Annotated in this window: 66 protein-coding genes and 9 tRNA genes (1 of these 75 cut by a window edge); 4 read left to right on the top strand and 71 right to left on the bottom strand. The window is 39.7% G+C overall.

Annotated elements, in window-relative coordinates; genetic code table 11:
- The 10 genes from MOQ65_RS06545 to MOQ65_RS06500 all read right to left on the bottom strand — a co-directional run.
- A protein-coding gene (locus tag MOQ65_RS06545; protein WP_024066644.1) for a cupin domain-containing protein crosses the window boundary here: on the bottom strand, positions 1-261 show its 5' portion. 183 nt of this gene lie to the left of the window's left edge; only the first 261 of its 444 coding nucleotides appear in the window; the start codon lies at positions 259-261; the stop codon falls past the left edge of the window.
- A 66-nt stretch (positions 262-327) separates the two neighbouring features.
- Entirely contained in the window at positions 328-636 is a 309-nt protein-coding gene (locus MOQ65_RS06540) for a heavy-metal-associated domain-containing protein (protein WP_024066643.1), read from the bottom strand.
- 14 nt (positions 637-650) lie between these two features.
- Positions 651-893, bottom strand: coding sequence for a Sec-independent protein translocase subunit TatA/TatB (locus tag MOQ65_RS06535; RefSeq protein ID WP_024066642.1), 243 nt, complete (start codon positions 891-893; stop codon positions 651-653).
- Positions 894-929: 36 nt separating this feature from the next.
- Positions 930-1,685 carry a 6-phosphogluconolactonase gene (gene pgl, locus MOQ65_RS06530; RefSeq protein ID WP_060923795.1) on the bottom strand — a complete coding sequence of 252 codons (756 nt, stop codon included), beginning with the start codon at positions 1,683-1,685 and terminating at the stop codon, positions 930-932.
- Positions 1,686-1,855: 170 nt separating this feature from the next.
- Positions 1,856-2,647, bottom strand: coding sequence for a trans-2-decenoyl-ACP isomerase (gene fabM, locus MOQ65_RS06525; protein ID WP_024066640.1), 792 nt, complete (start codon positions 2,645-2,647; stop codon positions 1,856-1,858).
- Between the two features lie 131 nt (positions 2,648-2,778).
- Positions 2,779-4,314, bottom strand: a complete 1,536-nt coding sequence (locus MOQ65_RS06520; protein ID WP_156719968.1) for an ABC transporter permease/substrate-binding protein — start codon at positions 4,312-4,314, stop codon at positions 2,779-2,781.
- A gap of 27 nt (positions 4,315-4,341) precedes the next feature.
- Positions 4,342-4,539, bottom strand: coding sequence for a hypothetical protein (locus MOQ65_RS06515; RefSeq protein ID WP_156719969.1), 198 nt, complete (start codon positions 4,537-4,539; stop codon positions 4,342-4,344).
- A 64-nt stretch (positions 4,540-4,603) separates the two neighbouring features.
- Entirely contained in the window at positions 4,604-4,996 is a 393-nt protein-coding gene (gene rpsI / locus MOQ65_RS06510) for a 30S ribosomal protein S9 (protein WP_005377846.1), read from the bottom strand.
- Positions 4,997-5,016: 20 nt separating this feature from the next.
- Positions 5,017-5,457: a 50S ribosomal protein L13 gene (gene rplM / locus MOQ65_RS06505; RefSeq protein WP_005381375.1), complete on the bottom strand. Its 441-nt coding sequence runs from the start codon at positions 5,455-5,457 to the stop codon at positions 5,017-5,019.
- A gap of 157 nt (positions 5,458-5,614) precedes the next feature.
- Complete coding sequence (locus MOQ65_RS06500) at positions 5,615-5,992, bottom strand: WapI family immunity protein (protein ID WP_257846994.1); 378 nt, start codon at positions 5,990-5,992, stop codon at positions 5,615-5,617.
- A 221-nt stretch (positions 5,993-6,213) separates the two neighbouring features.
- On the opposite strand from MOQ65_RS06500, the gene MOQ65_RS06495 reads away from it, so the two are divergent.
- Positions 6,214-7,419, top strand: a complete 1,206-nt coding sequence (locus MOQ65_RS06495; protein ID WP_257846992.1) for an MFS transporter — start codon at positions 6,214-6,216, stop codon at positions 7,417-7,419.
- 97 nt (positions 7,420-7,516) lie between these two features.
- Here MOQ65_RS06495 and rpsD read toward each other — a convergent pair whose 3' ends face one another.
- Complete coding sequence (gene rpsD, locus MOQ65_RS06490; RefSeq protein ID WP_004695181.1) at positions 7,517-8,104, bottom strand: 30S ribosomal protein S4; 588 nt, start codon at positions 8,102-8,104, stop codon at positions 7,517-7,519.
- 297 nt (positions 8,105-8,401) lie between these two features.
- On the opposite strand from rpsD, the gene MOQ65_RS06485 reads away from it, so the two are divergent.
- Together MOQ65_RS06485 and MOQ65_RS06480 are read left to right on the top strand one after the other, a co-directional pair.
- Positions 8,402-9,301 carry a LysR family transcriptional regulator gene (locus MOQ65_RS06485; RefSeq protein ID WP_060923797.1) on the top strand — a complete coding sequence of 300 codons (900 nt, stop codon included), beginning with the start codon at positions 8,402-8,404 and terminating at the stop codon, positions 9,299-9,301.
- A 222-nt stretch (positions 9,302-9,523) separates the two neighbouring features.
- Positions 9,524-9,847 carry a YnfA family protein gene (locus MOQ65_RS06480; protein ID WP_119206345.1) on the top strand — a complete coding sequence of 108 codons (324 nt, stop codon included), beginning with the start codon at positions 9,524-9,526 and terminating at the stop codon, positions 9,845-9,847.
- Between the two features lie 222 nt (positions 9,848-10,069).
- Here MOQ65_RS06480 and MOQ65_RS06475 read toward each other — a convergent pair.
- From MOQ65_RS06475 to MOQ65_RS06185, 59 genes are all read right to left on the bottom strand, one after another.
- Positions 10,070-10,145, bottom strand: a tRNA-Val gene (locus MOQ65_RS06475).
- A gap of 3 nt (positions 10,146-10,148) precedes the next feature.
- Positions 10,149-10,223: transfer RNA gene (locus tag MOQ65_RS06470), tRNA-Glu, on the bottom strand.
- Positions 10,224-10,232: 9 nt separating this feature from the next.
- Positions 10,233-10,308, bottom strand: a tRNA-Asn gene (locus MOQ65_RS06465).
- Positions 10,309-10,315: 7 nt separating this feature from the next.
- Positions 10,316-10,390 (bottom strand) — tRNA-Gly (locus MOQ65_RS06460).
- 3 nt (positions 10,391-10,393) lie between these two features.
- A tRNA-Val gene (locus MOQ65_RS06455) sits at positions 10,394-10,469 on the bottom strand.
- A gap of 5 nt (positions 10,470-10,474) precedes the next feature.
- A tRNA-Glu gene (locus tag MOQ65_RS06450) sits at positions 10,475-10,549 on the bottom strand.
- 4 nt (positions 10,550-10,553) lie between these two features.
- Positions 10,554-10,629 (bottom strand) — tRNA-Lys (locus tag MOQ65_RS06445).
- Positions 10,630-10,634: 5 nt separating this feature from the next.
- Positions 10,635-10,710 (bottom strand) — tRNA-Asn (locus tag MOQ65_RS06440).
- 5 nt (positions 10,711-10,715) lie between these two features.
- A tRNA-Gly gene (locus MOQ65_RS06435) sits at positions 10,716-10,790 on the bottom strand.
- Positions 10,791-10,988: 198 nt separating this feature from the next.
- A complete protein-coding gene (locus MOQ65_RS06430; RefSeq protein WP_257846989.1) occupies positions 10,989-12,092 on the bottom strand; it encodes a nicotinate-nucleotide--dimethylbenzimidazole phosphoribosyltransferase in 1,104 nt (367 codons plus the stop codon).
- Entirely contained in the window at positions 12,089-13,126 is a 1,038-nt protein-coding gene (locus MOQ65_RS06425; protein WP_257846988.1) for a nicotinate-nucleotide--dimethylbenzimidazole phosphoribosyltransferase, read from the bottom strand. The genes MOQ65_RS06430 and MOQ65_RS06425 overlap by 4 nt, the downstream gene beginning before the upstream one ends.
- Positions 13,127-13,316: 190 nt before the next feature.
- A complete protein-coding gene (locus MOQ65_RS06420; protein WP_257846987.1) occupies positions 13,317-14,204 on the bottom strand; it encodes a prephenate dehydrogenase in 888 nt (295 codons plus the stop codon).
- A gap of 101 nt (positions 14,205-14,305) precedes the next feature.
- Positions 14,306-15,652: an MATE family efflux transporter gene (locus MOQ65_RS06415; RefSeq protein ID WP_257846985.1), complete on the bottom strand. Its 1,347-nt coding sequence runs from the start codon at positions 15,650-15,652 to the stop codon at positions 14,306-14,308.
- Between the two features lie 72 nt (positions 15,653-15,724).
- Complete coding sequence (locus MOQ65_RS06410) at positions 15,725-16,444, bottom strand: LemA family protein (protein WP_119206350.1); 720 nt, start codon at positions 16,442-16,444, stop codon at positions 15,725-15,727.
- Positions 16,437-18,287 carry an MAG1210 family protein gene (locus MOQ65_RS06405; RefSeq protein WP_257846984.1) on the bottom strand — a complete coding sequence of 617 codons (1,851 nt, stop codon included), beginning with the start codon at positions 18,285-18,287 and terminating at the stop codon, positions 16,437-16,439. The genes MOQ65_RS06410 and MOQ65_RS06405 overlap by 8 nt, the downstream gene beginning before the upstream one ends.
- A gap of 348 nt (positions 18,288-18,635) precedes the next feature.
- A complete protein-coding gene (locus tag MOQ65_RS06400; RefSeq protein WP_119208130.1) occupies positions 18,636-19,508 on the bottom strand; it encodes a 2-oxoacid:ferredoxin oxidoreductase subunit beta in 873 nt (290 codons plus the stop codon).
- A gap of 1 nt (position 19,509) precedes the next feature.
- The gene (locus MOQ65_RS06395; protein WP_156720031.1) at positions 19,510-21,261 is read right to left on the bottom strand and encodes a 2-oxoacid:acceptor oxidoreductase subunit alpha; all 1,752 of its coding nucleotides are present in this window, start codon (positions 21,259-21,261) and stop codon (positions 19,510-19,512) included.
- 270 nt (positions 21,262-21,531) lie between these two features.
- The gene (gene truA / locus MOQ65_RS06390) at positions 21,532-22,317 is read right to left on the bottom strand and encodes a tRNA pseudouridine(38-40) synthase TruA (RefSeq protein WP_156720030.1); all 786 of its coding nucleotides are present in this window, start codon (positions 22,315-22,317) and stop codon (positions 21,532-21,534) included.
- Positions 22,314-23,117, bottom strand: a complete 804-nt coding sequence (locus MOQ65_RS06385) for an energy-coupling factor transporter transmembrane component T family protein (protein WP_257846982.1) — start codon at positions 23,115-23,117, stop codon at positions 22,314-22,316. Before MOQ65_RS06385 ends, truA begins: the two co-directional genes overlap by 4 nt.
- Positions 23,107-23,967, bottom strand: a complete 861-nt coding sequence (locus MOQ65_RS06380; RefSeq protein ID WP_024064705.1) for an energy-coupling factor transporter ATPase — start codon at positions 23,965-23,967, stop codon at positions 23,107-23,109. The genes MOQ65_RS06385 and MOQ65_RS06380 overlap by 11 nt, the downstream gene beginning before the upstream one ends.
- Positions 23,967-24,914 (bottom strand): energy-coupling factor transporter ATPase, encoded by a 948-nt coding sequence (locus MOQ65_RS06375; RefSeq protein ID WP_257846981.1) that lies wholly within the window; start codon positions 24,912-24,914, stop codon positions 23,967-23,969. Before MOQ65_RS06375 ends, MOQ65_RS06380 begins: the two co-directional genes overlap by 1 nt.
- A 282-nt stretch (positions 24,915-25,196) precedes the next feature.
- Positions 25,197-25,532, bottom strand: a complete 336-nt coding sequence (gene rplQ, locus MOQ65_RS06370) for a 50S ribosomal protein L17 (protein WP_004695155.1) — start codon at positions 25,530-25,532, stop codon at positions 25,197-25,199.
- Positions 25,533-25,544: 12 nt separating this feature from the next.
- Positions 25,545-26,549 (bottom strand): DNA-directed RNA polymerase subunit alpha, encoded by a 1,005-nt coding sequence (locus MOQ65_RS06365; RefSeq protein ID WP_105084920.1) that lies wholly within the window; start codon positions 26,547-26,549, stop codon positions 25,545-25,547.
- Between the two features lie 71 nt (positions 26,550-26,620).
- Positions 26,621-27,010 carry a 30S ribosomal protein S11 gene (rpsK, locus tag MOQ65_RS06360; RefSeq protein ID WP_004695151.1) on the bottom strand — a complete coding sequence of 130 codons (390 nt, stop codon included), beginning with the start codon at positions 27,008-27,010 and terminating at the stop codon, positions 26,621-26,623.
- 19 nt (positions 27,011-27,029) lie between these two features.
- Positions 27,030-27,398 carry a 30S ribosomal protein S13 gene (gene rpsM / locus MOQ65_RS06355; protein WP_004695149.1) on the bottom strand — a complete coding sequence of 123 codons (369 nt, stop codon included), beginning with the start codon at positions 27,396-27,398 and terminating at the stop codon, positions 27,030-27,032.
- Between the two features lie 23 nt (positions 27,399-27,421).
- Positions 27,422-27,535 (bottom strand): 50S ribosomal protein L36, encoded by a 114-nt coding sequence (rpmJ, locus tag MOQ65_RS06350; RefSeq protein WP_004695148.1) that lies wholly within the window; start codon positions 27,533-27,535, stop codon positions 27,422-27,424.
- Positions 27,536-27,561: 26 nt separating this feature from the next.
- Positions 27,562-27,780 carry a translation initiation factor IF-1 gene (gene infA / locus MOQ65_RS06345; RefSeq protein WP_004695147.1) on the bottom strand — a complete coding sequence of 73 codons (219 nt, stop codon included), beginning with the start codon at positions 27,778-27,780 and terminating at the stop codon, positions 27,562-27,564.
- Positions 27,781-27,803: 23 nt separating this feature from the next.
- Complete coding sequence (gene map / locus MOQ65_RS06340; RefSeq protein WP_105084921.1) at positions 27,804-28,574, bottom strand: type I methionyl aminopeptidase; 771 nt, start codon at positions 28,572-28,574, stop codon at positions 27,804-27,806.
- A gap of 3 nt (positions 28,575-28,577) precedes the next feature.
- On the bottom strand, positions 28,578-29,141 hold the full coding sequence (locus tag MOQ65_RS06335; RefSeq protein ID WP_005385513.1) for an adenylate kinase: 564 nt from the start codon (positions 29,139-29,141) through the stop codon (positions 28,578-28,580).
- Positions 29,142-29,153: 12 nt separating this feature from the next.
- Positions 29,154-30,416, bottom strand: coding sequence for a preprotein translocase subunit SecY (secY, locus tag MOQ65_RS06330; RefSeq protein ID WP_060923781.1), 1,263 nt, complete (start codon positions 30,414-30,416; stop codon positions 29,154-29,156).
- Position 30,417: 1 nt separating this feature from the next.
- The gene (rplO, locus tag MOQ65_RS06325) at positions 30,418-30,861 is read right to left on the bottom strand and encodes a 50S ribosomal protein L15 (protein WP_257846980.1); all 444 of its coding nucleotides are present in this window, start codon (positions 30,859-30,861) and stop codon (positions 30,418-30,420) included.
- Positions 30,862-30,883: 22 nt separating this feature from the next.
- Positions 30,884-31,063, bottom strand: coding sequence for a 50S ribosomal protein L30 (gene rpmD, locus MOQ65_RS06320; RefSeq protein WP_004695138.1), 180 nt, complete (start codon positions 31,061-31,063; stop codon positions 30,884-30,886).
- Positions 31,064-31,077: 14 nt separating this feature from the next.
- Positions 31,078-31,581 (bottom strand): 30S ribosomal protein S5, encoded by a 504-nt coding sequence (gene rpsE / locus MOQ65_RS06315; protein WP_004695136.1) that lies wholly within the window; start codon positions 31,579-31,581, stop codon positions 31,078-31,080.
- An 18-nt stretch (positions 31,582-31,599) separates the two neighbouring features.
- Positions 31,600-31,980: a 50S ribosomal protein L18 gene (gene rplR, locus MOQ65_RS06310; RefSeq protein ID WP_050781715.1), complete on the bottom strand. Its 381-nt coding sequence runs from the start codon at positions 31,978-31,980 to the stop codon at positions 31,600-31,602.
- 17 nt (positions 31,981-31,997) lie between these two features.
- On the bottom strand, positions 31,998-32,543 hold the full coding sequence (gene rplF / locus MOQ65_RS06305; RefSeq protein ID WP_039968986.1) for a 50S ribosomal protein L6: 546 nt from the start codon (positions 32,541-32,543) through the stop codon (positions 31,998-32,000).
- 24 nt (positions 32,544-32,567) lie between these two features.
- Positions 32,568-32,954, bottom strand: coding sequence for a 30S ribosomal protein S8 (gene rpsH / locus MOQ65_RS06300; protein WP_004695128.1), 387 nt, complete (start codon positions 32,952-32,954; stop codon positions 32,568-32,570).
- A 27-nt stretch (positions 32,955-32,981) separates the two neighbouring features.
- Positions 32,982-33,251: a 30S ribosomal protein S14 gene (rpsN, locus tag MOQ65_RS06295; RefSeq protein WP_005377140.1), complete on the bottom strand. Its 270-nt coding sequence runs from the start codon at positions 33,249-33,251 to the stop codon at positions 32,982-32,984.
- Positions 33,252-33,267: 16 nt separating this feature from the next.
- Entirely contained in the window at positions 33,268-33,807 is a 540-nt protein-coding gene (gene rplE / locus MOQ65_RS06290; protein WP_024065152.1) for a 50S ribosomal protein L5, read from the bottom strand.
- Between the two features lie 23 nt (positions 33,808-33,830).
- Positions 33,831-34,151 carry a 50S ribosomal protein L24 gene (gene rplX, locus MOQ65_RS06285; RefSeq protein WP_004695118.1) on the bottom strand — a complete coding sequence of 107 codons (321 nt, stop codon included), beginning with the start codon at positions 34,149-34,151 and terminating at the stop codon, positions 33,831-33,833.
- A gap of 18 nt (positions 34,152-34,169) precedes the next feature.
- A complete protein-coding gene (rplN, locus tag MOQ65_RS06280; RefSeq protein WP_005376994.1) occupies positions 34,170-34,538 on the bottom strand; it encodes a 50S ribosomal protein L14 in 369 nt (122 codons plus the stop codon).
- Positions 34,539-34,562: 24 nt separating this feature from the next.
- Positions 34,563-34,823: a 30S ribosomal protein S17 gene (gene rpsQ / locus MOQ65_RS06275; RefSeq protein WP_005385504.1), complete on the bottom strand. Its 261-nt coding sequence runs from the start codon at positions 34,821-34,823 to the stop codon at positions 34,563-34,565.
- Positions 34,824-34,862: 39 nt separating this feature from the next.
- Positions 34,863-35,066, bottom strand: a complete 204-nt coding sequence (rpmC, locus tag MOQ65_RS06270) for a 50S ribosomal protein L29 (RefSeq protein WP_004695115.1) — start codon at positions 35,064-35,066, stop codon at positions 34,863-34,865.
- Entirely contained in the window at positions 35,056-35,493 is a 438-nt protein-coding gene (gene rplP / locus MOQ65_RS06265; protein WP_004695114.1) for a 50S ribosomal protein L16, read from the bottom strand. The genes rpmC and rplP overlap by 11 nt, the downstream gene beginning before the upstream one ends.
- Positions 35,493-36,158 carry a 30S ribosomal protein S3 gene (rpsC, locus tag MOQ65_RS06260; protein WP_005385501.1) on the bottom strand — a complete coding sequence of 222 codons (666 nt, stop codon included), beginning with the start codon at positions 36,156-36,158 and terminating at the stop codon, positions 35,493-35,495. The genes rplP and rpsC overlap by 1 nt, the downstream gene beginning before the upstream one ends.
- 16 nt (positions 36,159-36,174) lie before the next feature.
- On the bottom strand, positions 36,175-36,510 hold the full coding sequence (gene rplV / locus MOQ65_RS06255; RefSeq protein WP_004695112.1) for a 50S ribosomal protein L22: 336 nt from the start codon (positions 36,508-36,510) through the stop codon (positions 36,175-36,177).
- A gap of 13 nt (positions 36,511-36,523) precedes the next feature.
- Positions 36,524-36,805: a 30S ribosomal protein S19 gene (rpsS, locus tag MOQ65_RS06250; RefSeq protein ID WP_005385498.1), complete on the bottom strand. Its 282-nt coding sequence runs from the start codon at positions 36,803-36,805 to the stop codon at positions 36,524-36,526.
- Between the two features lie 23 nt (positions 36,806-36,828).
- The gene (gene rplB / locus MOQ65_RS06245) at positions 36,829-37,659 is read right to left on the bottom strand and encodes a 50S ribosomal protein L2 (protein ID WP_005385496.1); all 831 of its coding nucleotides are present in this window, start codon (positions 37,657-37,659) and stop codon (positions 36,829-36,831) included.
- A 26-nt stretch (positions 37,660-37,685) separates the two neighbouring features.
- A complete protein-coding gene (gene rplW / locus MOQ65_RS06240) occupies positions 37,686-37,970 on the bottom strand; it encodes a 50S ribosomal protein L23 (RefSeq protein ID WP_004695108.1) in 285 nt (94 codons plus the stop codon).
- Positions 37,970-38,593: a 50S ribosomal protein L4 gene (gene rplD / locus MOQ65_RS06235; protein ID WP_005377066.1), complete on the bottom strand. Its 624-nt coding sequence runs from the start codon at positions 38,591-38,593 to the stop codon at positions 37,970-37,972. The genes rplW and rplD overlap by 1 nt, the downstream gene beginning before the upstream one ends.
- Positions 38,594-38,619: 26 nt before the next feature.
- The gene (gene rplC, locus MOQ65_RS06230; protein ID WP_004695102.1) at positions 38,620-39,261 is read right to left on the bottom strand and encodes a 50S ribosomal protein L3; all 642 of its coding nucleotides are present in this window, start codon (positions 39,259-39,261) and stop codon (positions 38,620-38,622) included.
- A 12-nt stretch (positions 39,262-39,273) separates the two neighbouring features.
- Positions 39,274-39,585 (bottom strand): 30S ribosomal protein S10, encoded by a 312-nt coding sequence (gene rpsJ, locus MOQ65_RS06225; RefSeq protein WP_004695100.1) that lies wholly within the window; start codon positions 39,583-39,585, stop codon positions 39,274-39,276.
- 180 nt (positions 39,586-39,765) lie between these two features.
- On the bottom strand, positions 39,766-40,953 hold the full coding sequence (tuf, locus tag MOQ65_RS06220; protein WP_105084932.1) for an elongation factor Tu: 1,188 nt from the start codon (positions 40,951-40,953) through the stop codon (positions 39,766-39,768).
- Between the two features lie 50 nt (positions 40,954-41,003).
- On the bottom strand, positions 41,004-43,079 hold the full coding sequence (fusA, locus tag MOQ65_RS06215; RefSeq protein ID WP_005385490.1) for an elongation factor G: 2,076 nt from the start codon (positions 43,077-43,079) through the stop codon (positions 41,004-41,006).
- Between the two features lie 15 nt (positions 43,080-43,094).
- On the bottom strand, positions 43,095-43,565 hold the full coding sequence (gene rpsG, locus MOQ65_RS06210) for a 30S ribosomal protein S7 (protein WP_004693556.1): 471 nt from the start codon (positions 43,563-43,565) through the stop codon (positions 43,095-43,097).
- Between the two features lie 52 nt (positions 43,566-43,617).
- The gene (gene rpsL / locus MOQ65_RS06205) at positions 43,618-43,992 is read right to left on the bottom strand and encodes a 30S ribosomal protein S12 (protein WP_004693554.1); all 375 of its coding nucleotides are present in this window, start codon (positions 43,990-43,992) and stop codon (positions 43,618-43,620) included.
- A 76-nt stretch (positions 43,993-44,068) separates the two neighbouring features.
- A complete protein-coding gene (locus MOQ65_RS06200) occupies positions 44,069-44,314 on the bottom strand; it encodes a ribosomal L7Ae/L30e/S12e/Gadd45 family protein (protein ID WP_005385487.1) in 246 nt (81 codons plus the stop codon).
- Between the two features lie 454 nt (positions 44,315-44,768).
- Positions 44,769-48,971 carry a DNA-directed RNA polymerase subunit beta' gene (gene rpoC / locus MOQ65_RS06195; protein ID WP_178885493.1) on the bottom strand — a complete coding sequence of 1,401 codons (4,203 nt, stop codon included), beginning with the start codon at positions 48,969-48,971 and terminating at the stop codon, positions 44,769-44,771.
- Between the two features lie 29 nt (positions 48,972-49,000).
- Positions 49,001-53,155, bottom strand: coding sequence for a DNA-directed RNA polymerase subunit beta (gene rpoB / locus MOQ65_RS06190; RefSeq protein WP_257846979.1), 4,155 nt, complete (start codon positions 53,153-53,155; stop codon positions 49,001-49,003).
- Between the two features lie 331 nt (positions 53,156-53,486).
- Positions 53,487-54,902, bottom strand: coding sequence for an aspartate ammonia-lyase (locus MOQ65_RS06185; RefSeq protein ID WP_178885497.1), 1,416 nt, complete (start codon positions 54,900-54,902; stop codon positions 53,487-53,489).
- A 262-nt stretch (positions 54,903-55,164) separates the two neighbouring features.
- Here MOQ65_RS06185 and MOQ65_RS06180 point away from each other — a divergent pair, with 262 nt between their 5' ends.
- Complete coding sequence (locus MOQ65_RS06180; protein WP_257846977.1) at positions 55,165-56,781, top strand: ArnT family glycosyltransferase; 1,617 nt, start codon at positions 55,165-55,167, stop codon at positions 56,779-56,781.
- 49 nt (positions 56,782-56,830) lie between these two features.
- Here the strand turns inward: MOQ65_RS06180 and rplL are convergent, their stop codons facing one another.
- The gene (gene rplL, locus MOQ65_RS06175) at positions 56,831-57,199 is read right to left on the bottom strand and encodes a 50S ribosomal protein L7/L12 (RefSeq protein WP_005385476.1); all 369 of its coding nucleotides are present in this window, start codon (positions 57,197-57,199) and stop codon (positions 56,831-56,833) included.
- Positions 57,200-57,248: the final 49 nt, after the last annotated feature.

Raw genomic sequence — 57,248 nt, 5'->3', positions numbered from 1 at the left:
TTCTACATCATGGATTTCATCGCCTAATAAGACTTGACCCTTCCCGCGAAATATCATAACCATATGTGTATGTTCATGATATTCAAGCGTAGAATACCCACCTGGCAAGCATTCAAAATAGCGGAATTGGCATGGAATATCAAAGGCCCCATCGTATAAAACTTGACGTGTTACATCTTTAAAAGGGCTACCATCTTGTTTATATACCAAGGTATCGACGCCATCCCACTTGAAATTTTTAGCATCAAACTTGCGTATCATTTTATTACCTCTTTATGAAAAAAGGCTGCATCGAAACAGTGTTTCAATACAGCCCTATGGGTTCGATTATTTGAAGAAACGTTTCAATGTTCCTAGTAAACCATGACTATGTTCTTGTACACCATCTGCAACGCTTTCTACTTCAAAGCCTGTACGTTCAATAGCTTTTGTAATAACATCAACAGATGCTTTTGCTGGATCAAAAGAAACAGTCGCTGTTTTCTCTGGCAAATTTACCTCTGCGCTCAAAACGCCAGGTAAACCAAGGGATGCACCTTCAACAGTTTCTTTACAGTTATTGCACATCATACCAGGTACAGTAAATACCTTTGTTACAACGCCATTATCTTCACCGCAACCACAATCTTTACACATAGTGATACCTCCTATTAATCATTAGATTCTTTATGTTTATCGTCGTTTTTAGCCCCTGCTGTTACGTCGATAGTAGTCGCCTTTTTAACGGCTTCTTTCGTTTCATCAACAGCTTTTTTAGGGCCCGAAATAGCATCTTTAAATTCATTGATGCCCTTACCAATAGCTTTACCTACTTCAGGTAATTTACCAGGTCCGAAGATAACTAAAGCGATCACTAATATAACTATTAATTCAGGTGTTCCTATAGATCCCATATGTATCTCCTTTATATTTACTAAAACTTACATCTTTTAGTGTACATCATTATAGGCTGCCTTGTCCACATACCAGGTCACAGCTTCTTGTGAAAGCACAGCACCAGGCAATGTACGACCAATGCGTTTTTCCCACGTTAAATCCTCGTAATCTTCGCGTTGGTATAATACCTTTGTCAATGCAGTTCGCTTGCTTTCACCAGTCACAGTAAACCAGACAGCATCAGATTTTGCTAGGAAAGAAAATGTCATAGAAATACGTTCCCATACCTTGCCATCTTCAACGGCCACTACATCTTGATCAGCTACACGCAATGCGTGAGAGCCTGCAAATAATCCTGCCGTATGACCATCCTCGCCTAAATCAAGCAACGCTAAATCAAGACCAGATTTTTTACATGCCTTTAGGACATTGCGAACCTCTTTTTCATATTCTTCAGCCGCTTCATGTACGGTTTTAGAATCCGTATTAATTGGCAAGAAATGAGCAGCCCCCTTTGCCTTGCATAGCAAATGAGGTTTTACGCGATTGAAGTAATTATCCTCATGCGCTTGTGGTAAGAAACGCTCATCAGTCCACAAGAAGAATATCCGTTCCCAATTAAGGCGCTCAATATATTCAGGAGAGTTAAGTAATTCTAACAAACCATTTATAACAGTACCCCCAGTAATACCAACGATGCACGTTTCAGTACGGCTAATTTCATCATTAGTAAAATCAATAAAATCCTCCGCCAATGCTTGGACTACATCACTAGGACCGTCATAACATTTAATTGTATCTTGAGCCATGTAATAATGACCTCCTAAAACTATTATAATAGTACTATTATATACACTTTTGCTTTTTTATAAAAGCAAAAACCGATGTAACTCAATATATAGAGCCACATCGGTTCGAATTATATTAGTAACTGCTTATAAAATACATGATATTTCAAAGAATTACAAGAGAATAATTATTATTTTTGACCAAATTTAGGGCGACGGCGTTCTGTGAAAGCTCGTACACCTTCCTTAAAGTCTTCAGAAAGACCTAAGGAGCATTGATTTTCTACTTCAAACTTCTTGTACTCTTCCCAGCCAGATAAGAAGCTATTCCACATCATTTCTTTCATAACGCGGTAAGATTGTGCAGGACCTTTTGCTAATTTCTCTACAAGACGTCTTGTAGCAGTTTCTAGATCTTCTAATTCACAAACTTTATATACAAAGCCAAGTTCTTTACCTTTTTCAGCAGATACGGCTTCACCAGTCATAACGATATGCATAGCACGGTTCATGCCAATGGATCGAGTCAACAAGAACAAACCACCTGCATCTGGAGCAAGACCTACGTTTACGAAAGCTTGGATAAAGCGTACATTGTTAGCCGCTACAACAAAGTCTGCAGCTAACGCCATGTTGAACGCCGCACCTGCTGCAGCACCTTGAAGGCTCATGATAACAGGTTTAGGTAAGCGTTTCATAGCCATAGAAATTTGAGCTACTAGTTCAACAATTTCAAATAAAGACTCTGTATCACCATCATTTACAGCCCGTTCCATTTCTGTTAAATCGCCACCAGCAGAGAATACCTTACCTTCAGCATTGATGAGCAAAGCACGAACACTTTCATCATTATGTGCGTTATCTAAAACCTCAAGGATTTCCTTGCACATCTCGATATTAAAACCATTCGCCACTGTAGGCCGATTAAATGTCAACGTACCAATGCCGTTGTCCACTACGTATTGAATTGTATTATAAATCATATGAGTTCTCCTATATGAAAATACCTTTTCGAAAAAATTCGATTATATTTCTATTATAGGGGAATTAAATATAGATGTAAACGTAATCTTATAATCACAAAACAATACTATGTACCCTCTATCAACCCACGTTAGTATAACAAACCTTTGGTGCGTAAGTATCGCTCAGCAACATCATGAGGTTTCTGTCCTTCCGATTCCACCTCATAGTTCATATATGACATATCCTGATCCGTAATCGTATGTGTCAATTTTAGTAATACCGCTTCTAGCTCAGGATGCTTCTTTAACACATCCATTCTGACGACATTACCACAAAGATACGACGGATATAAATGTTTATCGTCCTCAAGAACAACAACAGACGCATGGCTCAACTGACCGTCAGTAGTAAATATAGGCATAGCATCTACATGTCCGCTTTCAATAGCCTGATATTTCAAACCTATATCCATATCCTTCGTATCTTTAAAGTCCATGCCGTATACTCGCTGTAATCCCGAATACCCATCTTGGCGCCCGAAGAAATCATATTCCCCACCTAAAATCAATTGTGACGAAACCCTCGCTAAGTCTGAATATGTTTTTAAATTATATTTGTTAGCAATATCCTTACGTACAGCCATTCCATATGTATTATTGAAACCATACATACCGACCCATTTAAATTGATATGTATCCTCGTAAGCGCGCTGTAATTCATCAAATAAATTTTCACTATATTGCGTGTCTCGTTTTAGTACTGCATTCCAACCGGTGCCTGTATATTCAGGATAGATATCGAATTGACCGGACTCCATGGCCGGTTGAATATTTGAGGTTCCTCCGCCTACTCCGGCTGTTACTTCAACAGTTAAATCTGTATCTTGTTCAATAAGAAGTTTCAGCATATCGCCCAAAATCAACTGTTCTGTCATCGGTTTTGTAGCTACATGAATTACATTGGATTGTTGCGACGGCCACATAAACACACCAATGCCACCAATTATCACAATTGAGGATACAATACCAATACGTTTAAAAGTACGTTTGCAATGCCCTCTATATAGTATGATTTTCTCAAAAAAGCCCAATACACCATCCATAATCAATGCTAAAAAAGCAATTAGTAAACTGCCGGCTACAGTCATAGTCGTATTATTTGTAGTAATACCTCGATAAATAGCTACACCAAGACCTCCGGCACCAATAAATGATGCTACCCCAGTAAGCGCTATAGTCATAACTAGCATATTTCGTATACCGACCATGATTACTGGAAAGGCTAAAGGCAATTCAATATATCGTAAACGTTGTACACGAGATAACCCCAGTGATGTAGCCGCTTCAATCATTTCCTTGTCAATACTGCTTAACCCAGTATATGTATTTCTCACCATCGGCAATAATGCATATATCACAAGAGCAATCACTGCCGTTGCGTTACCAATTCCTGAAAAGGGAATCAAAAATCCAAGCATGGATATGGATGGTATAGTATACAAGAAATTAATAACCATCATGGTCGGATTAACTGCTCGCCGATACTCGTTAAGTAAAATACCCGCAACTACTCCTAGAATAATAGCAATTATACTAGAAAGCAAAGCTATGCCAATATGTTCCCATAATAGACCTGAGAAAAAGCTCCAATTCTCCACTAGTAAATGATATATATTTTGTATCATACAGCCCCCTATACACAGGTAAATATATTATGAAAGAACGACTACCTTTTTACCTGCATTCTTACCAGAATCAACATCACTGAATCCATCATAGAAAATATCGCTCAAAGCATCACTGATTTCATTACCTACAATCTCTTGTTCTCGTCCAAGAGCGGATACACTATAAATACGCTTTCTTTTATCATTACTATCATCATAACAGATAATTATTAGTGTCACCATAATCCGAGCAACCAAAAACACCTGCAGACATTGTCTGCAGGTGTAATAACCTGTATTCCAAATATTAACGTTTGGAGAATTGGCTTGCTTTGCGGGCTTTTTTAAGACCGTATTTTTTACGTTCTTTCATACGTGGGTCACGAGTCAAGAAGCCAGCTTTTTTCAAAGATTGACGAAGTTCGCCATCTACGTCCAATAACGCACGGGAGATACCGTGACGAATTGCACCAGCTTGACCGGAAGGACCGCCACCAGCTACAGTTGCGATTACATCGTATTGTTCAACTGTGTTAGTCAAGTTCAAAGGTTGTTTTACGATCAATTCCAAAGTTTGGCGACCGAAATATTCATTAAGTTCACGTTTGTTAACAGTGATTTTACCTGTGCCCGGTACCAGACGAACTCTAGCAACGGAAGATTTTCTACGACCAGTGCCGTAATATTGTGCTACTGCCATTATATGTTCCTCCCTCTAGATTATCGTACGGAAATTTCTAATACTTCTGGTTTTTGAGCTGCATGTGGATGCTCAGGACCAGCGTATACGTTTAATTTACGGTATTGTTGTGCACCCAATTTATTTTTTGGAAGCATACCACGAACTGCCATTTCAACAACACGTTCAGGTTGTTTTTCAAGCATCATGGACAATTTAGTGAAACGGGAACCACCTGGGTAACCAGAGTGACGGAAGTATTCCTTTTGTTCCAATTTTTTACCAGTTACGCGAATTTTTTCTGCGTTTACAACGATCACATGGTCACCAGTGTCTACGTGTGGTGTGAAAGTTGGTTTATTTTTGCCCCGAAGAACTTTTGCAACTTCGGCAGCAAGGCGTCCTAAAGTTTTACCTTCAGCGTCAACAACATACCATTTCCGTTCGATTGTGTTCGGATTGGCCATAAATGTAGTTTTCATGCTGCATATCCTCCTAATAACGTCATAATTCTACCAAAATCAGCTTGTCCTTTGCTTCCGGGGCTAATGGAAACACGACTAAAGCTTACTCAAAATAGTATACAGATTTTATGGGTTTGTGTCAATTAAAATTTAGCAGTTATATGCTGTCATCAAATTATTTTTTTAATATAGAATTACATTGCTGTATTACCTCATTCAATACGGTCTGATCAGTATTAAGAAGAAGTTTAACCCAATTATCACGCCAACTGCCTCCTAATTGAGCGTCTACTTTTATATGTCCATATGAATTACATATAATATGGACATAATCATCCGAATCAGCATAAGTAATACGAACTTCTCCATCTAATGTTATATATATCAATTTGAGTTGACTGATTAATTCTCTAAATTCATTTACAGTATAAACAAAGGTACCACGACCGGAAAAGTCGCCACTTTTAATATATACACTAAAAGCGATACACTCTTCCCGCGGCTCAACATAAGAGATATATTTTTCTTCTAACTCAACACGTATAAAATCCATTAATCTCCTCTAAATAATAAAGTGAACAGTCCCCTTTATTATCTTTCATTAGCAGAAACCTACTTATATTACATATTACACATTACTTTATATTGTGCAGGAAATTTAAATATTTATATAGAATTATGAATGTATAACATCAAAATTGGTAAAAGTTTAATTGAGATTTTGTAAAATAATACATATTATATCAGTACATCTATTATCTAGGAGATGATAGTATGAATCTAGAAAACAAAAACTCATTTCTCTTAAATAGTGCTCTATTCTTTTCAACAATGGGAAGCACTGCAACAACACTTGGTTTTATAACATATATATTTAATACCACCCACAGTCCCTTTAATACAGGGGCATTTACGATAGCCACATTATTAGTTGGAATGTTATTAGGCCCATTTTTAGGGATACTTGTAAAAGAAAAAGGCTTGATGTGGTCTATGGTAGTTCCTGAAATAGTTTCGAGTTTCATATTATTAATTTTTGTTTTTATAGATAACCTTTATCTAATATATATCATAGCTTTTCTTATCGGTTTTAATAATAAGATCTTAGGAATTGCTAGACTTTCATTTGTACCTAATATTACAAATGATTTAGTCAAATTCAATGCACTGCTCCGATCTATTAATCGTCTTGCTTTGATAAGTGGTTCCTTATTATTTAGCGTTATAATTAATTACTCTTTAACGTTAGTATTCGTTATTGATGCAATTACTTATATTATTTCAGCCTACCTACTTTATCGTTTAAATAAAAATGTAAGAATACAGTCACACTCAACTATCTCCAAAAAAACCATTAGAGAAAGCATATATGATCGCATTCAACTTTTATTAAAAGGATATAAGTTATTATTCCTAAATAAAAAAATCAATTTTATAGTTTATTTGGGTATATTAGCCAGAATATTTTATATGTGTATACCTATTCTACTATTAATATTTATTAAAGATATCTTACATTTAACTGATAGTCAGTATGGATATACGCAAACAATCTCTAGATTGGCATCATTCATTATTTTTGGACTTCTTGCTAAATATTTTACTATTAACTTAGCAACGAGTTTTAAAAAAGTTTTGTTCCCTCTTTTTATACTATATGGAGGAAGTATTTTTTGCATAGGCTATATAGAAACAATAGAGCAACTTTATATTCTATATAGTATATCTGAAATATTATTATTTACAGCCGTTGTTTTAGTTCATGCATATATACAATCTATTTTTTCACAAGAAGAGTTAACATTGGCTAGCGGTTCTGTAAGTACAGGTTTCTCTATTGGATCAATATTATCAATAACTATATTTACAAACTTAGCAAATATATTACCGCTACATGATATATTTTTTATATGTGGAATGGGGATAATTATAAGCGCAGTTATTATAATAGGCTATACTCGATTAAACCAAGAAAGATAGATTTTATGATAATTATTTGATTTACCCTTTTATAAATGATACACACATAATATATAAAAAATCCGCAGTGCGTTGCACTGCGGATTTTTGCGCCAAATTATTTGGAGTACAATTCGACGATAAGTGTTTCGTTAACTTCGATAGGAAGTTCTTCACGTTGAGGAAGACGAGTGAATGTAGCTTTGAAGCCTTCCAAGTCTTTTTCAATGTAAGGAAGTTCGAAAGAACGAAGTTCTTGGAAGTTAGTTTTGAACATTTCGTTGTCACGAGATGCTTCGCGCAATTCGATTACATCGCCTGGTTTGCAGGAGAAGGAAGGAATGTCTACGCGACGACCGTTTACCAAGATGTGGCCATGGTTTACCATTTGACGAGCTTGACGAATGGAGTTACCGAAGCCGATGCGATATACAAGGTTATCAAGACGTTGTTCCAAAAGGATCAACATGTTTTGACCTGTAACACCTTGCATTTTTTTCGCTTTATCATAATAGCGTACGAACTGGCGTTCTAGCAAGTTATAGTAAGCTTTAACTTTTTGTTTTTCTAATAATTGTGTGCCATACTCAGACATTTTTTTCTGACGTTGGTCTTTTTTGACGCGATTCAAGGCTTTTGCGTGACCGAATACGTTCACACCAAAGCGACGACAAAGTTTGAATCGAGCCTCTCTTCTCGTTGCCATGTGATTATCACCTCATAAGATTAATATAAACTTGTACCTACACATAATGGTACTCATGTATAATATCATTTTCATTTACTTATGTCAATTAATGATAATGGTGAAAGTCATTGAAATAAGTGCATAATAGCGAACTGATATTACACTTTTTTGCGATAATATTGCTCACTATATCGATTGTGCATGCTTCATCATATTTTATAGATTTAGATGAAAAAATAATTATAGTATGCTACAATATTAGTAAGAAAGGTAATAGGTATCATTGGAGTTTTATGTCAATATTGGGGGAATACTATGAAAGAGTTACCTACAATGCAAGAGCTACAAAGTTTTATTACCTATAATAAAACAGGAAGCTTTACATTAGCTGCACAATCTATGAACATCACACAATCAGCTTTCAGCGCTCAAATGAAAAAATTAGAGCGTCTAGTTGGTGTGAAATTAATATCCCGCTCTACAAGAGGTAGCCGTTTGACACCAGAAGGTGAATTATTCCTACCAGAAGCAGAACAAGTTCTCGACACATTGGAACGTGCTATTCAATCGATCCGTTTAGCCAGCAAGGTAGAACGTCCAATCTTAAATATTGGTGTATTGCGTAGCTTAGGGGACATCCGCCTTAACGGATATGTATCCCACTTCTTCCAAAACCACCCTGAGTTCTCTGTCAGCATTTATGACATGGAAGAAGAAGAGTTGATGCTCGACTTACGCGAAAATCGTATCGACATTGCCCTCCTCTACTTACCAAATAACAAGGATATGTCAGCATATGAATCTACAGCCCTTCGCGAGGACGAATTCGTATACTATGCACCAAACATCATCGATAATATGGAAGTTGCTAGCTTGAAAGCAATTCAACAACAACCATTACTTATGTATCCACCTAAGTACTTTATGTATCGTACATTAAAAAATTATGTTGGTAACGGTCAACAAAATCTACACATTAGAGGTAGTCGCTTATCTAACCCATATACAATGATCGACTACTGTCAAAAAAATAAATCAGGCTGCATCGTAGCACGCCAAATTCTAAATTCTTTAAATATCAATGATGGCTACATACCTTTAGAAAAACCATTTAAACTACAAGTGTGCTTTGCCTTTAAGAAAAACAATTCTAAATCGGAAACAATGCATACCTTCATGGATTATGTACATAGCGAATCACCAGCTCGTTTATAAGAATGACACAAAACCCGTACACATATATGTGTACGGGTTTTTAATTTTATTATATCCTCTATTAATGTCTATATTTAACATCTTTGTCTTTTAATATCTTTGTCTTTTAACATTCTTTTCTTAACCACTAGTAACGATTCACCTTGGTCATTAAATAATTGCTCTCTACGCTAACAAGTTGTACAATAGAGAATAGATTTCAATTAATACTGTGAGGTTATTATGCTCTTATCTATTTTCTTCTTTATATTAGCCGGTTTAGCCGAAATCGGTGGCGGCTATTTAGTATGGCTCTATATGCGCGACGATAAAGGCCCTGTATATTTACTGGCTGGTGCTTTCATCCTGTTCTTATACGGTATTATCCCTACCTTCCAACCAGAAGCAAGCTTCGGTAAGGTTTATGCAGCCTACGGTGGCGTATTTATTGCCCTTTCCATCCTATGGGGTTGGCTCGTCGATGGTTTGCGACCAGACACATATGATATCATCGGCGGTCTCGTCTGCCTTGTGGGCGTTTATATCATCATGTACGCGCCGCGTTAAATACAAAGAGTACAACTGCTACAGTTGTACTCTTTTTTCTATGTCTATTTCTATGTCTACTTCTATGCCTATTTTTATGTCTATAACTAATATTTTCTAAATAAATAACTATTTTTATACAAATAGAAATAACTATTGATATATATGAATAGCTATTGTGTTATATAACAAAAAGCTGTGTTATATAACAAAAAGCGGCCATCCGAAGATAACCGCTTACGTTGGTGGACGATGACAGGATCGAACTGCCGACATCCTGCTTGTAAGGCAGGCGCTCTCCCAGCTGAGCTAATCGTCCATGTGGTGACCCGTCCGGGAATCGAACCCGGGATACCGCCGTGAAAGGGCGGTGTCTTAACCGCTTGACCAACGGGCCATATGAAATTGGCTCCTCGAGTAGGACTCGAACCTACGACCGATCGGTTAACAGCCGATTGCTCTACCAACTGAGCTATCGAGGAATATTAATGGAGCGGGAAACGAGATTCGAACTCGCGACCCCCGCCTTGGCAAGGCGGTGCTCTACCGCTGAGCTATTCCCGCATGTGGTGGACGATGACAGGATCGAACTGCCGACATCCTGCTTGTAAGGCAGGCGCTCTCCCAGCTGAGCTAATCGTCCATATGTGGTGACCCGTCCGGGAATCGAACCCGGGATACCGCCGTGAAAGGGCGGTGTCTTAACCGCTTGACCAACGGGCCAGAATGGTGACTCACCCGCGACTCGAACGCGGGACACCCTGATTAAAAGTCAGGTGCTCTGCCAACTGAGCTAGTGAGTCATAAATGGCTCCTCGAGTAGGACTCGAACCTACGACCGATCGGTTAACAGCCGATTGCTCTACCAACTGAGCTATCGAGGAATGTATGGAGCGGGAAACGAGATTCGAACTCGCGACCCCCGCCTTGGCAAGGCGGTGCTCTACCGCTGAGCTATTCCCGCATACAGAACCGATAATTAATATAACATAATCATCAATCTGTCGTCAAGAAGAATTTAAGTCTGTCCTGACTGCCCTATAATAATATCAATTTACACATATAGTGTCAATGGTTTTTCCATGAAATTCTCAGTTAATTTTACATAATTGAGCATAAAACATACAAAAAGAGGGATTTAATACTCCCTCTTTTATATAGATTACTCTTTATTCTTTTGTCTACCTTTACCGGCACCATCTTCAGCCGCTTTAACCTCAGCTTCAACGAAGGTTTTCATATCGTTTAACATATGCATAGATGCATCGATAATAGATAGACCCATTGTGGAACCCAATGCTTCATCAATTTGTAAATTGTAGTGTAAACATGGTTTTATTCCAAGGAATCGACATTGTTCCTTGTGAATTGGTTCCTCATAGGCGGCGGATGGGAATATATAGTCCTTAACTAATGGCTCAATAGTAACTGCTGCCAACACAGCTGCGCCTGTTACGGCATTATCAAATACTACTGCCATACGGTGACTTGCGGCACCTAAGATAAAACCTGTTAAGAATGCAATATCTAGTCCCCCTGCTACCTGAAGTAAGTGTAATACCGCATCACGGCGCTCACTTTCACTCAAAGCAGACCAATCATCCACAGCGATATTAAAACGATCTACAAAAGAATGAATATGAGCAGCCCGTTGTTCTACCGTAGGTCCACATTCGGTATGAACGAGAATATCGTCATAGGCACAGCCCGTAATTGTAGCCGTCGTTACGAGGGAGTCAAGGAATGCCCTTTCCCCTACATTACCAATCGCCACCACTTGTAATCCATCAGCATGTAATTTATCAGCATAGGTAAAGCCAAGCTCTAGAGCTCGCTCAAGTTCATCTCGAGAAATAACAGGTTCTACACCAAAGAAATGAGATCCTTTACGAATGACTTGTTGATCAATATATTCTAGATTACTAGTATCTTGCTCAAGACCTACATTTACAACATGTACGTCTGCATTTAACTTAAATGCCGCCCCCTGCGTAGCCGTTCTACCTTCATTGAAACGTTTGATAGCGGCGTAGCTTTCACTACCATGCTGACTATTTTGAGGACCATCTACCAAGTGGTCCGACGCCACCACAAGTACGCCATATCGTAAATGATTTGGTTGAGGATCTGCCAGAATACCTGCAAAACGCTCAGCTATTAACTCTAATGTTGCAAGGCTATAAATAGGTTTTGTTAAATTATCGATACGTAATCGGCATGCTTCCATGGATGGTGCATGTAATGGTTCAATTGTAAAAGTTCTCATGCCTTACCTCCTGTAACAGCCAAATACATATGAACGGCAAGATCTAGCATTCCCATTTGAATGGAACCACCAGAGGCCTCACCGAGACATAGCCCTAAATCAACATAGGCTTCAAGGCCTAAATTTTCTAAAGAAGATTTAGCCGCTTTTTCAGCAGATAAATGAGATGCCATTACATAATCCATCGCCTGTGGAACTAATGTTTTAGCAACCAATGCACAAGCGGATGTATTAAAACCATCAATAATAACAAGTGCATTATTCGCTGCAGCACCTAGAATAACACCTACGATACAGGTAAATTCAAAGCCGCCCACAGAGGATAAAATTCCGATTGCATCATCTTTCGGAATATTTTTATATTTTTCTAATACATCATGCACAATGCGTTGCTTTAATTTTAGACGCTCATCAGAAATATTAGTTCCTCGCCCTGTAGCTTCCTCTGCAGTGAGTCCTGCAAATTTAGCAGTCATAAGAGCACTTGCAGTAGTATTAGAAATACCCATTTCCCCTACTAAGAAAACATTAAAGCCTTCGTCGATTTTCTCTTTTACAAGACGGATACCTGTTTCAATGCCTTCAATGGCTTGTTCACGTGTCATGGCCGGTTCTTCTACAAAGTTTTTTGTGCCCATACCAAGTTTATGACTACGGAGTCCTGGTACCCAGCTCATGTCTGCATCAATGCCCATATCGATGACTTCCATTTGAGCACCACAGTAATTAGCTAAGGAATTTGCGCCCGCCCCCTTAGGAATTAGGTAGTTTTGTGTCATCCCTACAGTTGTTTCCTTTGGGTACGCACTTACGCCCATATCGGCCACGCCATGATCGGCAGAGGCAATAATCATACAAGGTTTTGGAACCGTTAACTGTTCCTGATTTGTAGCCGCACCATATTGAGCCACCACGTTCACAAGTCGCCCATATTGTTCTACAGACGAACCTGCATTCCAACTATCGATTATATGTTGTTCAATTTCATGACTGCGACCTCTAATAGCGTCACAAGTTTCTTGTAACAAACTCATGGTATCTCCTTAACTAAATAATATGTTAAATGTATATTCTTTACGAACCCTAGTATACACATTATACTGCATAAACCGCGTTGCTTCAGCTACATAAATATACGTCAAACTCAAATGAATGTTAATTACTCATTGTTAGTACTCTATGAGTGATAACCAATGCATAGCGATAGCTTATAATTATTTATCATTAGCTATTCTTTATTTGTCCTGTTAAATATGGTAATTTACCGCGGATTTCTCTTCCTCGTTCAAGATAGGATTCTAAAGCTTGACCTTCATCTTCTTGTGAAAGTATCTCTTTTACCCGTTTGATTTCGGATTCGATTTGTGAAAGACCTTCAATAACATTGTGTCTATTACCATAAATGATTTCACGCCACATAGATGGCAAACCACCGGCAACACGTGTACAATCTCTAAAGCCTCCTGCAGATAATTTCATGCGCAACTCGCCTAATTCATCACCACCGGAAACTTGAGTTAAAATAGATGCCAATAAATGTGGCATATGACTCACCATAGCTAAATACGCGTCGTGAGCATAGATATCGACAAATTCAATACGTGATCCTACAGCGCGTCCCATTTCAGCTAGTTCTTGAGCAACCTCTTCACTATATACTTCAGAGGCCTTATCCTCTAGTACAATCCAACCCATACCTTTAAATAGGTTTTTATGAGATACTTCGTAGCCACCCTTTTCAGAGCCAGCCATAGGATGAACAGACACAAAAATTGTCCCTTTCGGAATAGAATCATATACAGCTCGTACAAAGTTTTCCTTTGCACTAGATACATCAGTCACCACTTGTCCTGGTCTAAAAAGATGTGCCATTTCTGTAAATAGTCTTGCATTTGTATCTGGAGGCAATGAAAATACAACGATATCTGCATTTTCAATCAATGGTTCTACCTCAGTCCAAGCAGCTTTTACCACCCCATCCTGAATGGCCGCATCACAAACCTCTTGGCGACGAGCATACCCTACTACCTCATAATCGGTATAGGCCTTTAAAGCCTTCGCCAACGAACCACCTAATAGACCTAAGCCAATAATGCCTACTGTCTTACTCATATAAACCTACTTTCACAAATAATTAGCCTTACACTCTCTAATGTAAGGCTAACTATATCTACAAACTACTAAAAGTATATTGAAATCGTGTAAATATAAGACTATGCCTCTATGAGGCGTCTATTTTTCCACTTCCCACTATACCAGCGATATACAAATAATAAACCTCGTAAAATTTCATCTACCGCCATGGCAATCCAAATGCCTACGAGCCCCCATTCCCAGTAAATTCCAAATAGATAGGACAATGGTACAGCACATAGCCACATGCCAAAAATGCCTACGAGCATCGGTGTTCTAATATCCCCTGCTGCTTGTAAGCAGCCAACCATAACAATATTAACGGCACGACCTAACTCAAGAAAAATCTCAATCAGTAATACATTATGTGCTAACGATAGGATTTCTGGATCCGTAGTAAATATGGATAGTACAATATCACTGGTAATATAAAAGAACGTAGCCAGTCCTACACTAATGGCAATGGCTAACAACATAGAATGCCATACGCGATTTGTCACCTCAGCTTGTCGTTTAGCCCCCATCAGGTAACCCACAATAACTTGAGATGCATTTGCTAATGCTATGGTATATACATAGCAAAGCATGGCAACAACTGATACATACACCTTTGTATTAATAACAGCTAGCCCTAGGATATTGACCATTTTCATAATCGTTGTCTGAGATAACTGATAACTTAAGGTTTCACCACCAGAGGGAACACTGATATTCAGTAAAGACTTAACCGTATGCCACGGGAATGGTTTTAAAAATTTGAAGCTCACCTCTAAAGTAAGCAACTTCTTAAAGGTATAGCCAATAATTACGAGGCCTACCACCTTAGATAACCAGGTAGAAATTGATACCCCTAGTACACCAAGGCTTGGTATGGGACCATGACCAAATATTAATACATAGTTAGTTGTGATATGGATAACATTCATAACTAACGCGATATACATAGTAACACGCGTTAATGAATGGCCTCTAAATACGGCAACCAGCGCATAATACATAGCCTGAATCGGTAATCCTGCGGCCACAATGGTCGTATATATCGACGTATCACTCATCGTTTCGGGAGGTATACCTAGCCATGTAAAAATCCATTCATGACAGGTCATAAAGAATACGGCCGCAACAGATGAAAATAAGAAGTTCAACACCAAACTGACCGTACATACCTCTGATAGCTTAGACTGATTTCGAGCCCCTAAATACTGGGCAATTAAAATCGTCGTAGCGGTACTCATAACAATGATGAGCATAATAAAGATATTTAAAATTTGATTGGCATTAGCCACAGCTGCTACCGCTTGAGGAGAGTAATGGCTCATCATCACTTGGTCTATATTACCTACTAACAGCTGTAGGAATACTTCAATAAATATAGGCCAGCTCAATGTCCAGATAGACAAGCTAATCCCTTTTTCATAAGACTTCATAGTATCCCCTTATATACTAATGTCAGATTTTATAGTATGCCCTTCATATACTAACGTCCAATTGCCTATCCCTTAAAAGAAAACGCCCTTAGCTTTTTCTTTAGTTTCTTGATCAGCAATAAATGGAATTCTTGTAGTTCTACCTTCTTTGGCCGCTACAATCTTTTTAAATGGGAATTCAAAGATTTCTCTATTCCAAGTATTTACAGCATCATTATACAACGTTCTAGCTGCAGTAATTTCTTTTTGTAAGTAAGAATTTTGTTGCATTGCATCACGAATTGTATCTTGGCTTTGTAATTCTGGATAATTTTCTATAGCTACGTTGAGGGCTCTTGTAGCCTTGTTAAGTTGTGCATTCACATCACTTCTAGATGCTTCAGAAAAATTACCACTTCTATACTTAGCAATGTCTACAAGGATATCCTTATCAACTTCAATAGATTTTTCCACAAGTTTAGCCGCATTAGAAAGAATCACAACACGTTGCTCCATATAGTTATCAATTTCGGATGCAGCATTTTGAATTCTTTGTTCCATCATATTAAACTCTGAGCTAATTTGTTTTAATCGCCACCATGGATAAATCAATACAATGGCGCCAATAATAGATACTAGATACTTGTCTATAACTATGCCTAAAACGATACCGATAACACCAACTGCCATAAGGATCGTTGGAAGAAGTTTTTCAAAGCCACTAGTTTCAACAGGGATTACCTTAGCGATAACATGCACATCTCTGCCTTCAGACATAATTTCCGGATTCATTTCGTCGAGTTGGTTAGCCATTTTGGGTACCTCCAAATTCTTTGTAAATAGTATTTAATAAATCTTCGAGAGACTGATTTTGTCGATATAGTTTACCTGCCATAAAGTGATCGTATGCAAAAGACCTATCTCTATTATTGTCAGATTTTTGATACTGATCTAGACCTTTAATATGATTAAAATCCTCTCCAGCAGATTTAATTTCTGAAACCTCTATCAATTCTTGTTTTGTAACAGGAACATACTCGTCCCAGCGGACTGGAACATAATAGGTTCTACCATTACCAGCTCGTACAGGTACTTGATCTACGTGTTCGATGGCCCTATAAGAATAGGCATCTACCTTAATTACCTCAGAGTCACCTTCATTTTTATGGTGGCTAGTCTTAAGAATTGTTTTTACATTATTTCGCTGAGCCGCATCAGGAGGAACAAATAAATTAAGTCCCATTTTATTTGCTAGCATTTCTGTAATGTAATCATTGTATTTGAAATTATAAGATTTGCCATAAATATAATCATTAGAAGCCATTTGTTGATACACAGGAATCGCTAAAATTGGTAGGAATGAGAAATACATGTGATCAAAGTAACTGCAGTTGTAATTAATGAACTTCTCTTTAATCTTTTGGAATGAAAAATCATAATACTGAGATGGTGATGTATCAAAGTCCCAATTTTGAGAATTGTCAGCTTTAATCTCATTAATTTTACACTCTTTATTAAATATAAAGTCATCTCCATATGGAGAGTTTTCAAAAATATCCTTATAGTTGTTTTGTGCTAATGGCGTAAATAGTACGCGGAACTCAACCTCATTGTTGCGATCTAATGCATTAAATTGTGCATCGAACTCTTCATTGGCTAAGGCCTGAAAATTACTACCCGCCTCCAATGAGTCCTGACTCTTCTTTCTAAGACTAGCTATTCCTTTAGCTAATCGACTCTTAGCGCTACCGAAATTAAAGAATCCTTTTTCCGGTGGCTTCCTATGGAATGTTAGGTTAGGTGCTGCATGATTACCATACACTAAAGATACTTTATTGGCATAATAAGGACCAGGTTGTCTTATAACGGCCCGTAATGTTTCGTTAACATCACGAGTTTTTAGATTCCCATTAGAATCAACATACTCTTCTGTATACGTAACATTTAAGGTGCCTTCATACGTATAATCATCCATCCAGTGGATTATGCGCTTCAGAAAAACAAAAGGGTTTCCTAAAATATCACCAGACGCAATATCTAATGTAGAATGATTTACATCACCTTTTTCTAAGAATCCATAATCTTTAACGAGCTGTTCATATCGTTCAATATTAAAGTTAGAATCCATATGAATAAAAGGAATCGCCTTTTTTATAAGTTCTATAGTCATTTCACTATGAAATAGATTGTTTAAAGGGGCCATCATCTCATAGCCTTCTTGACGCATTTTAGCTAATGTAGCATCTAAATCATTAAGTTTTTCTTCAAGGCTTTTACTATTAGGCTTAATCCAATATAGGTAAAGCCCTACACATAGAACTAATATAAGTATAGAAACAATAACCGCTACAATATCAATATACTCTTGTGAAAACTGATAAATACCATAAATAATGGCACCTATACCAATAACAATATCAACCTTTTTGATAAGGCCAAATCGTTTATAGGATGTGTTTGATTGATCGCGATTTTCTGATACAACAGTATACTTATCTATTAATACTTTGTTGTTATCTATATCAATCTTTGATTGATCTACTAGTTGTTGAAAGTATTCTTCGGTTACTTGTTGGAAGGCGTCCTTTAACTCTTCCCGATAATACTTAAGTGGATCTAGTAATGCTTCATTATATTCATTCGACACGTTACTCATTCCCTCTCCTTAATGAATCGCATAGTAAATGATACTTCTATACGTTTCCATTATGCCTCATATTCTGAAATAATAGCCTCTTATACTTATAAGCGTTCAATTTTTACTTAATTATAAATATCCTAAATTATAAATTAGTATATCAATTAAGAAAACCTCCGTAAAGTAATAATACGATTCATACCACTATAAAATAACCGTATCATTCATACCACTATAAAATAACCGTATCATTCACAACACTCTAAAGTAATCATACTATTCATAATGTCATAATGTAAAAACCCCTCTTTACCAGACATTCAGTAAAGAGGGGTTCAGATTATACATAATTCAATTTAGATAAGATTATTTAAATTGATTGCAAAGGCTATCGAATAGCGCTTGATCTGGTTTTACAACATCTTCAGTTAATGGACGAGGATGTGGACCACCATTTGCTGCTGCCAGAGCTTTTTCGAAGGAAGGTTTAGTAGTATCTTGATAGATAACACCTGTTACCAATCCATCAGTTTCACCCAATGTTTTAAGTGCTACTGCACGATCTGTTGGGTCATAACCTTCTGGCAATTCTACCAAATGTTCTTTGAACCAGTCATAGCTGTTGTGTTTATTGTATGTAACACATGGGCTGAATACGTTGATAAAGGAGAAACCTTCATGATCCATTGCCTTTTGAATCAACTCTACAAGTTGTGCACGATTAATCATGTAACCTTGTGCTACGAATGTAGCACCTGCAGCAATTGCAGTTTCACAAACGGACAATGGAGATTCGAAAGCCCCACGAGGAGTTGTTTTTGTAACAAAACCGATATCGGAACGAGGGGATGCTTGACCTTTAGTCAAACCATATACATGGTTATCCATTACGACGTATGTCATATTTACATTACGTTTGAAAGCATGGATAGTGTGACCCATACCAATAGCGAACGCATCACCATCACCAGAGCAAGCGATAACTTCTAAGTCTTGGTTAGCAAGTTTAACGCCTTGTGCGTAAGGAAGCGCACGACCATGAGTTGTATGAGCTCCATATGCGTAGAAATAACCACCGATACGGCTAGAGCAACCGATACCGGAAATTACTGCTAATTTTTCTGGTGGAATATTTTTCGCTACTACAGCGTCAGTAATCGCTGCTTGAACCCCATAATGGCCACAGCCTGGACACCAGTTAGGACGAATATCGTTTCTGTAATCTTTAGCTGTTGTCATATTATAGGACCTCCTTAATCGCATTTTTCACATAACTTTTTGTGAATGGATTACCATCGTATTTCAAGCAGCTGGAAATTTTAGATTTCTTATGCATGTTGATTTTAAATAAGTTAGTCAATTGACCTGTTGCATTGTGCTCAACGATAACCACTTTTTTCGCAGCATCCATGAATGGTTGTAATTGTTTTGCTGGGAATGGTTTAATCAAGCGCAATTGCAAGTGGTTAACTTTAACACCTTCTTGATCGAATTCAGCAACAGCTTCTTCGATAGCGCCACGGCTAGAAGCCATACCTACAACGAGAACATCTGCTTCGTCGTATTTAGCGTTATTCAAGAATGGTTCGTAGTTATCAGCTACAGTTTCCAATTTGCGGAAACGTTTATCAGTTTGCGCTACGTGCATTGTAGGCGCTTCTGCTGGTTTACCTTCTTCATTATGTTCTAGACCTGTGGAAAGGAATAGACCATTTTTCATACCAGGAATTGTACGTGGAGAAATACCATCTTCAGTCAATTCAAAGCGTTTGAAGTATTTAGGTTGTTCCAATTCAGGAAGATCAGCTTCTTTCATCATTTTACCGCGGTTAATAGGTACACGGTTCAAGTCGAAGGAAGGAACGGATTGTTTATTCAAACCTTGTTGTAAATCAGGCATGAAGATAACTGGGCATTGGTACATTTCTGCCAAGTTGAAAGCTTTTTGAATTTCATAGAAGCATTCTTCGATAGATGTTGGAGAAATAACGATACCAGAGTAATCGCCATGTGCATTATAGCAAGCTGCATCAATATCAGATTGTTCAACCTTTGTAGCCATACCTGTGGATGGACCAGAACGTTGAACGTCGATAACAACCATTGGTAATTCAGCCATGGAAGCCATGGATAAGGATTCAGCCATCAAGGAAAGACCAGGGCCAGAAGTACATGTAAAGCCACGAACACCTGCGTATACGCCACCCATAGCTGTCATACATGCTGCGATTTCGTCCTCTGTTTGAACGATAGTAGCACCCAATTTATCCATATTTTTAATCATATATTCCATTACTTCAGATGCTGGAGTAATAGGATAAGATGCCATGAAACGGGAGCCCGCAGCAATAGCACCTAAAGCACATGCTTCATTACCTAATAAGAACATTTGATCTTTCTTACCAGGAGCTGGCAATGTATCGATTTCCACATCGCCCAATTTTTCCATTACAAGGCCATAACCATCGTCAAAGGCAGCTAAGTTTTTATCCACGATTTCTTGGGATTTTTTCGCAAATTTAGCAGCAATCGCATCTTTAAACATCTTAGTATCGAAACCAAGAAGTGCAACAGACATACCAAGTGCTACGATATTACGCATCAACAAGGAACCTTGTTTCATTGCAGTTTCAGAGATTGGCAAGGACAAGCAATTAACCTTTGTACCTTCAAATTTAGAGAAGTCAGGATTTACTTTGCTGTCACAGATGATGTAACCGCCCTCACGAACTTCAGAACCATGCATATCAACTGTTTCTTGATCAAGAGAAAGCAAGAAGTCTACGCCTTCACCAATAGACATAACTTGTTCTAATGCAACGCGCAATGCGAATGTAGTATGACCACCTTTGATACGAGATGCAAATAAACGTTGGCTATACAAGGAATAACCTTCTTTAGCGAGGATTGTCGCCATGATTTCGCCACAACTCTCGATACCTTCACCTTGTTGGCCGCCCATTTTCCAGATAAAATCTTTACGTTTTTGCAAGAGATTCACCCTCCTTAGGATAAAAATTACACTGCTGACAAGAGTCTACCTTACTATGTTAATGTTTTATAGTACGAACCTGTCCATATCGTCATTGTATCATGTATATATTGGGTTTACAATGTATCATTTCACATAATAATAGGTATAAATTAAGGCATTATAACTAAAAATTATAAGAAAAAAGGATACTACATGCTAAGTAGTATCCTTTTAGTATTAATAGTTATCGTTTTAAATAAATTCTAGAAGAATGCAGTCTATACAAAATTATATAGAATATTTATTCTGTAACACCTCTTGCTGACGTTCTTTCGTAAAGAATATCTCCTCTAAACATAACCCTTGGGCTGGCGCCGTTTTACCTATAACACGACGATCTTTAGCGGCCAAATAGCCCTTGATATCCTCCACCTTGCGTCTTCCAAGGCCTACATCGACGAGGAGCCCTGCAATATTGCGAACCATGTGGTATAAGAACCCATCCCCCACTACAGAAATGGTAACATGAGAGCCTTCTGCCTCTACATGAATTCCTATAATTGTTTTTACCGGATCAGCGGGCGTTGAATTCGTCCCTTTTAAGGTAGTAAAGTCATGGGTGCCTAATAATTCATTGCCTGCAGCTTGCATGAGGTCGATATTAAGAGGCTTCTTAACATGCCAATGGTATCGTTTTGTCAAAGGATTAGCAATAAGCTGATTATGAATGGTATATACATACTCTTTACCGTATATATTCCAGCGTGGCTTCCAATCGAGTGGAATTTCCAGGGCTTCAAGAACAACGATATCCTTTGGAATATGTGCAATCATAGCACGAGGAATATTTTCTACTGGTATAGATCCAGATGTTTGGAACGTACATACTTGAAACTTCGCATGTACACCTGCATCTGTTCTAGAAGCTCCATAGATTTGTATGGGTTCATTACAAATTTTAGATAATCCATATTCTAAGCAACCTTGTACGGTTAAGCCCTTATCATCAGGTTGCTTCTGATAGCCTGCCAAATCGGTGCCGTCATAAGCAACTATGATTCGTATATTTCTCATAGATCAAGCCACCATAAAACGATGAGTACAATGGTAATCAAAATAACAGCACCGACGCCAATATAATCAACATAAGTAACTTGTAGTTCCTTCATACGCGTACGGTTTACACCACCTCGATAGCAACGCGCTTCCATAGCAATAGCCAGTTCATCAGCACGTCTAAATGCACTAATGAATAAAGGAACCAACAAAGGTACCATATTTTTTGCCCGTTGAATGATAGACCCTGTTACAAAGTCTGCACCACGAGCAGATTGAGCTTTCATAATACGATCTGTTTCATCCAATAAAGTAGGAATGAAACGCAATGCAATGGTCATCATCATAGCCAATTCATGAGCAGGTACGCCAATACAACGGAATGGGTTTAGCAAATGCTCAATACCATCAGTCAAACGAATTGGTGATGTCGTATAGGTCAATAGGGAGGAGAATAAGATTAAAAAGATTAATCGTGCCGCCATTTGTAGACCCATAGCTAAGCCTTGATCTGTAATATTAATAATGCCCCATTGGAAAACTGAATTACCTGGGGTCGTAAAGATATGAATACCCATAGTAAATACGATGATAATCCAAAGTGGTTTAATAGCTGACCACATCAAGCGTAATGGCAATTTTGATAACAGCATAGCAAAGATGGTAAATGCCCCTACCAAGCCATACGCAAGAGGAGAATTTGCTAGGAAGATAGCTACCACAAAGATAGTTGTAGCAATAATCTTGGCACGAGGATCCATGCGATGCAAGAAGGAGTTTCCTGGGAAGTATTGCCCAATAGTAATGTTATTTAACATGGCTACCTCCTTCTAGAATGGCTTGTACTGCATCATCCACAGATAATACACGATTAGATACATCTAATCCTTGTTCACGCAAATATTCCATGGTTACAGACACAGGTGGTACGTCTACACCTACAGCTTGCAATGCATCTCGATGATTATTAAAGATATCCATCGGTTCTCCATCGAGAACGATACGACCTTTATCGAGTACCACGAGGCGAGATGCCATGCGAGAAATATCCTCCATGTTATGTGATACAAGGATTACAGTAATGCCCTTTTCTTTATGAAGTCGAATGATCTCTTCAAAGATTTCTTCACGACCAAATGGGTCAAGGCCTGCAGATGGCTCATCAAGGACTAGGAAATCTGGATTCATAGCCACCACACCAGCGATGGCAACACGGCGCATTTGTCCACCAGATAGATGGAATGGAGAGCGCTCCGCGTAGGTGTCGTAATCAAGACCTACAAATTTCATTGCCTCCCGTACCCGTTCATCTACTTCATCAGCACTGAGGCCTAAGTTTTTAGGGCCAAAGGCAATATCTTCGGCAATAGTTTCTTCAAATAACTGATGTTCTGGATATTGAAAAACCATGCCTACCTTATGGCGCATCTTTTTAGCTTCCTCTGTAGAAGCACTAATATCTACACCATTAACGGTAACCGTTCCTGTTGTAGGGTGTAATAAGCCATTTAAATGTTGTACAAAGGTAGATTTACCAGAGCCGGTATGACCAATGATGCCTAAAAACTCACCGTTTTCAACAGTAAGAGATACACCGTGAAGGGCTGTCTTTTCAAATGGAGTACCTACACCATAGGTATAAGTAATATTATCTAATACAATCGCCATTAGTGTGTGCCCTCCCCTCTTACTGCATTTACATCTTCATTGGTAGGAGAACTTATAGTTTTAGCCCCTACATTATGATTATCTAGTAGTTGGTCAGCTAATTTAGAATGTTTAAGCCCTACAGCTAATTCTTCATTATTGATGATACTTTTACCGATTTCATAACCTTTTTCATTTAATTTAAAAGCAATTTCAGACGCAACCGGAACATCAAGGCCAAGGCCTTTTAAAGTATCTACATGACTGAAGATTTCACGAGGAGTGCCATCATGTAATTTCACACCATTTTTCATAACTACCACACGATCAGCTGTGACAGCTTCCTCCATAAAGTGTGTAATGTACACGATAGTGATACCTTCTTCTTTATTGAGTTTATGAACTGTCTCTAATACCTCACGACGACCTTTTGGATCGAGCATAGCCGTTGGTTCGTCAAGAACGATACAATCAGGTTTCATGGCCAGTACGCCAGCAATAGCAATACGTTGCTTTTGACCACCAGACAACAAATGAGGACCATGCTCTCTATATTCAGTCATATTAACAGCCTCTAATGCTGCATCGACACGTTTTCTAATTTCAGCACTAGGAATGCCAAGATTTTCTGGACCAAAGGCAACATCTTCTTCTACGACAGCTGCCACAATTTGGTTATCCGGATTTTGGAACACCATACCTACATGTTGGCGTATATCCCAAATATGTTCTTCATCACGCGTATCATAGCCACATACATTGATATAACCTTCGCTAGGTTGTAATAACACGTTGAAATGCTTGGCTAGTGTACTTTTACCACTACCATTAGTACCGATAATACAAACAAACTCACCACGCTTGATGGATAAACTCACATCATTTAGTGCATGTACATCATTGCCATTTTCATCAGTATAAATATGACTCATATGATTGACCTCAATCATAATGTCTTTTTCATTCATGGATAACCTCATATCTTTCTAGTCAATTTCGTTTCTATAAAAGTAGAACCATTTACAAATCAATTATTCCCATATTGAGCCTACTAGCATCAATATAATATGTCCTGTTCATACACTTAGAATGAAATAGTATCTAAGGTATTCTGTAAAAGGTTAACAATAGACATTTAATATTTACGATAACTGCTAATATATTACGATATTATACTCATCGATTGTACCATAAAATTGACAATAAAAAAACGGTGCTGCAACATAAGTTACAACACCGTATGAGTTTGATTAAACTAACTCGATAATAGCCAAAGGTGCAGCGTCACCTTTGCGAAGACCAGTTTTGATTACACGAGTGTAACCACCTTGACGGTCTGCATATTTTGGAGCAATTGTATCAAACAATTTTTTTACTACGCTTTCATCCATGAGGTATGCAAGAACTTGGCGACGTGCATGAAGATCACCACGTTTAGCCAAAGTTACCATTTGATCAGCTAAAGAGCGAAGTTCTTTCGCTTTAGCTTCTGTAGTTTCAATACGCTCATATTGGAAGAAAGATGTTAACATGCTACGGAACAACGCTTTACGAGCGGAGCTGTCGCGGCCTAATTTTCTGTACATTCGTCTTCCTCCTTATTCGCCTTTTTGTTTAAGGTGAAAACCACCTGGATGATTGTTGAGTTTTTCCTCAATTTCATCGATGGATTTTTTACCTAAATTGCGAACTTTTCCTAAGTCATCAATGGTTTTGTCTAGCAAATCTGCAATTGTATTAATGCCAGCACGTTTCAAGCAGTTATACGCACGAACAGAGAGTTCCAACTCATCGATGGAAATCTTTGCTGGGCCGTCATCTACAGCTGGTTCTTCATTATCGGAACCTACTGGATCAACAACGATACCGCCTTCACCTGTGTTTACATCTACAACATCTGCAGAGTGCGCTAATTTAGTGAAGTTCCCTAAATAACCAATCATAATGGCAGCAGATTTTGCTACTGCATCAGCAGCAGTAATGGAACCATCAGTCCAAACTTCTAATGTAAGTTTGTCAAAGTCCATTTCATTGCCTACACGAACATCACTCACTTCGTATTTGGCACGAAGAATTGGAGAGAAGATGGAATCGATTGGAATACAACCGATTACATCTGTATCTTTTTTATTCTTCGTAGAAGGAACGTAACCTTTGCCACGTTCGATTACTACGTCCATTACGAGATGAGCTGTCTCATCCATTGTCGCAATCACTAGTTCAGGATTCAATACTTCTACTTCTGGTGGGAATTGCTCAGCTAAGTCAGCAGCTGTCAATACGCCGTCCTTTTGGAAGTCAAAATGAACTTCCAAAGGTAATTGAACATCTTCTTCAACTTTAATGCACAATTGCTTTAAGTTAAGGATGATATCCGTAACGTCTTCGCGAATACCAGGAATAGTAGAGAACTCATGAAGAACTCCATCAATTTTGATAGAGGTGATAGCTGCCCCATCCAAGGATGAAAGCAAAATTCTGCGTAAGCTATTACCGAGAGTGATACCATAGCCACGGTCTAATGGTTCACATACAAATTTACCATAGCGACCGCCTTCGGCGATGTCCACTTTCTCGATTTTAAGTTTCTTTTCTTCGCTCATCAGGAACATCCTCCTATACAACACACGTTCATAGTTTAATTATAGCACCGTATCAAATCGGCCGCTATAAATTATACACGACGGCGTTTTGGAGGGCGACAACCATTGTGAGGAATTGGAGTTACGTCTTTAATGGAAGTAACTTCAAGACCTGCAGCTTGTAAAGCACGGATTGCAGCTTCACGGCCGGATCCAGGACCTTTTACGAATACTTCAACAGTGCGAAGACCATGTTCCATTGCAGCTTTAGCAGCTTGTTCAGCAGCCATTTGAGCAGCGAATGGAGTGGATTTACGGGAACCACGGAAGCCCAAGCCACCAGCGGAAGCCCAAGACAACGCATTACCGTTTGTATCTGTCAAAGTTACGATAGTGTTATTGAATGTAGAACGAATATGAGCCGCACCGGATTCAATATGTTTCTTTTCTTTTCTTTTAGTTCTAACAACTTTTTTAGCCACGCTTTATCCCTCCTTTATCTTATTTCTTTTTACCAGCAATTGCTTTTCTAGGACCTTTGCGAGTACGTGCATTCGTTTTAGTACGTTGACCACGAAGTGGTAAACCCATACGATGACGTTTGCCTCGATAGGAGTTGATTTCAATTAAGCGTTTAATGTTAAGAGCTTCTTCACGACGAAGGTCACCTTCAACTTTGTAATCAGCATCTAACAATTCACGGATTTTCGCTACTTCATCTTCAGAAAGATCACGAACACGTGTGTCAGGATTGATGCCAGTTTTAGCAATGATTTCAGATGCTAAAGTTGGACCAATACCATAAATATAAGTTAAACCAATTTCCACTCGTTTATCACGAGGTAAATCTACACCGGCGATACGTGCCATCTAATCATCCACCTCCTATCAGATTATCCTTGTTTTTGTTTATGTTTTGGATTTTCGCAAATAACCATTACACGGCCTTTGCGTTTAATGATTTTACATTTTTCGCATATCTTTTTAACTGATGGTTGAACCTTCATTAGTACCTCCTTTGTGGACCCTATGCTTATTTGAAGCGATAGGTGATGCGACCACGATTTAAGTCATACGGTGTCAGTTCCATAGTAACTTTATCACCAGGAAGAATACGGATAAAATTCATACGCATTTTACCTGACACATGAGCCAATACGATATGACCATTTTCCAATTCAACTTGGAACATGGCATTCGGTAAAGCCTCAACTACCGTACCTTCCACCTCAATAACGTCTTCTTTTGACATATCTTTTCCTCCGGTTACCTGTTTTATTTAATTAACCGCGGTTCATCACGCATGGTTAATATTTCAGGGCCGTTTTCTGTAACAACCACTGTATGTTCGAAATGAGCAGCAGGTTTACCATCTACGGTAACTGCTGTCCAGTCATCCCCTAATACACGAACACGATGCGTACCTAGAGTAATCATCGGTTCGATACACAATACCATACCAGGTTTCATAAGAGGTCCTTGATCAGGACTACCATAGTTTGGTATTTGCGGATCTTCATGCATTTCGCGGCCTAAACCATGACCTACGAAGTCGCGAACGACACCGTAACCATGTTTCTCACAATACGTTTGAACAGCATGACCGATAGCACCGATACGGTTGCCAACTTTCACTTGTTCAATTCCCTTGAACAGACTTTCTTCTGTAACTTTTAACAATTTCATCACATCAGGTTTGACGTGACCGATAGGAATCGTCACAGCCGAATCGCCGTGATATCCATCAATAGCTGATACAAGATCAATACTGAGGACATCACCGTTTTTAAGCTTACGCTTAGCGCTCGGAATACCATGAACAACTTCATCATTGATAGAAGCACAGATTGTAGCAGGGAATCCATAGTACCCTTTACAACTTGGTATACCACCGTGGCTGCGAATATATTCTTCGGCAATTGTATCTAACTCAAGCGTCGTGATGCCAGGTTTAGCCTTTTCTACTAACAAGGACAACGTGTCTGCTGTAAGCTTACTTGCCTTGCGGATACATTCAATTTCATGGGGCGATTTCAAAATAATCATGGATTATTTCTCCAAAGCCTTAATGATGTCAGCAAATACTGCGTCTACATCTTGTAAACCATTAATTTCTTCATATAAACCGCTATTGCGATAGTAGTCGATTAATGGTTTAGTAGATTCTTCGTACACAGCTAGACGTTTCTGTACTGTTTCAGGGTTATCATCAGCACGATTTTCTAGAACAGCTCGTTCGCTAATACGTTTAACTAATTCCTCGGAAGGAACGTTTAAGTTAAGTACAGCGTCCAAAGAAATTCCTAATTCTTTAAGGATTGCATCCAAGGATACAGCTTGCGCTGTAGTTCTTGGGAATCCATCAAGAATAAATCCAGATTTGCAGTCATCTTTCACCAAGCGATCACGTACGATACCAACAGTTACACTGTCTGGTACCAATTGACCAGCATCGATGTATTTCTTAGCCTCAACTCCAAGAGGTGTTTCGTTCTTAATCGCAGCGCGGAACATATCACCTGTTGAAATTTGGGGAATACCGTATTTTTCAATAAGTCGAGCTGCCTGAGTGCCTTTACCAGCACCAGGAGGTCCCATTAATAGAATATACATATTGTTTCCCTCCTATTTCACAAAGCCTTTATAGTGGCGTGTTACCATGAGCGACTCAATTTGTTGCATTGTATCAAGCGCTACACCTACAACGATGAGGAGAGCCGTACCACCAAAGTATACGCCTTGGACGCCGGTAATGCTACCGAGGAAATTCGGTATAATAGCAACGACAGCTAAGAATACAGCGCCAGCCAAAGTGATCTTGGTCATCACGTTATCCACATAATCAGCAGTTGGTTTACCCGCACGAATACCTGGGATAAAACCACCGTATTTTTTCATATTATCTGCCATATCTGTAATGTTGATAGAGATTGCAGTATAGAAATACGTAAAGATAAAAATCAATAATGCATACAATGCCGTTTGTAACGGCGTACCCCATGTAAAGAGATCCGCAGCTTTATGAACATATTCATTGTCAATAAATTGCGCAATCGTCACAGGGAACATCAACACAGATGACGCAAAGATAATTGGGATTACACCTGCCTGATTAACTTTCAACGGCAAGAATGTAGAGTGACCACCGTACATTTTACGACCTACTACGCGTTTAGCATATTGAATCGGAATACGACGTTGGCCTTGTGTAACTGCAACTACGACAGCAATCATCGCAAGAGCAATTACAGCAAATAAGAATGCTTGGAACATATTAATTGTTCCGTTTTGGATATATTGATAAATAGTTTCTAAACCATCAGGTAATCGAGCTACGATACCAGCAAAGATGATCAAAGAAATACCATTACCTATACCATATGCTGTGATTTGTTCACCAATCCACATCAACAAGCATGTACCTGCTGTTAGAATGATGGCCACAACGAATACACTAAGGAAATCATTATTTACCAAAGCGTTGTTTGCTCTAAGAGCAAATGCCATGCCTGCGGCTTGTACAAAACCGAGGACTACGGTGCCATAACGAGTTACCTTCGCTATTTTCTTACGCCCGTCTTCACCATCTTTACTCCATGCTTCAAACTGAGGAACTACAGACTGAAGCAGTTGCATGATGATGGAAGCATTGATGTAAGGTGTAATACTCATCGCAAAGATAGAGAACTTACTAAGCGCACCACCAGCAAACAAGTCTAATAGACCGAATAGGTTACCAGATGTAAACAAGGATTCGATAACAGATGCATCAACACCTGGAACAGGAATGTGAATACCAGCTCTAAAGATGGCAAACATCATTAATGTGTAAAGAATCTTATTACGTAGTTCGGTAATCTTAAAGATGTTCGAGAGGCTATCTAGCACCCTAGATCACCTCTACTTTTCCGCCTGCTGCTGTAATTTTTTCTTCAGCAGATTTAGTGAAGCCATTAGCGATAACAGTTAAGTTTTTAGTTTCCAATGTACCGTTACCTAAAATACGAATGCCATCGCGTACATTTTTCAAAATGCCAGCTTCAATAAGAGCTACTGGATCAACTGTTGAACCGTCTTCAAAACGGTTCAATTGTTCTACGTTAACTTCAGCATATTGTTTAGCAAAAACGTTGTTGAAACCACGTTTTGGTAAACGACGATAAAGAGGCATTTGGCCGCCTTCAAAACCGGAGCGAACGCCACCGCCAGAACGGGAGTTTTGACCTTTTTGACCACGACCAGATGTTTTACCCAAGCCAGAACCTAAACCACGGCCTACACGAGTACGAGCTTTTTTGGAACCAGCAGCTGGTTGTAATTCATGAAGTTTCATTCAGTGCACCTCCTTATCAGTATTAAACTTCTTCAACTTTTACTAAATGTCTAACTTTGTGAAGCATACCTTCGATTTGAGGTGTTACTTCTTTTACAACTTGAGAATTAGTTTTTTTCAAGCCCAAAGCTTTAACTGTCGCGCGTTGATCTTCAGGACGACCGATTAAGCTTCTTGTTAATGTTACTTTAACTTGTGCCATTTCTTGTCTCCTTATTACGCGTTATAAATTTCTTCAACGGTTTTACCACGAAGTTCTGCAACTTCGCTAGCGCGTTTCAAATCTTTCAAACCTTCGATAGTAGCGCGAACCATATTGTTAGGGTTAGAAGAGCCCAAAGATTTAGTCAAGATGTTACGAACACCTACTAATTCCAATACGGCACGAACAGGGCCACCAGCGATAACGCCAGTACCTTCAGCAGCTGGTTTCAAGAATACGCGGCCTGCACCGAATACGCCTGTTACGCTGTGAGGGATTGTACCATTTTTAATTGCTACGTTTACAATATTTTTCTTAGCATCATCAATACCTTTGCGAATTGCTTCTGGTACTTCCGCTGCTTTACCTAAGCCAACGCCTACATAACCGTTGCCATCACCAACAACTACAAGAGCGCTGAAGGAAAAACGACGACCGCCTTTAACTACTTTGGCTACGCGGTTGATGAATACTACTCTTTCTTTAAGATCAAGACTGGTGTAGTCAATTCTCGCCATGTCTATAGTTCCTCCTTCTTAGAATTTTAAGCCTGCTTCACGAGCACCTTCTGCAAGGGCTGCTACGCGGCCGTGGTAAATGTAACCACCACGGTCAAACACTACTGTGTCAATACCTTTAGCGATAGCTTTTTTAGCAACTGCTTCACCAACAGCTTTAGCAGCAGCTACGTTACCACCATAGGATAAGTTCAAATCTTTATCTAAAGAGCTAGCAGCAACCAAAGTTGTACCTGCTACGTCATCGATAACTTGAGCATAGATGTTGCCTAAAGAACGGAATACGTTCAAACGTGGGCAAGTTGCCGTACCAGAGATGTGACGGCGAATACGAAGATGACGTTTTGCTCGAGCGATGTTTCTACTAGATTTACGAGGCAAGATATTCACTCCTTTCATTCATATAGATGATATTACTATTTACCTTTTGCACCAGCTTTACCAGCTTTACGACGAACAACTTCGCCTTCATAGCGGATACCTTTACCTTTGTAAGGTTCTGGTTTTCTCCATTTACGGATATCAGCTGCTACTGCGCCTACAACTTCTTTGTCTGCACCAGAAACAACGATTTTGTTAGGAGCTGGAACTTCAATTGTAATACCAGCTGGAGCTTCCATTTCTACTGGATGAGAGAAGCCAAGTGTAAGAGCTAATTTATTGCCTTGTTTAGCCGCTCTGTAACCAACACCGTTGATTTCAAGAGTTTTTGTGAATCCTTCAGATACGCCTGTTACCATATTAGCAACAAGAGCGCGAGTCAAACCGTGAAGGGAACGATGAGCTTTATTGTCGGAAGGACGAGCTACTGTAATTGTGTTACCTTCAACAGTGATATTCATATCTGGATGCAAATCGCGAGATAATTCACCTTTAGGACCTTTTACGTTCATATGATGGTTATCATATGTAACAGTAACGCCTGCAGGGATCTCGATAGGCATTCTACCGATACGTGACATTATTTCTACCTCCTATTGCTACTATTACCAAACGTATGCGATTACTTCGCCACCAAGACCTTCTTTACGAGCTTGTTTGTCGCTCATAACGCCTTTGGATGTGGAAATAACTGCGATACCCAAACCACCAAGTACACGAGGAAGTTCTTCCTTTTTCGCGTAAACACGTAAACCAGGTTTGGAAATACGTTTAATTCCTGTAATAACTTTTTCGTTATTGGAACCATATTTCAAAGTTACTTTTAAAGTGTTTTCTTCTTTTTCTACGTTCTTTACGAAACCTTCTTGTAAAAGGATGTCAAGAACAGCTGCTTTCATTCTAGATGCAGGAATGTTTACCGTTTCATGAAGTGCAGCATTTGCATTACGGATGCGCGTAAGCATATCCGCGATAGGATCGGTCATTACCATAATCTAAAAACCTCCTCTCGTCTAATATTACCAGCTGGCTTTTTTAACACCAGGAATTTGTCCTTTGTACGCCAATTCACGGAACGCAATACGGCTGATACCGAATTTGCGCATATAGCCGTGAGGACGACCAGTTAAGTTGCAACGGTTGTGTAAGCGTGTTGGGGATGCATTTGCTGGTAATTTGGACAAGCCTTCATAATCACCTGCTGCTTTTAACGCTGCACGTTTAGCTGCATATTTTTCAACGATTTTAGCGCGTTTCTTTTCGCGTTCAATCATAGATTTTTTAGCCATCTATATGTTCCTCCTATTATTTTTCAAAAGGCATACCGAATTGAGTCAACAATTCACGAGCTTCTTCATCTGTTTTAGCAGTTGTTACTACGATGATATCCATACCAGTAACACGTTCTACTTGATCATATTCGATCTCAGGGAAGATGAGCTGTTCTTTAAGACCCAAAGCGTAGTTACCACGGCCATCAAATGCTGTTGCGCTGATACCGCGGAAGTCACGTACACGAGGTAATGCCGCATTGATCAATTTGTCGAGGAATTCATACATGCGTTCGCCACGAAGAGTAACTTTAGTACCCAACGCCATACCTTCACGAACTTTGAAGTTCGCAATGGATTTTTTAGCTTTTGTGATTACAGGTTTTTGACCAGCGATGATAGTCAAATCATTAACTGCTGCTTCCAATGCTTTTGCATTGCCTACTGCATCACCAACGCCGATGTTGATAACGATTTTTTCCAATTTAGGGATTTCCATAACGTTGCCGTATTGGAATTTTTCTTGCAAACTCTTTTTAATTTCAGAGTTGTATTGTTCAAATAAACGAGACATTTATTTAGCTCCTCCTTTCCTGATTATTTAAGTACTGTACCAGATTTAACTGTAGCGCGAACGAATTTACCGTCTTTGCCTTCAACTTTTTTGATACGAGTAGCTGTTTTAGTTTCTGGGTCAACAACCATTACGTTAGAAACATGGATACCAGCTTCTTTAGTAACGATGCCGCCTTGTGGGTTAGCTTGAGAAGGTTTTGTGTGACGTTTTACAGTGTTAACGCCTTCAACAAATACGCGTTCTTTTTTAGGTTCAGTTGCAATTACTGTACCTTGCTTACCTTTATCTTTACCGGAGATAACAACAACTGTATCGCCTTTTTTGATTTGTAGTTTAGCCATATGCTGCGTTCCTCCTTCTTATAATACTTCTGGAGCCAAGGAAACAATTTTCATGAAGTCTTTTTCACGAAGTTCTCTTGCTACAGGTCCGAAGATACGAGTACCACGAGGGGTTTTATCTTCTTTAATAACTACTGCTGCGTTTTCATCGAAACGAATATAGGAACCGTCTTGACGGCGGATACCTTTTTTAGAACGAACAATAACAGCTTTAACTACGTCGCCTTTCTTGACAACGCCACCGGGTGATGCATCTTTTACAGAAGCAACGATTACGTCACCGATATTGCCGAATTTGCGATAAGAACCGCCCATGACTTGGATACACATAATACGTTTTGCACCAGTGTTGTCGGCAACATTCAAAATTGTTTGTTGCTGGATCATCGTCTATTCCTCCTTACATCACTCTTATTTTTGTCTTTCAAGAATTTCAACAACTCTCCAACATTTATCTTTAGAAAGTGGACGAGTTTCTACAATTTTAACTGTATCGCCAATTTGACACTCATTGTTTTCATCATGAGCTTTGAAGCGTTTAGTGCTAACCATTGGCTTGTTATATAATGCGTGAGGTACTTTACGTTCTACAGCAACAACAACAGTTTTATTCATTTTGTCGCTAACAACTTTACCTACGCGGACTTTACGTACGTTTCTTTCTTCTGCCACGATTTTAAGCCTCCTTTTCAACCTTTAACAAATCTGTTATTATGCGTTTTCAGATTTAAGTTCAACTTCACGTTGTACAGTTTTAATACGAGCGATTGTCTTCTTAACTTCACGAATGCGCATAGGATTTTCTAATTGACCTGTTGCAAGCTGAAAACGGAGGTTAAATAACTCTTCCTTAAGACCGGAAACTTTTTGTTCCATTTCGGCAGCGCTCATATTGCGAATGTCATTAACCTTCATTTACGTCACCACCCAATTCTTTACCCTTAACAACAAATTTGCATTTGATTGGAAGTTTATGGCTTGCAAGACGCATAGCTTCACGAGCTGTAGCTTCTGGCACACCGTCCATTTCAAACATTACACGACCTGGTTTAACTACTGCTACCCAGTATTCAGGAGAACCTTTACCGGAACCCATACGAGTACCAGCTGGTTTAGCTGTGATTGGTTTGTCAGGGAAAATTTTAATCCATACTTTACCACCACGTTTGATATAACGAGTCATAGCAATACGGGCAGCTTCGATTTGACGGTTAGTGATCCAAGATGGTTCGCATGCTACCAAGCCGAACTCACCATGAGACACTGTATTACCGCGCATAGCACGACCTTTCATACGGCCGCGGAATTGCTTACGATGTTTTACGCGCTTTGGAATAAGCATTACTTGCCACCTTCTTCCTTCTTAGCAGGTTGTTTTGCTTCTGGCAAAACTTCACCTTTGTAAATCCATACTTTAATGCCGATACAACCATATGTTGTATGAGCTTCAGCAGTACCGTAGTCGATGTCTGCACGAAGTGTATGCAAAGGAATAGAACCTTCACGGTAGGATTCGCTACGAGCGATTTCAGCGCCGCCAAGACGACCGCTTACCATGATTTTAATACCTTTTGCACCTAAGCGCATTGTACGACCTACAGCTTGTTTCATTGCACGACGGAAACCGATACGGCGTTCCAATTGGCCAGCAATGTTTTCTGCAACCAAGATTGCATCCATGTCTGCTTGTTTAATTTCTGCGATGTTAACGTCCACTTGTTTGTCAGTGAAACGAGTCATTGCTTTTTTGATATCTTCGATACCAGCACCACCACGACCGATAACCATACCTGGTTTTGCAGTGTGGATAGTCAATTTAATACGTTTATTTGTACGCTCGATTTCAATGCGGGAAATACCAGCAATGAAAAGGGTTTCTTTCAAGAAGTTACGAATTTTTACGTCTTCATGAAGATTAGCAGCGAAATCTTTATCTGCATACCATTTTGCGTCCCAATCTTTTACGATACCGACACGCAAACCGTGTGGATTAACTTTTTGACCCACTCTGTTTCCCTCCTTCTTAAGCTCTTTCTTTAACTACTACTGTTACATGGCTAGTGCGTTTCAAAATTTTGAAAGCTTGACCACGGGAACGAGGATGAATGCGTTTTAATGTAGGGCCTTGATCAACGAAGATCTCGGATACGTAAAGATTGTCAACATTCATATCGAAATTATGTTCAGCGTTTGCGATTGCAGAACGCATAACTTTTTCTACTACATCAGCGCCAACTTTCGGAGTGAACTTCAAGATGGCAAATGCTTCGCCGATGTTTTTACCGCGCACTAAATCTGCAACGATACGGATTTTACGAGGCGCGATTCGGATATGTCTAGCGATTGCTTTTGCTTCCATGTATTATTTCCTCCTATTTTTTGCCTGTAGATTTTTCGTCCTTACCATGACCTTTATAAGTACGTGTAGGAGCGAACTCACCTAATTTATGACCTACCATATCTTCTGTAATGAATACAGGTACATGTTTGCGACCATCATGCACAGCAATTGTGTGGCCTACAAAACTTGGGATAATAGTAGAGGCACGGGACCAGGTTTTTACAACTTTCTTTTCGTTAGTTTCGTTTAAAGCTTCAACTTTCTTAAGCAAATGATCTGCTACGAAAGGGCCTTTTTTAATAGATCTGGACACTATTTTATCTCCTTTCCTTTATCCTATTTTGTACGACGTTTAATGATTAAGCTGTTAGAAGCTTTTTTCTTGTCGCGAGTTTTAACACCATGTGCTGGTTTGCCCCAAGGTGTAACAGGATGTTTACGACCAACAGGAGATTTACCTTCACCACCACCATGTGGATGGTCACAAGGGTTCATTACAACACCACGGTTGCCAGGGCGAACGCCCATCCAACGATGACGACCAGCTTTACCAATTACAAGGTTGCTGTGGTCAGCGTTACCAACAACACCTACTGTTGCACGGCACTCTTGACGAACACGACGCATTTCACCAGATGGTAAACGAAGAATAGCATAGCCATTATCTTTACCCATCAATTGAGCAGATGTACCAGCGGAACGAACGATTTGGCCACCTTTACCGATTTTCAATTCGATATTGTGGATTTGTGTACCGTCTGGAATATTAGCCAATGGTAAGCAGTTACCAGGTTTAATATCGGACTCAGGACCGGAGAATACAACGTCACCAACTTTTAGACCGTTAGGAGCTAAAATGTAGCGTTTTTCACCATCAGCGTAGTTAAGCAAAGCGATACGAGAAGAACGGTTAGGATCATACTCGATTGTTGCTACTTTAGCTGGAATATTATCTTTAGTACGTTTGAAGTCAATAATACGATATTGACGTTTATGACCGCCACCTTGGTGACGAACTGTCATTTTACCAGTATTGTTACGACCACCTTTTTGAGAAATCTTAGCTAGCAAAGATTTTTCTGGTTTGCTTGCTGTGATTTCGTCGAAGGCGGATACTGTCATAAACCGGCGACCAGCGGAGTACGGTTTAAATGATTTAATTGCCATTAGTGGGCCTCCTTACAACTAGACTCTTAGACACCTTCAAAGAATTCAATGGATTCGCCAGCTTTCAAAGTAACGATAGCTTTTTTGTAATCGCTGCGTTTACCTTGTGTACGACCCATGCGTTTAGTTTTGCCTAAAACACGAATAGTAGCTACTTTTTCTACTTTTACATTGAAGATTTTTTCAACTGCTTGACGGATTTGCACTTTATTTGCAGTCAAAGGCACACGGAAAGTGTATTTGCCTTCTTCCATAAGCATAGTGGATTTTTCGGTAATAACCGGGCGGATTAGTACATCATGTAATTGCATTATCCAAGTACCTCCTCGATTTTTGCGACAGCACCTTTAGTAATGAAGAGCTTATCGTAATGAAGAAGATCGAAAATGTTCATACCTTCGCAAGCCAATGCTTTAACACCTTGGATATTGCGAGCGGAACGTTCAACATTTACATCACCTTCAGTGATGAACAATACTTTTGCATCACCAACATTGAAGCTATTGATAATGTTCAATACTTCTTTAGTTTTAGGAGCTGCTAATGTGATTTCTTCCAAAACGTATAATTCGCTATTATTCACTTTATCGCTAAGAGCAGATTTAACTGCTAAACGTCTAGCCTTACGAGGCATAGCTTTGTAATAGCTGCGAGGTTGTGGACCAAATGTAGTACCGCCACCAATCCAGATTGGGGAACGGCTGGAACCGGAACGTGCACGACCAGTACCTTTTTGTTTCCAAGGTTTGCGGCCACCGCCACGAACCATACCTCTAGTTTTTGTTGCATGTGTGCCGAGACGTTCGTTAGACAATTGACGAACTACGGCTTGATGCATTACGGCTTCGTTAACTTCAACGCCGAATACTGCATCGTTTAACTGTATTTCACCGACTTTAACGCCGGATTGATTATATGTTGCTACTGTAGGCATTACATAATCCTCCTTTCGACAAATGATTATTTAACAGGTTTAACCGTGTTGCGAACCATAACCAAGCTACCTTTAGCGCCTGGGATACCACCTTTAACCAATAAAAGGTTACGTTCAGCATCAACTTTCACAACGGATAAGCGTTGTACGGTAACTCTGTAACCACCCATTTGTCCAGGGAGTTTTTTACCTTTGTATACCTTACCGCCGCCACCGGAGATCATAGGACCGATGGAACCAGGTTCACGGTGAGATTTAGAACCATGAGTTTCAGGACCACGGGAGAAGTTATGGCGTTTAATTGTGCCAGCAAAACCCTTACCTTTACCTGTACCCACTACGTCCACCAATTCACCTTCTGCGAAGATATCAGCTGCCAGAGTTTGGCCTACTGTGTAGTCAGCTGCATTAGCTACGCGAACTTCGCGAAGATATTTAACTGGAGCTACGCCAGCTTTGTCGAACTGACCTTTTACAGGTTTTGTTAAATGTTTTTCTTTAATGGAACCGTAACCAATTTGTACTGCTTCGTAGCCGTCTGTTTCAACAGTCTTAACGCGCACTACAACGCTTGGGGTAGTTTCCACTACTGTTACAGGAACTAATTGGCCTTCAGCTGTGAAGACTTGAGTCATTCCTAATTTTTTACCCAAAATAGCTTTAGACATTATCGCACCTCCTTATAGTTTTATTTCAATAGATACACCAGCTGGTAAATCTAAACGAGTGATAGCATCTACTGTTTTCGAATTTGGTTCAAGAATATCGATTAAGCGTTTATGTGTACGCATTTCGAATTGTTCACGAGAATCTTTGTTTACGTGTACAGAACGAAGAATTGTGAAGATATTCTTTTCTGTTGGCAATGGAATCGGACCAGATACCATAGCGCCATTTCTTTTTGCAGTGTCTACGATCTTAGCAGCGCTTTGATCGAGAGCTTTGTGGTCGTATGCCTTAAGGCGAATACGGATTTTTTGCTGTTTAGCCATTATTAATAATTCCTCCTGTCGTCCATTTCATGAATGGGCTGCTCCATAGAAATTCTCCTCCGCAGAGGCAACCTTCTACTTCATAGTTTAAAAACACAACACTAGAGCGGCATTACTGCCGCTCTGAATGCTGCATGTATTGTGCTCAACGCATCACTACGATGAGCATAAAAGGTTAAATTAACCTTCGATTTCAGTTACAACGCCAGCGCCTACTGTATGGCCACCTTCGCGGATCGCGAAACGAAGACCTTCTTCGATAGCGATTGGAGTGATCAATTCGATATCCATTGTTACGTTATCGCCAGGCATACACATTTCTACACCTTCAGGAAGGTTTACAACACCTGTTACGTCTGTTGTACGGAAGTAGAATTGTGGACGGTAGTTGGAGAAGAATGGAGTATGACGGCCACCTTCTTCTTTAGTCAATACGTATACTTCTGCTTTGAATTTTGTGTGTGGTTTGATGGAACCTGGTTTAGCCAATACTTGACCACGTTCGATGTCTTTGCGGTCTACACCACGAAGCAATGCACCAACGTTATCACCTGCTACTGCAGAATCCAAAGTTTTACGGAACATTTCAAGACCAGTTACTACGTATTGTTCAGCTTTTTCTTTCAAACCTACAACTTCTACTGTGTCGCCTACGTTTACTTGACCACGTTCAACACGGCCAGTTGCTACTGTACCACGACCAGTGATTGTGAATACGTCTTCCACAGGCATCAAGAAAGGTTTGTCAGTATCACGAACTGGAGTTGGGATGTAGGAGTCTACAGCTGCCATCAATTCGTCGATTTTAGCTACATATTGAGCGTCGCCTTCCAAAGCTTTCAAAGCGGAACCTACAACGATAGGTACTTCGTCGCCAGGGAATTCGTAGGAAGAAAGAAGTTCACGAACTTCCATTTCTACTAATTCGATCAATTCTTCGTCGTCAACCATGTCAGCTTTGTTCAAGAATACTACGATTGCAGGAACACCAACTTGGCGAGCCAACAAGATGTGTTCGCGAGTTTGAGGCATAGGGCCGTCAGCTGCGGAACATACCAAGATAGCGCCGTCCATTTGAGCCGCACCAGTGATCATGTTTTTAACATAGTCAGCATGGCCTGGGCAGTCAACGTGTGCATAGTGACGGTTTTCAGTTTCGTATTCAACGTGTGCAGTGTTAATTGTGATACCACGTTCACGTTCTTCTGGAGCTTTATCGATCATGCTGTAATCTTGGAAATCAGCTTGGCCTTTTTCAGCCAATACTTTAGTGATTGCAGCAGTCAAAGTAGTTTTACCATGGTCAACGTGACCGATTGTACCGATGTTAACATGCGGTTTCGTACGTTCAAATTTTTCTTTAGCCATTTTAAATTATCCTCCGAGGAAAATAGTAATTCTATTAATCTAATGTAAGATTAACCGTTTTTCTTTGCTTGAATTTCTTCAGCAATTTTCTTAGGAACTTCTTCGTAATGATCGAATGTCATGGAGTAGTTACCGCGACCTTGAGTTTTGGAACGAAGGTCAGTTGCGTAACCGAACATTTCGCTCAATGGAACATATGCTTTGATATGTTGGTTACCATTACGAGCTTCCATGCCGTCCATGCGACCACGACGGGAGTTCAAGTCACCGATAACGTCGCCCATGTATTCTTCAGGAACGTCTACTTCTACAGACATATATGGTTCAAGCAATGCAGGGTCTGCTTTGCGAGCACCTTCTTTAAAGCCCATGGAACCAGCGATTTTGAAGGCCATTTCGTTGGAGTCAACGTCATGGTAGGAGCCGTCAAATACGATAACTTTGATGTCAACCATTGGATAACCAGCGATAACACCGGATTCCATAGCTTCTTTAACACCATTTTCTACAGGTCCGATGTATTCACGAGGAATTGCACCACCTACGACCTTATTTTCAAATTCGAAGCCAGCACCTGGTTCTTGAGGAATTAATTCCAACCAGCAGTGACCATATTGACCACGACCACCAGATTGACGAACGAATTTACCTTCAGATTTAACAGCTTTACGGATAGTTTCGCGATAAGCTACTTGAGGTTTACCTACGTTACATTCTACTTTGAATTCACGGTTCATACGGTCAACGATGATATCCAAGTGAAGTTCGCCCATACCGGAGATAATAGTTTGACCTGTTTCTTCATCAGTACGAACTTTGAAAGTAGGATCTTCTTCTGCCAAACGAGCAAGAGCTGTACCCATTTTTTCTTGGTCAGCTTTTGTTTTAGGTTCAACAGCAACGGAGATAACTGGTTCAGGGAATTCCATGGATTCAAGAATTACAGGATTCTTTTCATCACAAAGAGTATCACCAGTAGTAGTATCTTTCAAGCCTACAGCTGCAGCGATGTCGCCAGCGTAAACCATGTCGATTTCTTTACGAGTGTTAGCGTGCATTTGAAGAATACGGCCGATACGTTCTTTCTTACCTTTTGTGGAGTTGAAAACGTAGGAACCGGATTCCAATGTACCGGAGTACACACGGAAGAACGCTAATTTACCAACATAAGGGTCAGCCATGATTTTGAATGCCAATGCGGAGAATGGTTCATCATCGGAAGAAGGACGAGTAGTTTCTTCTTCAGTACCAGGAACGACACCTTTAATAGCTGGAATGTCGATAGGAGCTGGCATGTAATCTACAACAGCGTCCAATAACATTTGTACACCTTTGTTTTTGTAGGAAGAACCACAAAGAACTGGGAACAATTGGTTAGCAATAACTGCTTTACGCAATGCTGTTTTCAATTCTTCAATGGAGATTTCTTCACCTTCCAAATATTTCATCATAATATCGTCATCAGTTTCAGCGATAGCATCGATCATCATTTCGCGACGAGCTTCAGCTACTTCTTGATATTCTGCTGGGATATCAGTGATTTCATATTCTTTACCGTCATCGGATTTGTAAATTTCCGCTTTCATAGTCATCAAATCGATGATGCCTTCGAAAGTATCTTCAGCGCCGATTGGCACTTGAATAGCTACGGAATTTGCACCCAAACGGGATTTCATCATATCAACTACGTTGAAGAAGTCAGCACCTACAGTATCCATCTTATTTACATAAGCGATACGAGGTACGCCGTAGTTAGAAGCTTGACGCCATACTGTTTCGGATTGTGGTTCAACGCCGCCTTTAGCACTGAACACCGCAACAGAACCGTCAAGTACACGTAGAGAACGTTCTACTTCTACAGTAAAGTCAACGTGACCAGGAGTATCGATGATGTTGATACGATGATCTTTCCAGTGACATGTTGTCGCAGCAGAAGTGATTGTGATACCACGTTCTTGTTCTTGCGCCATCCAGTCCATCGTAGCAGCACCTTCATGTACTTCGCCGATTTTGTGAACAATACCTGTATAGTAGAGGATACGTTCTGTAGTTGTTGTTTTACCAGCATCGATGTGAGCCATGATACCGATATTACGAGTTTTTGCTAGGGAAAACTCTCTTGCCACAGTTGTCACCTCTTATTACCAACGATAATGAGCAAATGCTTTATTAGCTTCTGCCATTTTATGAGTATCTTCTTTTTTCTTGATTGCAGCGCCTGCATTGTTGAAAGCGTCCATCAATTCGCCTGCTAATCGTTCTTTCATAGTGCGTTCACCACGAAGACGAGCATAGTTTACAACCCAGCGAATACCGAGTGTTTGACGGCGATCAGCACGAACTTCAACTGGCACTTGGTAGTTCGCACCACCGATACGGCGAGCACGTACTTCAAGTACAGGCATAACATTTTTCAATGCTTGATCAAAAACTTCCATTGGGTCTTGACCCATTTTGGAACGAATAATTTCGAATGCATCATATACGATAGTTTCAGCAATGCCTTTTTTGCCATCGTACATAACTTTGTTAATGAAACGTGTTACTAATTTGCTGTTGTACACCGGATCTGGAAGTACATCACGTTTCGGAACAGGGCCTTTTCTTGGCATGTTCAATTCCTCCTTTATAATGATGTGTGTTAATTTCGTTTAATGGCTAAAATTATTTTTTAGCTTTTTTCGCGCCGTATTTGGAACGACTTTGCATACGATTTTGTACGCCAGCTGTATCCAATGCACCACGAACGATGTGATAACGCACACCTGGAAGGTCTTTTACACGACCGCCTCTGATAAGTACAACACTGTGTTCTTGTAAATTGTGACCAATGCCTGGGATGTAAGCAGTTACTTCAATAGCGTTTGTCAAACGTACACGGGCAACTTTACGAAGCGCGGAGTTTGGTTTCTTTGGAGTAGCTGTGTACACACGAGTACATACACCACGTTTTTGTGGAGATTCTTGAAGTGCTGGAGCTGTAGATTTTTTAGTCAAGCTCATGCGACCTTTGCGTACTAGCTGATTAATTGTTGGCATTTGGGCACCTCCTTTCCAAATTTGAGATTTATAATTGATCCGTCATAACAAAGTGTTACATCGGATATTACCAAGATTAACGTAGGATACCTACCGCTGTGGCCCGCACTTTAATGCGACACGCACGACCAAGGTCATCCATAGTGTGCTTGTCATTCACAGGTATTCCCTGTTCAGCACAAGCATTTCGTATAGGTCCAACTACACTTTCATCACTATCATGTCCTACGAACACATACTTCACAGTCCCTCGTGCAATGTTTTTCAACGTTTGCTTGGCACCGATTGTTTTGTTCATCGACTTCAGATGGGCAATGTCCATAGTAAAATTCTCCTTACGAAATTATGCTACTTAGGCATACTTGCCCCTGAGCACTATGTAAGTATACCAATTACACAATCACATGTCAAACGTTTTTCGACGCTTCACACCGCTATACAACTGCATTTTATGTGTACACGTTTCCGTGCGTTTCACAATGGCGAATCATATAACAATATATGTAATTTTTATGCAAAAACAGCTATTTTATTCTCATTTTTATACATAATTTTCATATTATTTTAATTAATCACATTTCATGTATGCATAATTGATATAGCTGAAAAATAAATAGTCATTTTTTAGTTCAATTTTATTAACCATATTCAATATATCTATATTATTAAACGAATAGGTTTATTTATTCTTTCTGACAATTACATCTTAACAGAGAAATTTAGTATCTATAAAAAAAGAGCGTGCCCTAAGGCACGCTCTCTTCTATTGCAATAGATTATTCTTCTACAGCAGCTTCTTCTGTAATATCGATGATTTCAGGTGTGTTTTTAACAACCTCAATCTTACGGTAACGGCTCATGCCAGTACCAGCAGGGATCAATTTACCGATGATTACGTTTTCTTTTAAGCCCAATAATGGATCGATTTTACCTTTGATAGCGGCATCTGTAAGAACACGTGTTGTTTCTTGGAAGGACGCAGCAGACAAGAAGGAATCCGTAGCCAATGCAGCTTTAGTAATACCCAACAATGTACGTTTGCCTGTAGCATTTTCACGGCCATTAAGAGTAAGACGACGGTTTTCTTCGTCAAAGGTATTAACGTCGACCATATCCCCTGGAAGCATATCTGCATCGCCAGCTGTTTCAACTTTTACTTTATGAAGCATTTGACGAACGATAACTTCGATATGTTTATCGTTAATTTCTACACCTTGAGATTTATATACTTTTTGTACTTCGTAAACGAGGTAACGTTGAGTTGCTTCAGTCCCCATTACACGCATAATGTCATGAGGGTTAATAGAACCTTCTGTCAAACGTGCGCCTAAGGATACAACATCACCGTCTTTAACGATAATGCGAGAACCGTAAGGGATGAGGTAATCAAGTTCAATACCGTCTTCACCAGTGATGAAGATTGTATTAGTACCTTTTTTACCTTCGTTAGGTACAACGCGAACTGTACCTTCATTTTCTGCGATGATAGCATTACGTTTTGGTTTACGCGCTTCGAACAATTCTTCGACACGTGGCAAACCTTGTGTAATATCGTCACCTGCGACACCACCTGTATGGAATGTACGCATTGTCAACTGAGTACCAGGTTCACCGATGGATTGCGCTGCAATAATACCTACAGCTTCACCAACTTGAACTTGACCACCTGTACCAAGGTCGCGACCATAGCACTTGCGACATACGCCATAAGGGCTGCGGCAAGTCAATACGGAACGGATTTTAACTGTTTCATAGTGTTTTACAACTTCATCAGCCAATGGTTCTGTGATTTCACCGTTAAGAGGAACGATAACTTCGCCAGTTTCTTTATTAACCAATTCTTCAGCTGCAATACGACCTACGATACGATCTTTTAATGGTTCAATAACGCCAGTACCCTCAACAATCGCTTCCACTTCGATACCGTGGATTTCGTTATTGCGTACTTGTACTTCTTTTACATCGGAGTTGAGGATAGCTTCGATGCCTTCTTCAGTGAGACGTGTATCAGCGGGGAAGATTTCTACACCTTCGCTGTCAACGATAGCATGTACAGTATCCTTGTTCAACATATTTTGAACCATAGTTTCTTTCAATGTTGCACGGATGCTGTCATCGCTTTCACCAAGAATAATTTTTTGAACCAAGTTAGTATGGTTGATATCGCTGTCAGAACCTAAATGTACACCGCGCAATGCGATAGATGTTACGCCGGATTCAGCAATATCAGCTAAACATTGTTCGTCTAAGATAGTTTCGGAAGGTACAACAAGTTCCCCTGTTTCTACATTCACAACATCTTTATCTAATACACGACCAATAAGTTTATCTTTTAACAATTCCAATGCTTGACGTGGAGATGTAGCCAAACGAGCGCGTTCACGAACGAGATCGATACCTACAACGTCACAATCGTCCTCGCGAACGATAACGTCTTGAGATACGTCAACAAGACGACGAGTCAAGTAACCGGAGTCAGCTGTACGAAGCGCCGTATCGGCCAAACCTTTACGAGCACCATGAGAGGATGTAAAGTAATCCAATACAGTCAAGCCTTCTTTAAAGTTTGCTTTGATTGGCAAGTCGATAATACGACCAGATGGATCGGCCATCAAACCACGCATACCAGCAAGCTGACGGATCTGTTGTTTATTACCACGGGCACCAGAGATAGCCATCATGTAAACAGGGTTGAAGCCATCTTTATCGCGCGCCATATTATCCATCATGGCATCAGTAACATCTTCTGTTGCTTGAGTCCACAATTGGATAGTTTTACGGTAACGTTCTTCTTCTGTAATAAGACCACGACGATACAAGCGAGATACTTTTTCTACTTCTTGTTCCGCTGTGTCTAACAAGCCAGTTTTTACTTCTGGTACTTTAATATCTGCAATAGCTACAGTCATACCTGCGCGACGTGCGAAGGAGTAACCCAAGGATTTAATACGGTCCAAGAGTTCTGCAGTCTTTTCATTGCCAAACAATTGGAAGCATTGGTCAACCAATTTACCAACTGTTTTCTTATCCATAACCTTACCTAAAGAGTAAGTGCCATCTTCACGTTTTTCATATTGCCACAATTCTGGGAATAGCGCATTGTTGAAGATCAAGCGACCTGCCGTTGTTTCTACACGGCCATGGTCAGGTAAACGGATATAAAGAATATCTTGCAAGCCAATAATATGAGATTCGTATGCAAGCATTACTTCATCATAAGTAGCAAATGTTTTTGCTTTATCACGAGTATCTTCACGTACAACTGTTAAGTAGTATGTACCCAAGATCATATCTTGAGATGGTACTGCTACTGGCTTACCGTCCTTAGTGGACAAGATATTATGGCTAGAAAGCATCAATGTACGAGCTTCCGCTTGTGCTTCTACGGACAATGGTAAATGACATGCCATTTGGTCACCGTCAAAGTCGGCGTTGAAGGCTGTACATACTAAAGGATGCAATTTGATAGCACGGCCTTCCCAAAGGATTGGTTCGAAGGCTTGGATACCAAGTCTATGCAATGTAGGGGCACGGTTCAAGAGAACTGGATGTTCTTTGATTACCTCTTCCAAGGCTTCCCATACACCAGGACCGATTCTTTCTACTTGGCGTTTAGCAGCCTTAATATTGGATGCTTGACCACGCTCTACCAAACGTTTCATAACGAAAGGTTTGAACAATTCCAATGCCATTTCTTTAGGCAAACCACATTGGTGCATTTTAAGTTCAGGACCTACTACGATAACGGAACGACCGGAGTAGTCAACACGTTTACCAAGCAAGTTTTGACGGAAACGACCTTGTTTACCTTTAAGCATATCGGACAAGGATTTTAATGGACGGTTACCAGGGCCTGTTACAGGACGACCACGGCGACCATTATCGATCAATGCGTCAACAGCTTCTTGAAGCATACGTTTTTCGTTGCGCACAATGATATCAGGAGCACCTAAATCTAACAAACGTTTCAAACGGTTGTTACGGTTGATAACACGACGGTACAAATCATTGAGGTCAGATGTAGCGAAACGACCACCATCTAATTGAACCATAGGGCGCAATTCAGGTGGGATAACAGGAACAACATCCATAATCATCCATTCTGGGCGATTGCCAGATTGACGGAATGCTTCTACCACTTCTAAACGACGAACCGCACGAATTTTACGTTGACCACTTGCAGTATTCAATTCTTCGCGCAATTCAGCATTCAATGCTTCGAGATCAAGTTCTGATAAAAGAGCTTTTACAGCCTCAGCACCCATGTCGATACATGCGAAGAGAACCTCTTCAGCAGCGCCTAATTCATAACGCTCTTCACGAGTTAGTTCTTCGTATTCTTTATCTGCTTCTGGGATTGTTGCATCATCGCGAAGAGCAGCATTATAGCGCTCTTTGCGTTGTGCTTCACGAACGATAGCTAAACGTTCGTTACGTTGAGCTACTGTTTCGATTACAACGGATTTACCACCGATAGTATAACCGTCTTCGTTAAACTGAGCTTCATATTCGCGGTACTCTTGCTCGGACAACAATTGGCGTTTTGCCAATGGAGTACCAGCTGGATCTACTACGATGTAGGAAGCAAAGTATAATACGCGTTCCAAGGAACGTGGGGATACGTCAAGGATAAGGCCCATACGGGATGGGATACCTTTGAAGTACCAAATGTGAGATACAGGAGTAGCCAATTGGATATGGCCCATACGTTCACGACGTACTTTTGCACGTGTAACCTCTACACCACATTTATCGCAGACTACGCCTTTATGGCGAATGCGTTTATATTTGCCGCAGTGACATTCCCAGTCCTTTGTTGGTCCAAAAATGCGTTCGCAGAATAGACCATCACGTTCTGGCTTCAACGTACGGTAGTTAATAGTTTCAGGTTTCTTAACTTCCCCATGAGACCAAGCTAAGATCTGCTCTGGAGAGGCTAAACCGATTCGCATGGAATCGAATTCATTTACGTCTAGCACTACTATCGCTCCCTTCCTTATAGATAGTTTTAGTCTTCATCGTTAGAGGAATCGCCCATTGGGAATGCCAATTGGCTAAGGATATCATCTTCACCGCCGTTATCAGCAGGTGCTTCTTCCTCTACTTCTGGCTCTACTACAGTTACTTCATCAGTTTCTACTGCACTGCCATCCATAACTTCTTCAATGCCAGTTTCTACCACTTCATCTTCGTCATCAAGTTCTTTCATAACAACTTCTTCTTGATCTTCATTCAAGATTTTTACATCAAGACCAATACTTTGAAGTTCTTTGAGCAATACCTTGAAGGACTCAGGTACACCTGGTTCAGGGATGTTTTCGCCTTTAACGATTTTTTCGTATGCTTTCACACGACCAACAACGTCGTCAGACTTAACAGTTAATAGCTCTTGAAGTGTATAAGCTGCGCCATATGCTTCGAGAGCCCAAACTTCCATTTCCCCGAAACGTTGACCACCGAATTGAGCTTTACCGCCCAATGGTTGTTGTGTAACAAGGGAGTACGGACCTGTGGAACGAGCATGGATTTTATCATCAACCAAGTGATGGAGTTTAAGCATGTATACGTAACCAACAGTTACACGGTTATCCATAGGTTCACCAGTACGACCATCGTACAATACTGTTTTACCATCATCGGAACGACCAGCAATGCCTAATGTTTCAAATACGTCTTTTTCATGCGCACCATCAAATACAGGTGTAGCAATGTGAATACCAGCTACATCTGGTTTTGGCATGCCATATGTTTCATAATCGTAACCAAGGCCTTCGAGTTCATGACGAATTTCAACGCGTTTAGCACGAGCAGATTCAATATGGTTCAATGTAGTTTTAACTTTATTAATAGCTTCTAATTCTTCTACAAGAGCTGGATCCATTTCTGGAGCATCTTCTTCAGAGTCAAAGAATTCTACATGAAGTGCATTGTATTTAGCTTCAATAGCTTTAAGTTCTTGATAACGAGCTTCGCCGCCAAGAGCTTCAAGTTTCTTTTGCGCTGCAGATTCTACATGACCAAGAATTTGAGATTTCAAGTCGATGATTTTTTCATCGATGTCGAAATGAGGAACAGTCACATCTTCTTTAGCTTTTGCTTCTAATTCTTCAATTTCAGCATATAAGCCGCGAATAGCGTCAATTTGTTCCCAATAAGATGCATCTGTACGAGCTTCTTTCAACACGTTTTGGATGTGAAGGTCTGTAGCTTTGATTTTCATACCTAAGCCTTGAACAGCCCAACCCAAGTGAGTTTCAAGAACCTGACCGATGTTCATACGAGAAGGTACGCCCAATGGGTTCAATACGATTTGCACTGGAGTACCATCTGGAAGGAATGGCATATCTTCTTTTCTCATAACGCGAGAAACGACACCTTTGTTACCATGACGGCCCGCCATTTTATCGCCTTCATGAATCTTACGTTTTTGAGCGATGTATACGCGAACAAGTTTATTTACACCTGGTTGTAATTCGTCACCGTTTTCACGAGTGAAGACTTTAACGTCTACAACTTTACCAGATTCGCCATGAGGTACGCGCAAGGATGTGTCGCGAACTTCGCGTTCTTTATCACCAAAGATAGCGCGCAATAAGCGTTCTTCAGGTGTTAATTCAGTTTCACCTTTTGGTGTAGCTTTACCTACGAGAATGTCGCCAGGATGTACTTCTGCACCAATGCAGATGATACCATCTTCATCAAGGTTTTTAAGTGTGTCGTCACCAGTATTAGGTAATTCACGAGTGATTTCTTCAGCACCTAATTTAGTGTCACGCGCATCACATTCGTACTCTTCAATATGAATGGATGTATAGATATCTTCTTTACAAAGCTCTTCACTAAGCAAGATCGCATCTTCGTAGTTATAACCTTCCCAAGGCATGAACGCTACAAGAACGTTATAACCTAACGCCAATTCACCGCCATCAGTAGCAGGACCATCAGCCAATACTTGACCTTTTACAACATGGTCGCCACGATTAACGATTGGTTTTTGGTTAAAGCATGTGGATTGGTTAGAACGAAGGAATTTATTCAAACGATATGTATCAACACGACCATCGCTATCACGAAGAACGTGGATTTCATTACCCCAGCAACGTACAACTTTACCAGCTTCACGAGCAAGCACGCAAACGCCGGAGTCAGTAGCTGCTGTATATTCCATACCTGTACCAACAAGTGGAGCTTGAGCGCGCAAGAGTGGTACCGCTTGACGTTGCATGTTCGCACCCATCAAGGCACGGTTAGCATCGTCATTTTCAAGGAATGGAATCATAGCTGTACCGATGGATACAACTTCTTTTGGACTAACGTCCATGTAGTCTACCTTATCAGGTGTAACTTCCAATACGTCATGACCACGACGACAAGCAACGTGTTCATTAGTGAAGTAACCTTCAGCATCGATTGGGGAGTTCGCTTGGGCAATTGTCATACCTTCTTCTTCATCTGCTGTCATGTATACAACGGAATCAGTGACACGAACTTTTACAACTTTGTCTGCATCAGCACCCGTACCATAGATTTTTTCTACTTTACGGTATGGAGCCTCAATGAAACCGAATTCATTTACTTTCGCATAGTTAGACAAGGAGTTGATCAAACCGATGTTTGGACCTTCTGGAGTTTCAATTGGACACATACGGCCATAGTGAGAGTGATGCACGTCACGAACTTCGAAGCCTGCACGCTCCCGAGATAAACCGCCAGGGCCAAGGGCAGAAAGACGACGTTTGTGAGTCAATTCTGCTAATGGGTTTGTTTGGTCCATGAACTGAGACAATTGGGAAGAGCCAAAGAATTCTTTGATTGCTGCCACTACAGGGCGAATGTTAATCAACGCTTGAGGCGTGATAGATTCGATTTCTTGAATTGTCATACGTTCACGAACAACACGTTCCATACGAGTTAAACCAATACGGAATTGGTTTTGCAACAATTCACCTACACAGCGAAGACGACGGTTGCCCAAGTGGTCGATATCATCTGTATGACCTGCGCCATCCATAAGGTTGAGCAAGTAAGAGATGTTAGCGATCATGTCTTCTCTTGTGACTGTACGGTGATCATATGGCAAGTTGCAGTTGTTACAGATAACTTTAGATTCTACACCATCGTTATTTACGATGTAGAACTCAGCGAAACCTTCACCATCGAATACATGGCTATTAGCAACGATATCAAGTTGTTCTTCTCCAACTTGTACACCTGCATCAAGAATGATTTCGCCAGTTTCTGGATCTACGATTGGTTGAGCCAATGTTTGACCCAACATACGTTGACGCCAGCCAAGTTTTTTGTTCAATTTGTAACGACCAACGCGCGCTAAGTCATAACGGCGTGCATCGAAGAACAAGTTATCGAACAAGTTACGAGCAGACTCTACTGTAGGAGGTTCGCCTGGACGTAATTTTTTATAGATTTCAACCAATGCTTCATCAGCAGATTGAGTTGTATCTTTTTCTAATGTACGAACGATGCGTTCATCATATACTGGCAAACCATCTTCATCAGTTTTACCATTCCAGAAGAGGTCGAGGATGCTTTCATTAGTATCCCAACCTAATGCACGTACCAATACAGTAGCTGGTAATTTACGGTTACGGTCAATACGAACAGCAACAACTTCGCTTGCATCAGTTTCAAGCTCAATCCATGCGCCACGGTTAGGAATAACTGTGGAATCGTACAAACGGTTACCCATTGTATCGATTTCTTTATTGTAGTAAACGCCTGGAGAACGTACCAATTGGGATACGATTACACGTTCTGCACCATTGATGATGAAAGTACCTGTGTCAGTCATCAATGGGAAATCGCCCATGAATACTTCTTGTTCTTTAATGTCCATATTTTCTGGATCATTATTTACTAAGCGAATATTTACACGAAGTGGTGCTGCGTAAGTAGCATCACGGTTTTTACATTCATTAATATCATACTTAGGTTCACCTAAGCTGAAACCTTCAAAAGAAAGTACTAGATTACCTGAATTGTCTTTAATCGGAGAAATATCGTTGAAAATATTTTGTAAACCACTCTCCAAGAACCACTCATACGATTTACGCTGAATGTCCAATAAATGCGGCATCTTGATAACTTCGTTAATTTTTGCGTACGTATAACGAGTTCGTTTGCCTACCTGTTCAGGTTTGAACATATTTGCTTTCACCCCTATCAAAACACACTGGTCTACCATTTTCTATAACGGCACGGAAAAGACATCTTACAGGTCTCAGTTTTCCTGCTCGGATAACGTCAAATAAAGCAAGGCCCATTTCATTTTTAAAAATAACCTTGCTTTCCATTAACCAAGCACAACCTTGGAAGAAAACCTAATCACTATTCAAGTTATAGTTTTTATATCCAAAAGCAGGAAACGCTACTTTTGCAATATATAATTCTATCAGTATTAAAAAAGACTGTCAACCAAAAGGGTTGACAGTCTTTCATTTTCATGCTTTATTCATGTGTCAAAACAACTGACTATGTTAGTTGCCTTTTTGTTTTAAAAGATTAGCACCAGCAATACCAGGGCGAGTCATTTCTTTAGGAGAAAGGATATGATTGATTTCATCTTCAGTCAATAAACCTTTTTCCAAGATGATATCACGGATAGCACGACCAGTAGTATACGCTTCTTTCGCAAGAGAAGATGCTGTTTCATAGCCAAGGTGTGGCAACAATGCTGTTACGATACCAACGGAACGATTCAACCAGTATTCGCATTGTTCACGATCTACTTCAAGATCTACGAGTAATTTATCAACAAATGTATTTACGCCGTTTTTGAGATAGCAAAGATTATTGAACAAGTTATAAGCCAATACAGGTTCCATTACGTTCAATTCGAATTGACCATTTTCTACAGCCAATGTAATTGTTAAGTCATTACCGATTACTTGGTAACATACTTGGTTCAATACTTCGGCGATAACAGGGTTAACCTTGCCTGGCATGATGGAAGAACCAGGTTGGCGAGCAGGCAATTTCAATTCCCCAATACCACAACGAGGACCAGATGCCATCAAGCGGAAGTCGTTAGCCATTTTAATCAATACAAGAGCCGTAACTTTCAAACCACTGGAGATATCAGCAAAGATATCTGTATTGTTTGTAGCATCAATTAAGTTTTCAGCTGTGTAGAATGGTTCGCCTACTACTTCACTAAGTTCGTATGCTACATCATGAATATAATTAGGTTCCGCATTAAGGCCTGTACCAACTGCAGTTGCACCCATGTTAATTACATGTGCACCTTCAACGGCAGATTTAATACGTTTAATACCGCGGCGAACACCAGATGCATAGGCACCCATTTCTTGGCCTAATGTAATTGGCACCGCATCTTGTAAATGAGTACGACCCATTTTCAAAATTTCGCTATATTCATCAGCCTTTTTCTCAAGTTCATCAACAAGGCGTTGTAAGGCTTCAAGTAAAGGTTTAGATTTCAAAATTGCACATACCTTGATTGCTGTTGGGAAAGCATCATTTGTAGATTGTGCCATATTACAATGGTTGTTAGGGCTTACAATATCATAGCTTCCTTTTGGATGACCCAAAATTTCACAAGCACGGTTAGCCAATACTTCGTTCATATTCATATTTACAGAAGTACCTGCGCCACCTTGAATTGGATCAACAGGGAATTGGTCCGCAAATTGACCTTCAATTACTTCGTCTGCAGCTTGTACAATAGCTTTACCAATAGATACATTTAAGCGACCAGTTTTCATATTCGCTAAAGCAGATGCTTTTTTTACCATTGCCAATGCTTTGATAAAGTCTTGGTCCAAGTGTTTACCTGTAATATGGAAGTTTTCTAATGCACGAATTGTTTGTACACCGTAATATAATTCATCAGCTACTTCTAATTCACCTAAGAAATCATGTTCTTTTCTCATAATAAATCCTCTTTCTACTATTTTTATACAAAATAGTATTTCAATGGAACGGTTTTATCTTACGCGCTCATTATAGCATGTATTTTGTATACATAAAAGTCATTTCATGTATTCTGTACAAACAATATTCTATACAATATATTATTTCATAAATAATTTTTTTGTAACTATTTCCATATTGATAAAACCTTTATCTTTCATTGGTTTAATTATTACACGCCCTATAGTACAATAATATAAACTATGTAAGTAAGGAGTCACTATGATTAACAATCACATGCTGCGCATAGGTGCGCTATTTTTACTAACTGTACTAAGTTACGGTTTCTATAACGCCTATCTACCCATAACCGATCCGGTTGAATCTAACTATGTATTATCTGCTATTACAATGTTAAAACATAACTCATGGATATCCCCCATGATATATGACCAAGTCTGGTATGATAAACCGCCCCTCACCTATTGGGCTCTCATGATAAGCTATAAACTATTTGGCATATCTGACTTTACATCGCGCATACCAAATACACTTATTGCTGGTGGCAGTGTTGCGCTTATGTACCATCTTGTGTATCGCATTAAAGAGTCCACGCATATAGCAATTACGAGTGCCATACTTTTGTTTGGTGCCTTACAGTTCTGGTACATTTCTCACGCAGTCATAACAGACGGCTTCCTATTCTTCTTTTCACTAGCCATCTTCGGCTATTCTTATCTAGCTTTCACCAAGAACGATAAACATTCCATGGTGAAAGCCTATGGGGCAGCAGCCTTAGCGGTCGTAACTAAAGGGCCCGTTGGTATTGTTCTTCCTGGATTAATACTATTACTATTTATTGCTATACGATGGTTTACCAAAAAAGATAAGGATGATTACTCACTTGCTAAGGATATTACATTATTATTTAATCCTTTGGGAATTCTCTTATTTATAGTTCTTGCCAGTCCATGGTACATCGCTATGTACTCGATTCACGGTCAAGAATTCATATCTGGTTTCTTAGGTCTACATAATATGGAACGAGCACTAGTATCAGAACATCCGAAATTTAACGTTTGGTATTATTACTTAATTATTGTTCCTCTTGCACTGTTACCTTGGACACCAGCCGTAATTTACAGACTTAAAAGTATAAAATGGAAAAATGATTTTCATCTAATTGGTGCCATCTGGTTTATAATTATTGTATTATTTTATTCATTGGTAGCGACGAAATATATAACCTATACTTTACCAGCCATAATTCCTTGTATCATCTGGGGTGCTGAAGCTATTACTATTAGCTTCAATAATAAGGCTAATAGTTTTAAGTATATTGTTACTATTCCATTAGGCATATATACCGTCTTATTTGTAACTGCCAGCATTGCAACACCTGAATTAAATCCAATACCACTAATCATTGCATTAATCACAATAGTATTATTTACACTATTAGCAAAACAGTATAGAAACAAGAAGTTACCATTATCTATAGGTTTAGCTACACCGTTAATCATTTTATATACGGCTATTACGATAACGGTAACTCCTATTTTATATGACCAATCAGGCCTTCAATTCAAACCATATATTAAATCTAATACACAGCATACTTATATATATGGTACATACTATACATCGATTTTGTATTATACCGAAAATACACCAACACAAGTATTTGTACATACTACAGATAACCCCCTATGGACAGCAGGAAAAACATTAATGCCAACCATAACACTGGAGGAATTTGACAGAAGAGTATCTGCAGAAAAAGGTGCTATCATTATTGTACCGAACAAATATAGTAAAGAATTTACTAATTCTCCAACAAATATAATGGCCACAGAAGTTGGTAAAAATGAATCAACTAGAATTTATCAAATTCAGTAACTAAACAAAAAAGGCGTACCCGAGGGTACGCCTTTTATTATGGCTAGAATTATTTCAATTCTACAGTTGCGCCAGCTTCTTCCAATTGAGCTTTCAAAGCTTCAGCTGCTTCAGTAGCTACGCCTTCTTTTACAGGTGCAGGAGCGCCGTCAACGATAGCTTTAGCTTCTTTCAAGCCAAGACCAGTTGCTTCACGAACAACTTTGATTACGTTGATTTTGGATGCGCCAGCATCTTTCAAGATTACGTCGAAGGAATCTTTAGCAGCGCCGCCTTCAGCACCACCAGCAGCTGCTACAGCTACAGGAGCTGCTGCAGTTACGCCAAATTCTTCTTCAATTGCTTTTACAAGATCATTAAGTTCAAGAATAGTTGCTTCTTTCAATTCAGCAACGATGTTTTCAATGTTCAATGCCATTTTAGTTTTCCTCCATAAAATAGTTTATTGTATCAGTCTTAAGCGACCA

Source organism: Veillonella faecalis (assembly GCF_024677885.1).
GTDB classification, from domain to species: Bacteria; Bacillota; Negativicutes; order Veillonellales; family Veillonellaceae; genus Veillonella; species Veillonella nakazawae.
The sequence above is the reverse complement of the archived record's forward strand: the minus strand, read 5'-3'. Positions and strand labels throughout refer to the sequence as shown.

What these genes read in the sequence shown, in the direction of transcription:
- MOQ65_RS06540 (WP_024066643.1), bottom strand. Translation starts at nt 636, where the DNA reads ATGTGTAAAGATTGTGGTTGCGGTGAAGATAATGGCGTTGTAACAAAG.
- MOQ65_RS06535 (WP_024066642.1), bottom strand. Translation starts at nt 893, where the DNA reads ATGGGATCTATAGGAACACCTGAATTAATAGTTATATTAGTGATCGCT.
- pgl (WP_060923795.1), bottom strand. Translation starts at nt 1,685, where the DNA reads ATGGCTCAAGATACAATTAAATGTTATGACGGTCCTAGTGATGTAGTC.
- fabM (WP_024066640.1), bottom strand. Translation starts at nt 2,647, where the DNA reads ATGATTTATAATACAATTCAATACGTAGTGGACAACGGCATTGGTACG.
- MOQ65_RS06520 (WP_156719968.1), bottom strand. Translation starts at nt 4,314, where the DNA reads ATGATACAAAATATATATCATTTACTAGTGGAGAATTGGAGCTTTTTC.
- MOQ65_RS06515 (WP_156719969.1), bottom strand. Translation starts at nt 4,539, where the DNA reads ATGGTGACACTAATAATTATCTGTTATGATGATAGTAATGATAAAAGA.
- rpsI (WP_005377846.1), bottom strand. Translation starts at nt 4,996, where the DNA reads ATGGCAGTAGCACAATATTACGGCACTGGTCGTAGAAAATCTTCCGTT.
- rplM (WP_005381375.1), bottom strand. Translation starts at nt 5,457, where the DNA reads ATGAAAACTACATTTATGGCCAATCCGAACACAATCGAACGGAAATGG.
- MOQ65_RS06500 (WP_257846994.1), bottom strand. Translation starts at nt 5,992, where the DNA reads ATGGATTTTATACGTGTTGAGTTAGAAGAAAAATATATCTCTTATGTT.
- MOQ65_RS06495 (WP_257846992.1), top strand. Translation starts at nt 6,214, where the DNA reads ATGAATCTAGAAAACAAAAACTCATTTCTCTTAAATAGTGCTCTATTC.
- rpsD (WP_004695181.1), bottom strand. Translation starts at nt 8,104, where the DNA reads ATGGCAACGAGAAGAGAGGCTCGATTCAAACTTTGTCGTCGCTTTGGT.
- MOQ65_RS06485 (WP_060923797.1), top strand. Translation starts at nt 8,402, where the DNA reads ATGAAAGAGTTACCTACAATGCAAGAGCTACAAAGTTTTATTACCTAT.
- MOQ65_RS06480 (WP_119206345.1), top strand. Translation starts at nt 9,524, where the DNA reads ATGCTCTTATCTATTTTCTTCTTTATATTAGCCGGTTTAGCCGAAATC.
- MOQ65_RS06430 (WP_257846989.1), bottom strand. Translation starts at nt 12,092, where the DNA reads ATGAGAACTTTTACAATTGAACCATTACATGCACCATCCATGGAAGCA.
- MOQ65_RS06425 (WP_257846988.1), bottom strand. Translation starts at nt 13,126, where the DNA reads ATGAGTTTGTTACAAGAAACTTGTGACGCTATTAGAGGTCGCAGTCAT.
- MOQ65_RS06420 (WP_257846987.1), bottom strand. Translation starts at nt 14,204, where the DNA reads ATGAGTAAGACAGTAGGCATTATTGGCTTAGGTCTATTAGGTGGTTCG.
- MOQ65_RS06415 (WP_257846985.1), bottom strand. Translation starts at nt 15,652, where the DNA reads ATGAAGTCTTATGAAAAAGGGATTAGCTTGTCTATCTGGACATTGAGC.
- MOQ65_RS06410 (WP_119206350.1), bottom strand. Translation starts at nt 16,444, where the DNA reads ATGGCTAACCAACTCGACGAAATGAATCCGGAAATTATGTCTGAAGGC.
- MOQ65_RS06405 (WP_257846984.1), bottom strand. Translation starts at nt 18,287, where the DNA reads ATGAGTAACGTGTCGAATGAATATAATGAAGCATTACTAGATCCACTT.
- MOQ65_RS06400 (WP_119208130.1), bottom strand. Translation starts at nt 19,508, where the DNA reads ATGACAACAGCTAAAGATTACAGAAACGATATTCGTCCTAACTGGTGT.
- truA (WP_156720030.1), bottom strand. Translation starts at nt 22,317, where the DNA reads ATGAGAAATATACGAATCATAGTTGCTTATGACGGCACCGATTTGGCA.
- MOQ65_RS06385 (WP_257846982.1), bottom strand. Translation starts at nt 23,117, where the DNA reads ATGTTAAATAACATTACTATTGGGCAATACTTCCCAGGAAACTCCTTC.
- MOQ65_RS06380 (WP_024064705.1), bottom strand. Translation starts at nt 23,967, where the DNA reads ATGGCGATTGTATTAGATAATATTACTTATACCTATGGTGTAGGTACT.
- MOQ65_RS06375 (WP_257846981.1), bottom strand. Translation starts at nt 24,914, where the DNA reads ATGAATGAAAAAGACATTATGATTGAGGTCAATCATATGAGTCATATT.
- rplQ (WP_004695155.1), bottom strand. Translation starts at nt 25,532, where the DNA reads ATGTACAGAAAATTAGGCCGCGACAGCTCCGCTCGTAAAGCGTTGTTC.
- MOQ65_RS06365 (WP_105084920.1), bottom strand. Translation starts at nt 26,549, where the DNA reads ATGAGCGAAGAAAAGAAACTTAAAATCGAGAAAGTGGACATCGCCGAA.
- rpsM (WP_004695149.1), bottom strand. Translation starts at nt 27,398, where the DNA reads ATGGCACGTATCGCCGGTGTAGATTTACCTCGTGATAAACGAGTGGAA.
- rpmJ (WP_004695148.1), bottom strand. Translation starts at nt 27,535, where the DNA reads ATGAAGGTTCAACCATCAGTTAAAAAGATATGCGAAAAATGTAAAATC.
- infA (WP_004695147.1), bottom strand. Translation starts at nt 27,780, where the DNA reads ATGTCAAAAGAAGACGTTATTGAGGTGGAAGGTACGGTAGTTGAGGCT.
- map (WP_105084921.1), bottom strand. Translation starts at nt 28,574, where the DNA reads ATGATTATTTTGAAATCGCCCCATGAAATTGAATGTATCCGCAAGGCA.
- MOQ65_RS06335 (WP_005385513.1), bottom strand. Translation starts at nt 29,141, where the DNA reads ATGTATATTCTATTAATGGGACCTCCTGGTGCTGGTAAAGGCACTCAG.
- rplO (WP_257846980.1), bottom strand. Translation starts at nt 30,861, where the DNA reads ATGAAACTTCATGAATTACAACCAGCTGCTGGTTCCAAAAAAGCTCGT.
- rpmD (WP_004695138.1), bottom strand. Translation starts at nt 31,063, where the DNA reads ATGGCACAAGTTAAAGTAACATTAACAAGAAGCTTAATCGGTCGTCCT.
- rpsE (WP_004695136.1), bottom strand. Translation starts at nt 31,581, where the DNA reads ATGGCGAGAATTGACTACACCAGTCTTGATCTTAAAGAAAGAGTAGTA.
- rplR (WP_050781715.1), bottom strand. Translation starts at nt 31,980, where the DNA reads ATGAAAGGAGTGAATATCTTGCCTCGTAAATCTAGTAGAAACATCGCT.
- rplF (WP_039968986.1), bottom strand. Translation starts at nt 32,543, where the DNA reads ATGTCACGTATCGGTAGAATGCCTATCGAGATCCCTGCAGGCGTTACT.
- rpsH (WP_004695128.1), bottom strand. Translation starts at nt 32,954, where the DNA reads ATGGTAATGACCGATCCTATCGCGGATATGCTTACGCGCATCCGTAAT.
- rpsN (WP_005377140.1), bottom strand. Translation starts at nt 33,251, where the DNA reads ATGGCTAAAAAATCTATGATTGAACGCGAAAAGAAACGCGCTAAAATC.
- rplE (WP_024065152.1), bottom strand. Translation starts at nt 33,807, where the DNA reads ATGTCTCGTTTATTTGAACAATACAACTCTGAAATTAAAAAGAGTTTG.
- rplX (WP_004695118.1), bottom strand. Translation starts at nt 34,151, where the DNA reads ATGGCTAAACTACAAATCAAAAAAGGCGATACAGTTGTTGTTATCTCC.
- rplN (WP_005376994.1), bottom strand. Translation starts at nt 34,538, where the DNA reads ATGATCCAGCAACAAACAATTTTGAATGTTGCCGACAACACTGGTGCA.
- rpmC (WP_004695115.1), bottom strand. Translation starts at nt 35,066, where the DNA reads ATGAAGGTTAATGACATTCGCAATATGAGCGCTGCCGAAATGGAACAA.
- rplP (WP_004695114.1), bottom strand. Translation starts at nt 35,493, where the DNA reads ATGCTTATTCCAAAGCGCGTAAAACATCGTAAGCAATTCCGCGGCCGT.
- rplV (WP_004695112.1), bottom strand. Translation starts at nt 36,510, where the DNA reads ATGGAAGCAAAAGCAATCGCTAGACATATCCGAATCGCGCCTCGTAAA.
- rplB (WP_005385496.1), bottom strand. Translation starts at nt 37,659, where the DNA reads ATGGCAATTAAATCATTTAAACCGTACTCCGCTGGTCGCCGGTTTATG.
- rplW (WP_004695108.1), bottom strand. Translation starts at nt 37,970, where the DNA reads ATGCAATTACATGATGTACTAATCCGCCCGGTTATTACCGAAAAATCC.
- rplD (WP_005377066.1), bottom strand. Translation starts at nt 38,593, where the DNA reads ATGCCTACAGTAGCAACATATAATCAATCCGGCGTTAAAGTCGGTGAA.
- rplC (WP_004695102.1), bottom strand. Translation starts at nt 39,261, where the DNA reads ATGTCTAAAGCTATTTTGGGTAAAAAATTAGGAATGACTCAAGTCTTC.
- rpsJ (WP_004695100.1), bottom strand. Translation starts at nt 39,585, where the DNA reads ATGGCTAAACAGCAAAAAATCCGTATTCGCCTTAAGGCATACGACCAC.
- tuf (WP_105084932.1), bottom strand. Translation starts at nt 40,953, where the DNA reads ATGGCTAAAGAAAAATTTGAACGTACGAAACCGCATGTTAACATCGGT.
- rpsG (WP_004693556.1), bottom strand. Translation starts at nt 43,565, where the DNA reads ATGCCAAGAAAAGGCCCTGTTCCGAAACGTGATGTACTTCCAGATCCG.
- rpsL (WP_004693554.1), bottom strand. Translation starts at nt 43,992, where the DNA reads ATGCCAACAATTAATCAGCTAGTACGCAAAGGTCGCATGAGCTTGACT.
- MOQ65_RS06200 (WP_005385487.1), bottom strand. Translation starts at nt 44,314, where the DNA reads ATGGACATTGCCCATCTGAAGTCGATGAACAAAACAATCGGTGCCAAG.
- rpoB (WP_257846979.1), bottom strand. Translation starts at nt 53,155, where the DNA reads ATGTTCAAACCTGAACAGGTAGGCAAACGAACTCGTTATACGTACGCA.
- MOQ65_RS06185 (WP_178885497.1), bottom strand. Translation starts at nt 54,902, where the DNA reads ATGAGAAAAGAACATGATTTCTTAGGTGAATTAGAAGTAGCTGATGAA.
- MOQ65_RS06180 (WP_257846977.1), top strand. Translation starts at nt 55,165, where the DNA reads ATGATTAACAATCACATGCTGCGCATAGGTGCGCTATTTTTACTAACT.
- rplL (WP_005385476.1), bottom strand. Translation starts at nt 57,199, where the DNA reads ATGGCATTGAACATTGAAAACATCGTTGCTGAATTGAAAGAAGCAACT.